The sequence below is a fragment of the Aeromonas sp. 2HA2 genome (assembly GCF_029237345.1).
Classification (GTDB): Bacteria; Pseudomonadota; Gammaproteobacteria; order Enterobacterales; family Aeromonadaceae; genus Aeromonas; species Aeromonas salmonicida.
In genome coordinates this window covers 1-56,233 of the sequence record NZ_JAACGB010000012.1, presented here as the reverse complement: position 1 = coordinate 56,233, position 56,233 = coordinate 1, and the positions used below count along the sequence as shown (strand labels likewise).

The following is a 56,233-nucleotide window of genomic DNA, read 5'->3' as shown; positions in this document are numbered from 1 at the left end:
CATGTTTGGGCGAGCCGGGACAAGGTGGGGGATTATGCTCACCTCTTTTATTATCACTAGAAGATGCCAAGGGAAAGCTAAGAGCCACATCTGATGTTTCAGAAAATTTTTCATTTTTCGCCCTTGAAAGCAAAAAGCTGGCCCCTATATAGGTAACAAGGCCGGAACGCTCGACAGAGGTTTCGACCAGGAGCCCGTCCGACAGGAGGGCAAATAATCCGTTATCGCTCACAAGAGGGTAATACTATGCGTTCTATCGATTTTTCCCCGCTCTATCGTTCTGCCATCGGTTTCGATCGTCTGGCCAATCTCATCGAATCTGCGGCCAGCAATGGCAATGCCGGTTATCCCCCCTACAACATCGAGCAGCTGAGTGACAACGACTACCGTATCAGCATGGCAGTGGCTGGCTTTACCCAGGAAGAGCTGGAGCTGAGCTTCCAGGAAAATCTGCTGACGGTGAAGGGCAGCAAGCAGGCAGAGTCCGATCGCAACTACCTGTATCAGGGCATAGCCGAGCGAGGCTTCGAGCGTCGTTTCCAACTGGCCGACTATGTGCGAGTGAAAGGGGCTGATCTGAAAAATGGCCTGCTGCACATCGAGCTGATGCGAGAAGTACCCGAGGCGATGAAGCCACGCAAGATTGAGATCAACGGCTAACGCCTGATTTGAATCCATTTTTACCAAGCTTCCCGGGTGCCGATGACGGGCCTGTGGAAATGAAAACCTGTTGCTTATTAGAAGGATAGGATTATGCGTAACCTCGATTTTTCTCATCTCTATTCCAATGCCGTCGGCTTTGAGCGGATGGCCCGTGAGCTGGAGGGCCTGTTTGAACAGAAAGCAGCAGCCTATCCCCCTTACAACATCGAAAAGCGGGAGCACGACAGCTACCGCATCACGCTAGCGGTGGCAGGTTTTGAGCGCGAAGAGCTGGAGCTGGAAACCGAAAACGGCACCCTCAAGGTGAAGGGGCGCAAAGCAGCTGCCGGTGAGCGTCAGTTCCTCCATCAGGGTATCGCAGAGCGTGACTTCGAGCTCGCCTTCAAGCTGAGTCAGCACGTTGAGGTGCAGGGCGCCAAACTGGAACATGGCCTCTTGACCATAGATCTGGCTCGCGAGCTGCCCGAGGCGCTCAAGCCTCGTGCCATCGAGATCGGCAAACCCGATCAGCTGGCGCTGCCCAACTAAGTGACAAGAGATGAAAAAGGCCTGCGATTGCAGGCCTTTTTGTTTTTGGCAGGCTTGATCAGCGAGCGTAGAGAGTATTGATTTCGTCCGCAAGGATGGCAATGCCACGGCGCACCAGCTCCTCGCTCTGGGAGTAGTTGAGGCGGATGCACTCCTGGCTGTGGCGCCACTCTGGGTCATCAATGCCGGGGAAGAAGTAGTGACCAGGCACGATCAGCAGATTCTTGGCCTTCAACCGTTCATACAGCTCCTGGCTGTGGATCGGCAAGCCTTCGAACCAGAGCCAGAGGAAGAGGGCGCCTTCCGGCTTGTGGATATGGAAGCGCGGGTCCGGGATGGCGTCTCGCAGCAGTTGCACGGCGAAGTCGGCCTTCTGCTTGTAGAAGGGTTTGACCACTTGTTCGCTCAGGGCAATGATCTCGCCGCTCTCGATCATGGGGATTGTGATGGCGGGCCCCAGGCTGCCCGGCGCCAGGTTGATGATGCCGCTCAGGTTGGTGATGGCCTGGATGATCTTCTCATCGGCGATGACGATGCCACAGCGGGTGCCTGGCAGTCCCAGCTTGGAGAGGCTCATGCAGAGGATGGTGTTGGCGTTCCAGAACGGCTTGGCCTCGCTGAAGATGATGCCGGGAAAGGGCACACCGTAGGCATTGTCGATCAGCAGTGGAATGCCCTTGTCGCGGGCGATCTGATCGAGGTGTTCAATCTCTTCGTCGGTCAGCACGTTGCCAGTTGGATTGGTCGGCCGAGAGACGCAGATCACGCCGATATCGTCACCCACCTGCAGACTTTCGAAATCCACATGGTATTTGAATTGGCCATCGGGCAGTTTCTCTATGGTGGGTTTGTACGCCACGAAATAGTCATCGGCCAGTGCCGAGTCGGCATAGCCAATGTATTCGGGCGCCAGGGGGAAGAGCACCTTCTTCTTGCGGCCATCTGCGAACTCACCGGCCAGCAGGTTGAACAGGTAGAAGAAGGCATTCTGGCTGCCGTTGGTCAGGGCGATATTGCGGGACGTGATATTCCAGCCGAGCTCCTTGCTGAGCAGGGTGGCCAGTGCCTTGGTGAACCTGTCTTTGCCTTGGGGGCCGTCGTAGTTGGCCATGGCTTTGACCAGTTCGCCATTGTCGAGCAGGTTTCTGGCTTCGGTTTGAAAGCGCTCCAGCATGGAGGGGATCGGAGCCGGATTGCCGCCACCCAGCATGATGGCGTCCGGATTGGTCAGCCCCTGATTAAGGTCATCCATGAGTTGGGTAATGCCGGCGTGGCGAGTGAACTTCTCGCCGAACAAGGAAAATTCCATTCGGTGACGGATCCAGAGTCAGTTACGGGGATGTAGCACCATAGCTCAGTTTAAAAGCGGGTGTCGATCAAAATAACGGGACGTTCCACGTGGAACATGACTCAATAATCGAGCATGGTAAAAAATACCACTAATGGGTTTAAAAATGACCACACATGATGTTTTGTGCGACGTACCTTGGTGTCATAAGAAGATAAATTTAAACAAATTCATACTCTTATGTATTTTTTGAGGGTTGGCACGACTATTGGAATAGCTATCTGGTCATCTCAACCATACCGGAGCAAGCCAGATGAAAACCCTGATCGCCACCCTGATAATGAGCACCCTCAGCCTGAATGTCATGGCAACTGAAAACCCCAGACCCGAACTGGATACCGCCAAACTGGGACAGGAGATGCTGGCCCAGCAGCAGGAAGCATCCCGGGCTGTGGTGCTGGATGCCCTCAGCAACTTGAAGCCACTGGTGCTGGATACCCTGGTGGTGGAAGCTAGCTCGGCCGATGCGACTCACCCCGAGAGTTGAGATGACGCAGGGGAGTTTGCCCCGTATGCTGCTTGAAGAAGCTGATGAAGGCGCTGTCGCTGGAGAACTCCAGCGAAGCCGCTACCCGACTGATGGGCACAGCCTCGGCCAGCAGCTCCATGGCGCGCAGCAGACGCCACTGTTGGCGCCAGGCTTGATAGCTCATGCCTGTGTCTCGCATGAAGATACGACCTATGGTCTTGTCACTGGCACCCACCCGTTCGGCCAGCCGGTTGAGCCGATCGGGCAGGATGTCCCCCCGTTTTACCTCCTGCAACCAGGCCGTCAGGCGAGGGTCTGCCGGTAGCGGCAGTTGCCAGGATTCCCGCGGCGCTTGCGCCAGCTCCTCTATGAACAAGGCCAGCGTCCGGCTCTGCTCCACTTCCGGTTTCTCCCATGGCCAGAGTGCCATTCGTTCTATGATCTCCCGCAGTAGCGGGTTGGCAGCGATCACCTGCACACTGGTTGGCAGCTCTGGTTGTGGCATGAAGTAGAGGGATCGGTAGGCCACCACGCCGCGCATCAAGACCCTGTGGGGCGTACCCGCCGGCAGCCAGGCTGCCCGACTGGGTGGCAGCAGACAGACCTGGTTCGCCAGCTCTATGCTCATGCAGCCCGCCTGGGCGAACAATAGCTGATGGCGTTGATGCTGATGCAGGCCTGAGTCGTGCCAACCCAGTGCAGAGGCTATGCCGATCACGCTGCCAGTCAGGCGGTCGGGATCAAAAGGGTGATCGGGAAGAATAAAGGCCATATGTCTGATTATTGATGTTTATAGTCTTGCTTATTGTAATCAGACATTTCGTATCTCTCTAGACTGGCAACCTCTCGTCAAGGAGGTTTGTCATGAACAACAAGTTGCCACCGCTCTGGCTGGTGGTCGGATTGATGATGTTTCCCCAGATAGTGGAGACCATCTACAGCCCTGTGCTGACGCATATTGCCAGTCAGTTCAGGGTGAGTGACGGGCAGGCGTCCCAGACACTGTCGGTCTATTTTCTGGCGTTTGCGGTAGGGGTTGTCTGTTGGGGTCGCCTCTGCGATCTGATCGGGCGGCGTCCGGCCATGCTGGCCGGTCTGCTGACCTACGGGGCTGGCAGTCTGCTGGCATTGCTGGCCAACCAGTTTGAAACCCTGCTGCTGGCCCGGATCATCTCGGCCTTTGGCGCCGCCGTGGGATCTGTCGTGACCCAGACCATGCTGCGTGACAGTTATCAGGGCAGCGATCTGGCCCGTGTCTTCTCCGTGATGGGGGTGGCTCTGTCCATCAGCCCTGTGTTGGGGCTGGTGAGCGGCGGTCTGTTGGCCGAGCAGTTAGGCTATCTCGGTGTCTTCAGCGGCTTGCTGGTGCTGGCCCTGGGATTGACGGTGATCGCCAGCTGGCGTCTGCCTGAAACCCGTCCTGCCATCACTACCAGGGTGGCTCTCTGGCCACTGGCGTGCCGGATGGCAAGGGATGGAGGGCTCTGGCGCAGCGCCCTGCTGGTCGCTCTGTTCAATACCATGCTGTTTGGCTACTACAGCCTGGCACCGTTTCTGTTTGCCGGATTGGGATTGAATGCCAGCGAGTTCGGCTATTCCGGCCTGGTGTTGGCGATAGGGACTCTGATCGGCAGCCTGCTGAACAAGCGCTTGTTGGGCAAGGGCTGGCAGTCGATGTCGCTCATCCGGTTGGCCACGTCGCTGGCGCTGGGGGCGGGGGTTGCTGTGTGGGTGAGTCAGGATTCGCTCTGGTTCCTGTTGCCCATGATGGGGGTGGTCGTGGCCTTTGGTATCGCCATTCCCAATGTGCTCAGTCAGGCCTTGCGGACTTATCGGGAGGTGGCAGGCAGTGCGGGTGCTCTGTTCGGGCTGGCCTACTACCTGTTGCTCAGTCTGGGGTTGGCACTGGCGGCCGGTTTGCAGGATCTGGGCATGCTGCTCTTTGGCTGTGGCCTCTTGGCCGTACTGTGCAGCGGACGGCGTTCCACGTGAAACATCAGCTGCCGATAAAGCGGTAGCCGATGCCGGATTCGGTTTCAATCAGGCTGGGTTGTTGGGGATTATCCCCCAGCTTCTTGCGCAGGCTGGCGATGACGATACGCAAGTAGTGGGTATCTTCCTTGTGGCTTGGCCCCCAGATGTCGTTGAGCAGCTGGGTCTGCATCACCAGCTTGCCCGGGTGGCACACCAGCGCCTGCAGCAGGGCAAACTCCTTGCGAGACAAGGGAATTTCCTCATCATGCAGGCTCACCTTGTGGCTGCTGGCGTCTAGGGTCAGGCCACATTGCGGGAAGTGGCGGCGTTCGCCGCTGCTGACTCCGGCCCGTTGGCGCAGTAATACCCGGATGCGGGCCATCATCTCCCCAATGCCGAACGGCTTGCTCATATAGTCGTTGGCGCCGGCATCCAGCAGTCGCACCTTCTCCTGTTCCGAATCCCGCGCTGACAGTACCAGCACCGGATTCTGGTGATGCTCGCGAATGGCTTGCAGTATCTGAATGCCATCCCCATCCGGCAGGCCGAGATCCAGGATCACCAGATCGGGATTGAGATGGCGATACAGCTCCAGCCCTTCATTGACCCCTACCGCCTCGCTGACCTGATGCCCTTCGGCAATCAGGCTGATACGCAGAAAGCGGCGAATCGCCGCTTCATCATCTATGACCAATATGTGAGCCATCTAGTCTCCTGAGGCGAACATTGGGGGAGGGCTGAGGCGAGGGAAAATAGCACTCTCTGCCATCGCTGTGAGCCATATGCGGACCATTATACCTCAGGTGCGTTGAGGGCAAGCGGCAGCGAGATGCGCATGCAGGTGCCGTTGCCATTGGGACCGGAGAATGCCCAGATACGGCCGCCATGGGCCTCTATCATAGCGCGAGAAATGGCGAGGCCAAGCCCGGTGCCTCGACTGCCGCAATCGCCGACAGGCTGGGTGTAGAACAGATTGAAGATCTTGTCCCGGTCCGACTCGGCGATGCCGACCCCGATATCTATGATGTCGAGGATGAGGTCTGGATCCGCCAGCATCACCTTGAACTCTATGGGGGTGCCGGCCGGTGAGTAGCGGGAGGCATTGTCGAGGATATTGACCAGCACCTGCTCGATAAGGGCGCCGTGCACATAAAGCTGGGGGATCTGCTGATCGAAGTGCACCAGCAGCTTGTGCTGACGCCAGGAAGACTCCAGCCGCTTGCGGGCACTCTCCACCAGATCGGCCAGGTCGACCCAGTCGCGTTTCAGCTGGAAGTCGGGTGAACCGATGCGGGTCATGTCCAGCAGGTTCTGCACATAGCTGTGCAGGCGGCGCGCCTCGTCCTGCACCGAATGGAGCAGTTCGCTGCGATCCTCCGGGCTGATCCTGTCACCGTACTCCAGCAGGGTGCTGCCAGCCCCCATTATGGTGGCGAGCGGGGTTTTCAGGTCGTGAGAGACAGACGAGAGCAGGGCGGCGCGCATCCGATCCGTCTCTGCCTGCAACTGGCTGTCGGCCAACCGTTCGTTGAGATCGATCCGGGCCAGGGCCGCTCGGATGTCGGTGAGCAGGGCTTGCAGCTGGTGCTCGGCAGAAGAGGAGAGCGGATTGGTCAGCAGGATGCCCAGCACCAGCTCATCGGTGAGATGGTGATATTGCGCGTCGGCGGCATTGAGCGTCGCCGTGTGGGCTCCGGCACTCTGTTTCTGGGCCAGACACCAGTCGATGGCGGCTTTGTCGGTCTGGCCTGGCTCAATTTTTTCCGAACCAGCCCTGTGTTGATAATGCTGGTCGAGGGCAAAGACGGGTTGAGCCAGGGCCAGGGAGATGGCCTGGGTGCCTTGCCTGAGTACCTCTTCCGGACTGCTGGCGGTGGCCAGCCCCTGGCTCAGCGACAGCAGGGCGTTGCCGAGCTGCTGGGTTTCGCGCAAGCCCACCAGTTGCTGCCGCTGGCGGGAGGCGAGCCGTCCTGCCGTCATACCGACGATAAGCAGTACCAGCAAGGTGAGCAGGTCACTGTGTCTTGCCACGCTCAGTGAAAAATAAGGGGCGGTAAAGAGCAGGTTATGGCCGACAAACCCCAGCACGGCCGCCAGAATGGCGGGCACCAAGCTGGTGGTGAGTGCCGTCGCCAGCACCCCCAATACGAACAGCAGCGGCAGGGAGGCAGGGGGCAGCCAGTGAGAGAGTCCCCAGGCGGCAGCCGATGTCAGCCCCATTATGGTCACTGCCAGCAGACTCTGGCGAATGTCCTTGGGGTGAAGCGGCTGCAATCCTATGCCGGGTTTGCGCTTCTCGGTATCCACCAGCGTGATTTCGAGCCCTTGTGCCTGTTTGAGCAGGTGTTGCACCAGGGAGCGGCGCCAGGGGGCCTTGTGGGGTTTGCCGAGCAGTAGTTGTGAGACCTGTTGCTGCTCGGCCGTTTCCAGCAGGGTACTGGCTACCGCCGGGCTGGAGAGGGTCAACACCTTGGCCCCTAGGTGGGAGGCCAGCGCCAGTGCCTGCTCCAGCTCGGCGGAGCGTTGTCCCTTGCTGTCGATATGGACCACCAGCCAGGGCAGCTGGCGGCGCTGGGCGAAACGGTGGCCGTAACGCACCAGTGCAGAGCCGTGCTGATCGCCGAGGCAAACCATCAGCTTGCCTCGCAACGGCAGCGTTGTCTTGCCCGCAGCTTGCCACTGCAGTTGCAGATCCCCCTCCACGTGGCTGGCGGCGGTTTGCATCGCCAGCTCGCGCAAGGCGGTCAGGTTGTTGAGAGAAAAGAAGGACTGCAGGGCGGCCTTGGCCTGATGGGGCACATAGACCTTGCCCTCCTTGAGCCGGCCGAGCAACTCCTTGGGGGGCAGGTCGATCAGCACTATGCTGTCGGCCTCCAGCAGCACCTGATCGGGCAGGGTCTCCTTGACCCTGACACCGGTCAGTTGCCACACCAGATCGTTGAGGCTCTCGAGGTGTTGCACGTTGAGGGTGGAGTAGACGTCGATGCCGGCACCGAGCAGCTCCTCCACATCCTGCCAGCGTTTTTCGTGGCGGCTGCCGGGGGCGTTGCTATGGGCCAGCTCATCCACCACCACTATGGCTGGTTTGCGTGCAAGCAGCGCATCCAGATCCATCTCCTCCAGACGTTGCTGGCGGTGGAGATGGAGTTTGCGTGGCTGGATGGCAAGTTTGTCGAGCAGGGCCAGAGTCTCCTGACGGCCGTGGGTTTCCACCACGCCGATCAGGATATCGACCCCCTCTCTTGCCTGCTCACGCACTGCCTGCAGCATGGCGTAGGTCTTGCCTACGCCGGGTGCGGCACCGAGGAATACCTTCAGCTTGCCCTTGTGTTCTTGCTCCAGGCTCGCCAGCAAGGCGTCGGCCCTTGCCTCATCACGCATCCCGGTGCTCCCGCTCCAGACCTGCCGCCTTTACCTCATCACGCATTATTGTCCTTATCGAGCAACCGCTGGCTCAGTTCGAAAATGTGGGTCATCGCCAGCCGTATGTGCCGGACTTTGCCGCCATCAGGCATCCTTGCCCTGATCGAGCAACAGATTCAGCTGAAGGATATTGACCACTTGCGGGCCAAGGATACCAGCTTGTGTCGCCGACTTGACCTGCTCCGTCAGCAAGGCGGGATCCAGCCCTCGCTGCTTGGCCACTCTGTTCACCTGAGCCAGCACGGCATCCACCGGCAAATGGGGGTCGAGGCCCGAGCCGGAGCGGGTCAGCATGGCGGGAGACTGGACATCACCCTGTGCCTTGGCGAACTCGCTACGCAATGGTGAGCTGACGCCCAGGTTGCTGGCGCCGCTGCCAATGGTGGCGAAGTCACTGGCGGAAGGACGGGAATGAAAGTACTCAGCCCGCTCGAATTTCTGCGCCAGCAGGGCGCTACCGACAAATTCTTGCTTCTTGTTGGTCAACTGGCTGCCATTGGCCTGCCAGGGAAACAGCAACTGGGCCACACCTGTCACTGCCAGGGGATAGCCGACGCCCAGCAACAGGGTCAGGGTCAGTAGGGTTCTGATTGCGATCATGATTTTCTTGCTCCAAACAGGTTGATGGGATGCAAGCCTGGCTTGCACCCCGCTATGTCGTTACACCAGACCCAGGCCTGTGATGACCAGGTCGATCAGCTTGATGCCGATTAATCGGGTGCACCAGCAGGCCATGGACGCCATGGATTCAGCGCGTTGCGCCCTTGTTCCTACACCAAGCCCAGGCCGGTAATGACCAGATCGATCAACTTGATGCCGATAAAGGGCACCAGCAGACCCCCGACACCGTAGATCATCAGGTTACGGCGCAGCAGGCTGGCAGCCGTTCCCTTCAGACTGACACCGCGCAGGGCCAGCGGTACCAGCGCCACTATGATCAAGGCGTTGAAGATGATGGCCGACAAGATGGCGCTTTCGGGGCTACCCAGCTGCATCAGGTTCAGCGCACCCAGTTGCGGATAGGCAGCGATGAACAGAGCCGGTAGTATGGCAAAGTACTTGGCCACGTCGTTGGCGATGGAGAAGGTTGTCAATGCTCCCCGGGTCACCAGCAACTGCTTGCCGACCAGTACCACGTCCAGCAGCTTGGTGGGGTTGGAGTCGAGATCCACCAGGTTGCCCGCCTCCTTGGCGGCCTGGGTACCCTCGTTCATGGCCAGACCCACGTCAGCCTGTGCCAGCGCGGGCGCATCGTTGGCACCGTCACCGCACATGGCCACCAGACGCCCGTCCGCCTGCTCCTGGCGAATATAAGCCAGCTTCTTCTCCGGCGTTGCTTCTGCGATAAAGTCATCCACCCCGGCTTCGGCAGCGATGGCGGCAGCGGTCAGCGGGTTGTCACCTGTGATCATCACTGTGCGGATCCCCATGTGACGCAGGATCTGGAAGCGGGCCTTGATGCCGGGTTTGATGATGTCCTTGAGGAACACGACCCCCAGCAGCTTCTCGTGGGTGCAGACCAGCAGCGGCGTGCCGCCCTGACGAGCTATGTGATCCACCGACTTGAGGATTACCTCTGGCACTGCCTTGCGGTCGAGAGAGAGGTAGTTGAGCACCGCATCCACAGCCCCCTTGCGATATTGGTGACCGTTGCGATCCAGACCGCTCAGGCGGGTCTCGGCACTGAAGGGGATCACCTTGTCGCTCTCCAGCTGGCTCGGTTTGGCCATGCTCTTGCCCGCCAGAGTCAGGATGGACTTGCCCTCCGGCGTATTGTCGCCAAGGGAGGCCAGCATGGCCGCCTGGGCAAGCAGGGAGGGATCCACCCCAGGTGCCGGGATCAGCTCGTCTGCCATGCGGTTACCGAAGGTGATGGTGCCTGTCTTGTCCAGCAACAGGGTGCGCACGTCACCGGCGGCCTCCACGGCACGGCCTGATTTGGCTATCACGTTCAGCTTCACCAGCCGGTCCATACCGGCGATCCCGATGGCGGAGAGCAGACCGCCTATGGTGGTCGGTATCAGAGTGATGAAGAGGGCGATCAGATAGAGCCTGGGTACCTGAGTGCCGTTGTAGTTGAGGAACCAGGGCAGGGTCGCCACCACCAGCAGGAAGATCAGGGTCAGACCCACCAGCAGGGCGTCGAGCGCCATCTCGTTCGGGGTCTTCTGGCGCTTTGCTCCTTCGACCAGGGCTATCATCCGATCCAGCGTACTTTCACCCGGATTGTTGCTGACGCGTACCCAGATCTCGTCGGAGACCACTGTGGTGTTGCCAGTCACGCCACTGCGGTCGGTGCCGGATTCGCGGATGACGGGGGCAGATTCCCCCGTGATGGCGGCTTCGTTGACCGAGGCAATACCGGCGACCACTTCACCATCGGCCGGGATCATCTCGCCGCTGCGTACCAGCACCAGATCGCCTTTCAGCAGGCTGGTGGCAGGCACCCATTCGCCCTGACCATCTTTGGCATCGGTCACCCGACGAGCCTTGAGCTGGCTCATGCCCGCCTTCAGACTGTCGGCTCTCGCCTTGCCACGACCTTCGGCCAGGGTCTCGGCAAAGTTGGCAAACCAGAGGGTCAGCCACAGCCAGGCGGTCAGTTGCCAGGCCAGACTGGGGGCGACCCCAGACAAGGGCTGCCCCAGCAGGGACTCCACGGTTGCCATGACGGCAGCCAGCCAGAGCGTGAACAGAATAGGGCTGCCAAACAGTGTCATGGGATTGAAGCGGTAAAGCGCTTCGGCCATGGCCTGTACGATTTGCGAGCGTTGCTTTTTACCCTTCACCTTGTCGGCGTGGGATGTGATGGATATGGACTTGCTCATTGAAAAGCTCCCAGTATCAAATAGTTGACCATTGGCATCTGTGATGTGATCGCGCTGGCGTCGTTCATCAGAACGCTCCCTGCATCAGGCTCAGATACTCGGCTACCGGGCCCAGTGCCAGTACCGGCAGGAAGGAGAGTCCACCTATCAGCAACACTGTGATAATCAGCAAGGTAATGAACAGAGGGCCGCGGATCGGGAAGTCACTCTCACCCGTCTCCTGGCGCGGGGCGCGGGCGAGCTGACCTGCGATGGCCAGCACAGGGATGATGTAACCGAAGCGCCCGAGCAGCATGGCCAGGCCGATGGCGATGCATTGCCAGCTATCGGCGGCTGCGAGACCAGCAAAGGCGGAGCCGTTGTTACCCGCGGCCGAGGCATAGGCATAGATCAGCCGTGACAGCCCGTGGGGGCCTTCATGACCTATGATGGTGCTGGCATCCGGCATCAGCAGCGTCACCCCGCCGATCACCAATACCCCGACTGGCATCACCAGCATGCTGGCGACAACCCATTTCATCTCAGTGATACCGAGGCGCTTGCCCAGATAGGTCGGGGTGCGCCCCACCATCAGGCCGCAGAGGAACACGGTCAGCAGAACGAACAGCATCATGCCGTAGATACCGGCACCCACACCGCCAAAGACCACTTCACCGAGCAACATGTTGAACATGCCGACCATGCCGCCGAGGGGGGTGAAGCTGTCATGCATGGCGTTGACCGACCCGTTGGAGGCGGCTGTGGTGGCGACTTCCCAAATGCTGGAGAGCACAGGGCCGAACCGGCTCTCCTTGCCTTCCCAGTTGCCCATCTGAGTTGTGAGTTGAGTCAGGTTCGGGTCCGGCTTCATCTCCTGAGTAACAGAGAGACTGAGCCCCAGCACGAACAGCAACGCCATGGCGGTGAGGATGGCGCGGCCGTGGCCCGTGTCCTTCACGTAACGGCCCAGAGTGCAGACCAGCGCGGCGGGAAGGGTCAGCAGGGCGACCATCTCCAGCCAGTTGGAAAGGGCGGTCGGGTTCTCGAACGGGTGAGCCGAGTTGACACCGAAGAAGCCACCACCGTTGGAACCTAGCTGCTTGATGGCAATTTGCGAGGCAGCGGGGCCCAGTGGCAGCAGTTGCTCCTGACCTTCCAGACTGTGGAACGGCAGGTAGGCAGACAGGCTCTGGGGCACACCCTGCCACACCAGCAGCAGTGCCATGATCAGCGCCATCGGCAACAGTACATAGAGGCAGAAGCGCACGAGATCCTGCCAGAAGTTGCCAAGGTGTATGGTCTGCTGGCGGGAGATGCCGCGAAACAGGGCGACGGCGACGGTCGCACCGGTACCGGCGGAGACGAAGTTCTGGGTGGTAAGCCCCACCATCTGGCTGAAGTAGGAGAGGCTGGCCTCACCGGAATAGGCTTGCCAGTTGGTGTTGGTCATGAAGCTGACCGCTGTGTTGAAGGCCAGTTCCCAGTTCAGCCCTGGCAATTGCTGCGGGTTGAGGGGAAGCAGGCCTTGTGCCATCAGGATCAGGAACAGCAGACCGAAACCGGCACCGTTGAAGGCCAGCAGGCTGAGGGCGTAGGACTTCCAATCCTGCTCCCGTCCGTCCGTGCCGCAGCAGGCCAGGGTGGCGCGCTCGATCGGCGACAGCCAGCGGCTCTTGCCTTCAAACACCCGATATATATAGCTGCCAAGCAGGGGTGCTGGCAGCAGGACCAGCAGCACAAAGGCTACCGGATAGATCACTTCTTGCCACATATCAGAGCCCTCACTCGTGGCTGCGCGTTAACGCGCGCAACAGATAACCCATAAGGGCGAGGACCAGCAGCAGATATAGCCAATTCATATCGACTCCATTGAAATAATTAGCTGCAAGAGTCGATGTAAGACAGCATCGACTCCGTTGGTGTAGTTGACGCTGAAAGGGTATGTAAAACAGGCGTAAAGGCGCCATAAAGCGGCATGGGGCGGGCGTAAAATCGGCGTAAAAAGCGAGGGTTTTACTGGGCTACGGAAGGAAGGACATGAAAAAAACCGGCCTGGGCCGGGTTGCTAGGAAGAGGGCGAGAGGCTTAACGCATCGTCACGAACTCTTCCGCGCTGGTGGGATGGGGATAGCAACGCAGTTATTGAAGCCAGCCTGATGGTGTGATGAGGCTGGCTTCACGCACATTTAGCGCATGGTCACGAACTCTTCCGCGCTGGTGGGATGGGGATAGCAACGCAGTTATGAAGCCAGCCTGATGGTGTGATGAGGCTGGCTTCACGTACATTTAGCGCATGGTCACGAACTCTTCCGCGCTGGTCGGGTGGATGGCGACGCAGTTGTCGAAGTCCGCCTTGGTGGCCCCCATTTTCATGGCGACGCCGAAGCCTTGCAGGATCTCGTCCATGGCAAAGCCGATGCCGTGCAGACCGACCACTTTTTCTTCCGGCCCGACACAGATCAGCTTCATACGAGTGGGTTGGCGATGCTGTGTCAGTGCCGAATACATGGCGGTGAACTGGCTGCGGTACACCTTCACCTGACTCTCGCCATACTCGGCGATGGCCTCCGGCTCGGTCAGGCCTATGGTGCCAATGGGAGGGTGGCTGAACACCACTGTCGGCACCAGATTGTAGTCAAGGTGTTCATTGGGCTTGTTGTTGAACAACCGCTCGGAGAGGCGGCGACCTGCGGCGACGGCCACCGGGGTCAGCTGGATGCGACCCGTGTTGTCACCCACCGCATAGACGTTGGCGACGGCGGTGTTCTGGAACTTGTCGGTCGGGATAAAACCCTTGTCGTCCAGTTCGATGCCGGCTGCTGTCAGGTTGAGATTGTCGGTGGCTGGCGTGCGGCCAATGGCCCAGATCAGGCAGTCGACCGTGAGGTGGCGACCATCTTCCAGCTGCAGTGTCAGACTGTCATCAGCGTTCTTGATTACCGCTTTGGGAGTGGCATGGATGTGCAGTTTGGGCCCTTCTTGCGCCATGATCTCCACCAGGGTCTCGTGGATCATGGGATCGAAGTTGCGCAGCGGCGCGTGTTTGCGAACCACCAGATGGGTTTCACTGCCGAGGGCCTGCATCACGCCAGCAATTTCGACCGCGATATAGCCAGCACCGACCACGGCAACCCGCTTGGGCTGCGCCTGCAGATCGAAGAAACCATCAGAGTCGATCCCCAGTTCGGCGCCGGGAATAGTGGGTACTTCAGGGCGGCCACCGGTGGCGATCAGTATGTGATCGGCAGTGAATTGTTCACCATTGACCTCGATCGTGTTGCTATTGACGAAGCGGGCGAAGCCTTTGACGACGGTGATCTGGTTTTTGCCCAGCACATTCTGGTAGGACTGATGGATGCGGCCTATGTAGGCCTGGCGGGACTCGACCAGCTTGGCCCAGCTGAATTGATTGAGTGTGGTATCGAAGCCGTAATCGGCGCCATATTTCAGGGCATCGGCGATCTGGCCTGCATACCACATGGCTTTCTTCGGTACACAACCGACGTTGACGCAGGTTCCCCCCAACTCTTTGGCTTCAATCAGGGCAACTTTTTTGCCGTACATGGCAGCCCGGTTCGCCGAGGCGATACCGCCACTGCCGCCGCCGATGGCGATATAGTCAAAATGCTGTGCCATTGCGAGATTCTCCGCTCATTAAGAAGGCAATCACAGCATGATGGGGATAAAGCGGCTGGCTCACAAGAGCCAGCACTCAGTTATGTTGGATTGGCAGGCGAATATGGAACTGGGCGCCATTGCCCGGCTCGCTGGCACAGCTGATGCGGCCTTTCAGCAACTGCACCACCAGGTTGTAGATGATGTGGGTGCCGAGCCCGCTGCCGCCCTGGCCTCGCTTGGAGGTGACAAAGGGGTCGAAGATGCGCGGCAATATCTCCGGCGGTATGCCGCAGCCGTTGTCGCTGTAGTTGATCAGCAGCTCTTCACCCTCTTGTTCCACCTTGATGGTGATCTTCTTGGGCTTGTCCCAGTTGTCGAAGCCGTGATTGATGGAGTTGAGGATCAGGTTTGAGTAGATCTGGGTGAAGCTGCCGGGGAAGGAGAAGATCGACAGCTTGGGATCGCACTGGATATCCACCTCGCACTGGGCCTTCTTCAGCTTGTGACCGAGGGAGACCACCACCTGATGCAGGTTGTCGGCGAGGCTGAAGTTGTAGCGTGCCTCGGACGACTGATCCACCGCCACCTGCTTGAAGCTGGCGATGAGCTCAGATGCGCGGCGCAGGTTGCCCTGCAGCAGCTGCATGGACTCGTCGAGGTTGACGGTGAACTCGTTGAGATAGGAGCGCGACAGCTGCTTGGATTCGATGTGCTGCTTGAAGTCGGCCACCCGCTCCTGCAGGTAGGAGGAGGCGGTCACGCTGATGCCGATGGGGGTGTTGATCTCGTGGGCGACCCCAGCAACAAGGGAACCGAGTGAGGCCATCTTTTCCGATTCCACCAGGGTTTGCTGGGCCTGTTTCAGATCGTCGTATGCCCTGCCCAGTTGATTGTTGGCATCGCTCAGGCTGCGGGTCCGTTCTTCCACCTTGCCTTCCAGCAGCTCGTTGAGCTGAATGATCTCCCGCTCAACCTTCTTCAGGCGGGTGATGTCATAACCGAATCCGATCAGATACTTGAGGTTGGGCCCTTCGTAGAAGGGGGCGAAGGTCCACTGCAGTACCAGCTCATGGCCCTGCTGGTCATGCATGATGACCTCTTTATCCTCGATGGCGCCGTGATCGGCCAGGGCCAGGGTCAGGTCTTCCCGCTGCTCCTGGCTGACAAACAGATCCAGCCAGTTGTGCTGCAATATTTCCTGCTGGTGGTAGCCGGTCAGCAGTATGGCCGCCGGGTTGATGCTGGCGATGTTGAGATCCGGCTCCATGCAGCAGATGACCATATTGGCAGAGTTGATCAGGGTGGCGGAGAAGTCCCGCTCCTGTTGCAGCTGTTCTGCCGCCTGATGACGCGCCGCAAACTCATCGTTCAGCCGTGTTCGCATCTGGTTGAGGGTGGCGACCAGGGTATCCAGTTCATCGGGTTTCTTGCGGGGCAGAGGGCGGCCTTCCAGCGTCAGTTCGACAGCCAGCCTGTCCAGATTGAATTTTTGGGCGTAGTTGGCGATGCGGTTGAGATGGCGAACCACCAGATAGTAAATGATGATCAGGATGCAGAATGAGACCACCAGCGTTTTGATGGTCTGACTGACCAGGATCAGCACGGACTTTTCGATAAGGCGCTGATAGATCTGCTCGAGGGAGGCTGCGACGAAGAGCTTGCCAACCACTTCACCCTGATAGGTGAGGTTGAATTCACGGGAGATGTCGTAGCTTTCCCGTTCGACCCCCTGAGTCAACAGCGGGACTTCCGAGTTGCCGAGCATCTCCTTGACCATCACGAATTGCATGTTGGGCAGGTTCATGATGCCTTCGATCTGCACCTTGACCTGCTCTTCATCCAGATTCCACAAACTGGCGGCGATGGGCTGCAGGAAGGAAGCTTCGATCTGGCCGATGCTGCTTTCAATGACAGCGACATCTTTACGGTAATCCCAGGCAAGCTGAAGCGCCGTAATGATCATCGCCAATACGGTACTGCACACCAGAATATAGGAGAGCAGTCGGTATGAGAGTCCGTTGCGGCCGACGGCCTGCGCGGTCTTGGAGAAGAGTCCTGACATGGCGTCCTTGCGGTCTGGATATATTGCCATTTAGTTTAACTGCTTCATGCACTTATGTCGTGTTTCGTTAGCGTGATAAAAATAAGGCCCCGAAACGGGGCCTTGAGCAGTCAATTTGAGTATCAGTGACTCCCTTTCGCTTTGGGCGGAATGGATTCATCAAACACCGGCAGGGGTTTGTGTTCGGAGGCCAGGTAGGTATAGATCACCGGCAGCACGAACAGGGTGAAGATGGTGCCGATCGCCAGACCGGCCACGATCACGATACCGATACTGAAGCGCTGGGCCGCACCGGCACCCGCGGCATACAGCAGCGGGATCAGACCCGCAATCATGGCGGCCGTGGTCATCAGTATGGGGCGCAGACGCACCTTGGCTGCCTGCATCACGGCTTCCATCCGGTTCATGCCATGCAGCAACTGCTCTTCCTTCGCCACTTCGCAGATCAGAATACCGTGCTTGGTAATCAGACCCACCAGGGTGATAAGGCCTACCTGGGAGTAGATGTTCATGGTGGCCATGCCCCATGCCAGCGCAATCAAGGCGCCACTGATGGCAAGAGGGACAGAGACCATGATGACAAGGGGGTCACGCACGGATTCGAACTGGATCGCCAGCACCAGGAAGATGATGGCGAGGGCCAGTGCGAACGTGGCGTAGAGCGCATTGCCCTCGGTCACGAACTGACGGGCTTCACCCATGAAGTCGTAGCGATAGCCTTGCGGCAGCTTCTCTTCGGCTGTGGCCTTGAACCAGTTGATCGCATCCCCCATGGCCACGCCCGGTGCCGGTACTGCGCCTATGGTGGCCGAATTCAGCTGGTTGAAGTGGGGCAGGGCACGGGGCTCACCGACTACTTCGATACTGATGAGGCTCCCCAGCGGGATGGATTTACCGTCAGCCGCCCGCACGTAGTAACCCTTGATGGATTCCGGGTTCATGCGGTACTTGCGCTCGACCTGCGGGATCACTTCATAGGAGCGGCCATCCAGGTCGATACGGTTGACGTAACCGTCCGCCATCATGGTGCCCATGGTGATACCTATGTCCTGCATGGTGATGCCGTAGGCACCCGCCTTGTCCTTGTCGATCTTGATCTTCATGGTGGCGGAGTCGTAGTTCAGATCGAGATCCGAATAGACGAATTGGCCGTTGGCCTGGGTGGCCGCCAGCATTTCACCGGCGATCAGGAACAGGCTTTCGAAGCTCTTCGGCGTCGTGATGACGAACTGGATCGGCAGACCGCTCGACGCACCTGGCAGTTCCGGGAACTGGAAGGTGGTGATGGCCATGCCGGGGATGTCTTTCACCAGATTGGCAACCCGGTCCAGTACCTCTTTCTGGCTCGCTTCACGCTGGCTCCAGGGCACCATGGAGGCGATACCAAAGGCCTGGTTGGCATTGAACACACCGGAGAAGACCTGGGAGTAGGCGATTTCCGGCTGCTCATCCAGGATCTTGTTCACGTCCGCCATGGTGTTTTCGATGTAGTCCAGGTTGGCGTTGGACGGTGCCGTACCCAGCACGGCCATCACCCCCTTGTCCTCTGACGGAGCCAGTTCACTGGGGATGAACTTGAACAGCAGAGGCAGGCTCCCAAATACGATGACGGCAAACACCAAGACCACGATGCGCTTTTGCATCACGGCGTGCAGCATGCTGTCGTAGCGGTCTGTCATCCGTTCCAGCAGGTGATGAACCGTGCTCTCGAACTTGCCCGGCTTTTCGTTGGCCTTGAGCATCTTGGCGCACATCATGGGCGACAGAGTCAGGGCTATGATGCCGGAGACAAATACCGCCCCCGCCAGGGTCAGGGCAAATTCCTTGAACAGGGAACCCGTGATGCCGCCCATCAGGGCGATCGGCGCGTACACAGCCGCCAGGGTGACCGTCATGGCGATAACCGGCACGGCTATCTCGCGGGTCCCTATGATGGCGGCCCGGAAGGGTTCCTCCCCCTGTTTGATGTGGCGGTCGACGTTCTCCAGCACCACTATGGCGTCATCCACCACCAGACCTATGGCCAGTACCATGGCCAGCAGGGTCATCAGGTTTATGGAGAAGCCGAACAGATCCATCATCATCACTACGCCGATCAGACTGAGCGGTATTGTGATGATCGGGATGATGACGGCACGGAAGGAGCCAAGGAACAGGGTGATCACCACCAGCACTATGGCAGCTGCTTCCAGTATGGTTTTGATAACCTCGTGGATGGACTCGTTGATGGCGATGGTGGAGTCATACAGCACATTGGTCTGCATGGTGCTCGGCATGTTGCTCTTCAGGCTCGGCATCAACTCCAGTACATCGTGGGCGATGTTGATGGGGTTGGCGGTCGGTGCTGCGTTGACCGCCATGACCACGGCTTCGCGACCGTTGGCACTGGCGCGATAGATGTCGTGGCTCTTCTCCAGCGTCACCTTGGCGATGTCGGAGAGGCGGATCACCTTGCCGTCACGGGTGGCGACGACCAGCCGCTTGAGCTCGTCGGTATCGCTGACCTGGGTCTCGGCATTGCCGTTGAACAGGGTGAAGTAACCCGTTGCCTGACCGGTGGCTGACTGATAGTTGTTGCTGTTGAGCACAGTCATCACATCGCTGGCGGTCAGGTTGAAGGCTGCCATCTTGGCCGGATCCAGCCATACCCGCAGGGCGAACTCGACCCCACCGTAGAGGTCAACCTTGGAAACACCGCCCACGGTAAAGAGCTGCGGCTTGATGACCCGTTCCAGATAGTCGGTGATCTGGCTGGAGTTCAGCTCGGGGCTAGTGAAGCCAAGATACAGCACTGCCGTGGTCGAGCCGGTGGAGGAGGTGACCGAGGGGTCTTCCGCCTCTTTCGGCAACTGGGAGCGTACCGAGTTGACCTTGGCCAGTATGTCGGAGAGCGCGGCGTTGGGGTCCGTGTTCAGCTTCATGAAGGCCGTGACAGTGGAGCTGCCCAGCTGACTGGAGGAGGTCATGAAGTCGATGTTGTCGGCTTGTGCCACCGCCTGCTCCAGCGGCTGGGTGATGAATCCCTGGATCAGGTCTGCACTGGCGCCATAGTAGCTGGTGCTGACCGTGATCACCGTATTGGTCACCTCGGGGTATTCCCGCACCTGCATCTTGAAGATGGCCTGAAAGCCCAGCAGGGCGATCAGGAAGCTGAGCGAGATCGCCAGCACAGGCCGTTTTATAAATATGTCAGTAAATCGCATTGCAGATCTCCGCGCTTACAGCATCGGGGTTTGTGCCGGAACGGCCAGGGCATCGTTTTCGACCACGTGTACCTTGGTGTCGTTGCTCAGGCGAACCTGACCCGACAGCACTATCTGGTCTCCAGCCTTGATGCCGGACAGCACATGCACGTCATTGCCGCGACGCTCACCCGCCTTGACCACTACCTGCTTGGCCCGTTTCACGCCGTCCGCCTCATGAATGACATAGACGTTCTCGCCATACAGGGTGAAGGAGATGGCGGATTGCGGGATCACAACCTGGTCTTTTACCGTGGGCAGAATGATGCTGGCGCGGGCGAACATGCCGGAACGAAGCTGACCGCCGTTGTTCGGGATGTCAGCCTGTACCTGGATCAGGCCGCTCTGGTAGTTGACTGCGGGTTCAATGGCGGTGATATGCCCGTCAAATTGCACTTGCGGATAGGAGTCCACATTGATCTTGACGGTCTGGCCCAGAGTGATTTTGGAGATATCGGTCTGGGGCACGGTGAAGCGCAGGCGCATCACACTGGTATCTTCCAGCCGCACTATGTCGGTACCCGGTTGCAGGTACTGGCCGAGGAAGACGTTACGCAGACCGACCACGCCACCGAAGGGGGCACGTACCTGGCGACGGGCAATGGTTGCCTTCAGGCTGTCGATGTCCGCTTCCAGTGAACGGTAGCTGGCTTCGGCATCATCCAGTTGATCCTTGGAGATGGAGCTCTTCTTGTAGAGGTTCTGGAAACGCTCGAACTTGGCTCGCGCCGCCGGCAGCTTGGCCAGGGAGGCTTGCAGATTGGCCTTCTCCACGCTGGAGTCCAGGCTCAGCAGCAGCTGCTCAGCCTGGACCGGTTTGCCCGACTCGAAGGTGATGGCATCGATTGTGCCTGCCAGTTCGCTGGAGAGTGTCACCCCCTGATTCGGCTCGATGAAGCCGATTGCCTCTATGGTCGGCACCCAGTCCTGGGACTTGGTCACCATGGCGGTGACGGGGAACTCGGGCTCAGGCCGGTTGGCCATGAACTCTGCAATCTTCTTCTGTTTGAACATATTGAAGCCGATGACGCTGCCAAACAAGACGAGCGCTATCAGCAACATGATGGCCATCCACTTTTTCATGAACAGACTCCTGAGGTGGAAAAATTGGGGGTTAAAATGGCATTCCAGCTGGCCCGGATCGCGGCTTCCAGCTGTTCTTGCGTCAGCTCAAAGTGATGAACCTGGCGTTGTAGCGCCAGAGTTCCCACACAGTCCAGACTCAGCACCTGCAGTGCCCGGACGGGTAGATCGATAAACAGACCCTGTTCACGTCCCCGTTCGAAGAAGCGATCCAGAGGCGCCCAGGCGGCCATGATGACCGGGTCTTTCTCCAGTTCGGCTCCCAACGGGGAACACTCATATTGCAACTTGCATTTGAGTGCGTTGGGGTCGTCGGCAAAAAAAGCGTGGATGTTGAGCCACAGACGCCGAAATTGCTGAAATGACACCTCCTCTATCTGCACACCTTCCATGACCAGGGGATGACACTGGAGGATACTGTGTTGATAGAGCTGGCGGATCAGGTCATCTTTGTCACTGAAGTAACGGTAGATGGTGCCCGCTGCCACCTTGGCTTTCTTGGCAACCACGGCAATGGACAGACCGTGGAAACCCTGCTCGCCAAGAATTTCATGAGCCGCATTGAAAATGCGTTCTTTCTTGTTCATGACTCGATTATCACAACGGCTGAATGAACGTTCATTCATTTTAGGGGGGCATTGAAGCAAGTCAAGTTCCACTGCTGGATGCATCACCATTAGGGGGGAACAAATTAGCGTTGCAGAGCTGGATCCAGCCTGAATGAAACAAAAATGGTGAAAAAGCGCCATAAACGATGGAAAAACAAGCGGTTGATTTGGCGGGAGCAAAAAAGTGTAGACAAGCCTGCCCCCATCATCAATAATGCGCCCCGTTCGACAGCGTAGCGCCCGTAGCTCAGCTGGATAGAGCGCTGCCCTCCGGAGGCAGAGGTCACAGGTTCGAATCCTGTCGGGCGCACCATTTAAAGTGCGCCGGTTAAACGGGCGTGTTGTGGAACGAAAACAGCTGTGGTGGCTGTAGCTCAGTTGGTAGAGTCCCGGATTGTGATTCCGGTTGTCGTGGGTTCGAGCCCCATCAGCCACCCCATTTTACAGCTTGTCAGGTATGCGAAGGTGGCGGAATTGGTAGACGCGCTAGCTTCAGGTGTTAGTGCCCCCCGGGTGTGAGGGTTCGAGTCCCTCTCTTCGCACCATACTTGCTGTATGATGAAGATGACCGAAAGTGGTTGTCTTGGTGTTTTGAAAGAGTGTTGCAGTAAAAAAATTGTCTCGGTGATTAGCGCAGCCCGGTAGCGCATCTGGTTTGGGACCAGAGGGTCAAAGGTTCGAATCCTTTATCACCGACCATATTCAGAAAAACCTCGCTTCGGCGGGGTTTTTCGCTTTCCGGCGTTTCTTCTCTTCCCCGCCTCTGTGTTTGTCACGTCTGTTTACACTTCTGTTGGCACTTTCCTGTCACCGCTTCGGGTATGCTGGGCCGCAGACCCACAGCAAAGTGGGCATTATTGAACACTTCTCAGGCCAAAATGTCATATGCACCATAATACAGTTCGCGCCAGCACGTTGGCGCTGGTTGTCGTGGCCCTCAGCGGCTGCTCGTACAAACCCAAGCCGGATGAAATCCTGATGGGCGCCGCCCCCAGGCAGGCCATCGATGCTCCCTCTGCCCTGATGACCAGCGGTGGTTTTTGTGTGGCATTGAATGCCCAGGATCAACTGATCACTCAACCTTGTGAAAAGATAACCCGACAGCAGTTCAACTGGGATGCCGGCGCCCTGCAGCTTGAGCAGCGCTGTCTGGTGGCCAAGGGGGTGAGCGATCTCGTGCTGGCCGAGTGTCAGGATGATAGCCGCCAATGGCAGTGGCAGGCGGATCGTCTGCTCAATCACAAGGTTGATCGGTGTCTGGATGTCGCCGGTCGTCGCCACAAGCCCGGCACACCGCTCCGGCTGGCGGAGTGCTACGGGGGGGCCAACCAGAGTTTCGAGTGGAAGAGTAGCGCTAGCATGCTGGAGCAGTTGAATCTGAAAAGCCTCATCTGGTGAGGGGATAGGGGATGTGGGACAGGTTGCAGGCTGAGGGAGATTTCGCCTGTGTCTCGATTTGAAATATCTGCCAAACAACATGGATACCAGAGTCGTGGTACCCATGTTGTCACGGGTCAGGCTGCGCCAGCAGTACTGAGGGCGAACAGCTGCTCCAGATAGACGGCAACCCCATCTTCGTCCGAGCTCAGGGTCTGCTCATGTGCCGGCAAGGCGAGCTTGAGACGGTCGTGGGCATTGCCCATCACAACGCCACGGCCCACCATGTCCAGCATCTCGAAGTCGTTCATGCCATCCCCGAACGCGACGGCCTGAGACATATCCAGTCCATGCTGTGCCAGCACGGCGCGCACGGCATTGCCCTTGTGCACCCCGGCGTGCATCACTTCGAGGCAGTCCGGCAGGGAGAAGGTGACGTTGAGTCGATCACCATAATGCTGGTTGAGGTGAGCCTCGATCTGCAGCAGCTTCTCGTGCTCGCCGATGTAGAAGACCTTGTTGACCTTGTCCATCGGGTGGGTGGCGAGGTCGGTGAGGCGGTAGGTGAAGCCGGACTCGTCATGGAATTGCAGCAACCAGGGCAATTCCTCTTCTACCAGCCACTCGTCGCCATAGTAGACATTGAGGTGAATGGAAGGGTCGCGATCCAGTGCGATCAGCTCGGCGGCCACGGCAGCTGGCAGCGCCTGATTGAAGATGAGTTGATCCTGCTTGTCGTGCACCACGGCACCGTTGGAGGTGATGAGGTAGATGTCCAGCCCGAGGGTGTCGCGAATGCTGCGCACATCCACATGGTGCCGGCCAGTGGCCACCACGAACTTGATCCCTTGTTCGACCAGACGGTGCAGGGTGTCACGGGTGCGGGGGGAGATCTGGTGCTGCTTGTTGAGCAGGGTGCCATCGAGATCGGATACAACTACCTTGAACATCATTACCTCGGCATCAATTGAACGCCGGGGCAGTGTACCCCAGCGTTTTGCATCACCCCATTTATTTAGGGATCCAAAAAATAACCAGCGCTAGAAGCGCTCGAAGAACGCCAGGGTCGCGCTCAGTGCGGCCTGACGCTGAGGGTCTGCCTCGATAAACAGCTCATGCCAGGCGCCCTCTATCCGCAGCGGTTTGCCCCCTTCACATCTGGCCTTGGCACAGAAAGCATCCTGGGCGGCATTGTCTACCACGCTGTCTTCCCCCGCCTGCAGCAGCAGCAGTGGCGTCTTGATCCGATCAGCGGCGGCAATGGCGGTATCTCCAGCGGCTATCCCTTCGCGGATCCAGTGGGCGGTTACCCCCCCCAGCTTGATTTGCGGGTGCTGTTCGTAGAGATCGCGAAACGCCTGATAGCGCGGCGCGCTGTGGCTCAGGCCATTATCGGCAAATTCGTGTGACTGGTAGCTGCCCTGGCCGGGACCATAGGGTGGTTCGCCCAGCCAGCTGCCGACCGTGTCTATGCTGGCCGCGAGCCCCTGTGCCAGCCATTTGGGCAGACCGCCGAGGTTGATGCCCATCATGGGGGAGGAGAGCACGGCCGCCTTGATATCATCCGGCCAGCGTTCCAGGTAAAGCGCCGAGATGGCACCGCCCATGGAGTGAGCCAGCAGGAACAGTTTGGCGGGTTGGTCTGCCATGATGACCTGGTCGTGGAACTGTTTGAGATCCACCACATAATCTTCGAAATCAGCAACATAGCCTTTCTGCTTGTCGGCCAGCATACGGTCGGACAAGCCCTGTCCCCGGTGATCGATGAGGTAGAGGCTGTAGCCCTGGCGCCACAGATCCCAGGCCAGTTCCTGATACTTGAGATAGCTCTCGACCCGACCATTGACGATGACGATGGCGCGATCCACCTTGGCCTGGCGCAGGGCGGCATAGCGGATGGTGACGCCATCTCTGGCCTTGAACTCCCCCTCGATAGCATGTGTACGCCAGAAGTCGGGCAGCGTTTGCTGGTAAAGCGCGGGGACCTCGGCTTCGGATGTCAGCGGATAGGGATTGGTCACGGCAAGGGCTCCGGCAGAAAACAGGGTCAGTGCCAGCAGGGGCAGACAGTTAAATTTCATCGGTTGGATACTCCATATCCAGGGGATCTTCCTGTTGTGCAGCCCAGCCCTTGCGGGTCAGCTGCATCCGTTGCCACCAGGCCTCGTCCGCCAGAATTTCACCGGCCGGGCCGAGCTGGGGATAGGGCATCTCTTTCTCTTTGCAGAGCTGGGCATAGATGGGGTAGCCCCCCTCGAACAAGATAGTGTTCTGTTCTTCAAGCGTGAGGGGACAGCCGCGCTGATAACAGCCCGCCAGCTCGCGCTGACGCTGTGCCTCGTAGAGGATGGCGGCGGCAGCCACCGAGACGTTGAGGGACTGCACCATGCCCACCATGGGGATGACGATATGGTGATCGGCCAGGGCCAGCGCCTCTTCACCGATGCCGTGTTTCTCCTGACCCACCAGAATGGCGGTGGGTCTGGTGTAGTCGATGGTGCGAAAGTCCACCGAGCTCTCCGAGAGGTGGGTCGCCACTATCTGCATGCCGGAGGCTTTCAGCTCGGCCACGGCGCTGCCGATATCCGGGTGCAGCTTCACATCCACCCAGTTCTGGCTGCCGCGGGCCGTGCCCTTGCGCTTGTGGATCCAGGTCTTGGGCCAGACGGCATGCACCCTGTGGATGCCAATCGCATCGGCGGTACGCACTATGGCGGCCAGGTTGTGAGGTTTATGAACCTCTTCCATGCAGACGGTCAAGTCGAGCTGACGCTGGGCCAGCATGTCGGAAATCCGTTTAAATCGTTCAGGAGTCATATCAGTTTCTATAGGGTGAGGCGGGTGTGCCAAGAGTGCGCAGCAAGCGGGTTGAGCCGGGTTGAGGCTGGGTCAGTATGATACTGATTTGCTTGAGGCATTCGGGGATCATGGCTTATCTCTATAAAAGCAGCAGGCGGCTTGCGCCGCCTGTTTTCAGTTCTTTTGTCGGCTCACCTTGAGCACATTGGGCATCACGCGGATCTTGCGCATGATGTTGGCCAGGTGGATGCGGCTCTTGGTGGTGATGAGCAGGGTGACCAGATAGACACGGCCATCCTTCTCTTCGGTGCTGATGGCGTGAATGTTGGCGCCGGTGGCGGCAATCACGTTGGCCAGCTCGGCCAGCGCACCCTGATGGTTGACTATCTCTATGCTGATGCCGGTGCGGAATTCCTGCTCCTGATCCTTGTCCACCTCCCACTGCACCGGCAGATACTTGTCCGGCTCGCGGCTGTAGCCCTTGATGTTGCGGCAGGCTTCCTGGTGGATCACCAGCCCCTTGCCCGGGCTGATGTGGGCAATGATGGCATCCCCCGGGATCGGGCGGCAGCAGTTGGCGAAGGTGACCAGCATGCCATCGGCACCCTTGATCGGCATCTTCTTGCTGCTGGATTTGGGCTGCTCTTCCGGCGGCAGTTCATCCCCCAGCATACGGCGCGCCACCATGACGCTCATGGCGTTGCCCAGGCCCACGTCGGCCAGCAGACCTTGCAGGTTTTCGTGTTTGGTATCGGCCAGCACCTGCTTGATGCGGGGTTCCGGAATGTCTTCGATGTTCTTGGCGCCAAGTGCATGGTTGAGCAGGCGGCGGCCCAGTACCACAGACTCTTCGGTGCGCAGATTCTTGAGGAATTGGCGGATCTTGGATCTGGCCTTGGTGGTCACCACGAAATTAAGCCAGGCCGCATTGGGGCGGGCGCCCGGTGCCGTGATGATCTCTACCGTCTGCCCCGAATAGAGCGGGCTGCTGAGGGGGTAGGGATGTCTGTCAACCCGTGACCCCACACAGGCGTGGCCGATATCTGTGTGTACCGTGTAGGCGAAGTCCACCGGCGTGGCACCCGTGGGCAGCTCCATGATGCGACCTTCGGGAGTGAATACGTAGATCTCGTCAGGGAACAGGTCTGTCTTGACCCCTTCGATGAACTCAAACGAGCTGCCGGCACTCTGCTGCAGCTCCAGCAGGCTCTGCATCCAGCGCTGGGCGCGGATCTGGGCCGTGGTGCCCGAGCTGTCGCCATCCTGCTTGTAGGCCCAATGAGCAGCAACCCCTTTATCGGCCATCTGATCCATGAACTCGGTGCGGATCTGTACCTCCACCGGCACCCCGTGGGGTCCCACCAGCGAGGTGTGCAGCGACTGATAGCCGTTGGTCTTGGGGATGGCGATGTAATCCTTGAAGCGACCGGGGCGCGGCTTGTAGAGGCTGTGCATCTGCCCCAGCACCCGGTAACAGGTATCTATGTCCTTCACTCTGACGCGAAAGGCGTAGATATCCATTACCTCATGAAATTGCAGCTCTTTTTTTTCCATCTTGTTGTAGATGGAAAACAGGTTCTTCTCGCGGCCGCTCACCTGGGAGTCGATGCCGGCCTCATGCAGGCGGCCCTCGATCTCGCTCTGGATGGAGTCGATGATTTCACGGCGATTGCCGCGGGCGCGGCGTACCGACTCTCGCAATACCCGTGAGCGCATGGGGTAGAGCGCCTCGAAACCCAGCTCTTCCAGCTCGTTCTTCATGGTATGAATACCGAGGCGGTTGGCGATGGGGGCGAAGATCTCGAGGGTTTCGCGGGCAATGCGGCGGCGCTTGTCCGGCCGCAGCGAACCCAAAGTACGCATATTGTGGGTGCGGTCGGCCAGCTTGATCAGGATGACCCGGATATCCTGGGTCATGGCCATCACCATCTTGCGGAAGTTTTCGGCCTGAGCTTCTTTGCGATCGCGAAACTTCAGCTTGTCGAGCTTGGAGACACCGGCCACCAGTTCGGCGACGGCATCGCCAAACAGTGCGGCCAGATCGGCCTTGGTCACGGGGGTATCTTCGATGACGTCGTGCAGCACTGCGGCCATCAGGGTTTCGTGATCGAGTCGCATGTCGCCGAGAATGCGGGCAACGGCAACCGGGTGGGTGATATAGGGTTCGCCACTGGAACGCATCTGTCCCTGGTGGGCATCACGGGCCACCACATAGGCTTGCCTGAGCTTCTCAACCTGCTCTGGAGGCAGGTAGGAACTGGCTATTTCTTTAAGATTTTCAAATAAATACAAGACAGTCCCCGCAGCGGTGAAACGGCAATCCGTGGAATTGAGGAATAGTCCTGAGTTTGCGAGGTTTTCGAGCGGTTGTAAATGGGAAGAACAGTCGGCACCCGGGCGGGCGCCGACCATGGGAAATTACTTACTTAACCGCGGCCTTCGGCGATGGCAGCAACGGCTGCCAGTTCGGCGGCTTCCTGTTCTTGCTGCTCGTAACGGTCCTGGGTATCCATCACTTGATTGTTCACCAGACCCAGTTCGATCTCGCGCAGGGCGATCACGGTCGGCTTGTCGTTCTCTTCGTCGACCAGGGGATCTTTGCCTTGAACCGCGATTTGGCGGGCGCGGCGGGCGGCGACCAGCACCAGGTCAAAACGGTTACCTACCTGTTTTACAGCATCTTCTACAGTAACGCGTGCCATGCAGGACTCCAGTGTTTGGGCTTTCTGTGTTTAAAAAAGCAGTGTTTAAAAATGACGCAAAAGTTTACTTGTTTTTGGCCTATTCTGCCAGTAGCTGTTGCAGCAAGTTTTGTTGTGCCTGCTGTTGCTGACGCATTTCCAGCCGTTGGCACTCAATAATGGCCCTGAGTTGGAACAGTGCCAGCTCAAAGTCCTTGTTGATAATGACATAGTCATACTCGTCGTAGTGCACCATTTCGGCAATGGCTTTCGCCATCCGGCCGGCAATCACCTCGGCGCTGTCCTGACCGCGCCCGATCAGGCGCTGTTCCAGCTCGGCGCGGCTGGGGGGCAGAATAAAGATGGATTTGGTCGGCATCTGCTCGCGGATCTGGCGGGCGCCCTGCCAGTCGATGTCGAGGAAGACGTCAATCCCCTGAGCCAGGCAGGCTTCAATGGCAGCGCGAGAGGTGCCGTAATAGTTGCCAAATACCTCTGCCCACTCCAGAAAGTCACCGCGTTCGATCAGTTCCTTGAACTCTTCCACCTGCACAAAGTGGTAGTGCACCCCGTTCTCTTCGCCGGGACGAGTGGCACGGGTGGTGTGGGAAACCGACAGTTGCATCTTGCCAGCCGGGTTGTGTTGGGTCAGCAAGGCATTGAGCAGGCTGGATTTACCCGCCCCGCTCGGGGAGGAGATGATATAGAGAGTGCCTTGTTGCGCCATGTCATTACCTTATTATCTAGAGCTGCGTTTTGGTTGTAGCAGAGGCCGCCGTCTTGTGCCCGAAAGGGAGACAGCCAAACGCAAAACGCAGGAAATTCTTGAGTCGGGAGGATGTAAAGGCGGCGAATTTTATCAGAAGGCGGCGGATAAAAAAACGGCTGGAATCATATTCCAGCCGATCAAAGTATTCGTTGCTTGCTGCGGGAGCGTAACCCACATCGGCTGCCATTCTGCACCGCAGGCGGGACAGGGGCCATCAGGTTATCCCTGCCTCATGGCTCGGAATTTCCGAATCGCCCTCAGCTGGGCAGGTGACGATCGGCGCAGAGCCGGTCAAAGGTGGTGATGACCCTCTCAATCCCTATCTTGCCCATGGCATCCGGATCCTTGAGGCGGGTGCGCCAGCCGAGCTCGGCCAGCGGCTTGCCGGTTTCCTGTTCGATCAGTTCCTGATAGACGCTGACCACGTAGTCACGGCACAGATAGGGGCCGGTGCGAGCCGGATTGTGGTGGGCGTAGAGGCCGATCACCGGCGTGCCTACCAGGGTTGCCATGTGGGTGGGGCCGGTATCGGGGGCCAGCACCAGGCTAGCTTCACCAATCAGGGCCAGCAGCTGTTTGAGGTTGGTCTGCCCCACCAGATCCACCGGTTTGCTCTGGCTCAGCCGCTGTATGTCGGCCGCCAGATCCCGCTCCAGTTTGGCCGGGCCGCCGCACAGGAAGACCTGAAAGCCCTTGTTGGCCGCGTGATCCGCCAGCGCAGCATAGCCTTCGGCAGTCCAGTTCTTGAATGCCTTGCTGGCGGCGGCGCAGATGAGCAGAGTCGGTTTGCCGCCGATTTTCTCCCTGGCCCAGATTTTATGTTCGGCGCTGATGGGCAGTTGCCAGTCCGGTGTCAGGTCCTTGATGCCGAGCTCTTTGGCAAAGGCAAGGAAACCGTCCAGCACATGGGGAGATGTGGGGGAGGGAACCCTGTGGTTGGTGAACAACCACTGACCGTCGTTGGCGCGCGCCTTGTCGAAACCGAGTTTGACCCTGGCCTTGATACCGAGCGTCGCTATGCTGGCGCGCATGGCCGCCTGCAGGTGGAGCAGCGCATCGAACTTGCGTCCCTTGAGGGTGCGCCACAGGTCGAGATAACCGCGCCAACCCTTGCTCTTGTCAAAGGCGATCACCTCGACCCCGGGCAAGTCGGCAAACAGGGTCGCTTCGATTTTGCCGGTGATCCAGGTGATGCGAGTCTGGGGCCAGGCCCGCTGGATGACGCGCACCAGCGCCAGCGCGTGGCAGCAATCCCCGATGGCGGAGAGCCGCAGGATGCAGATGGAAGAAGGCGGCGTTTGGAACAGCGGCATGATGTGGCGCAATGGTGGAAAAATGGATGGATGGCATTATGCAAACTCCCCTGTGGATTGTAAAATTGCGCGCAACTGGCAGCCGGTACCGGCCCTGCTCCTCACAAGGTGCACGGGTCCGTGCTGGCAAGCCGCCTTATCGTGAATCGAACCATTGCGATTACTGACCGACCGGAATCACCAAGATGCGAATACAGACCGAACACAACCAGATCTGCTGGTACGCCGAAGGGGTTTTTCGTGACCCTTCTCCCGAGCTGTTTGATCCGGCCTGGTGGCAGACACATCGCCAGGTGGTGGGTTCTGCCATAGGACGCGGTGTGACCTGGTTCGTGAAGGATGAATCCCGTCATCTGGTGCTGCGTCATTACTATCGTGGCGGCATGGTGGGCAAGGTGGTGCGGGATCGCTTCTGGTTCGAGGGGGTGGAATCCAGCCGGGCCATGGCCGAATACACTCTGCTGGCCAAGTTGAGCGAGCAGGGCTTGCCGGTGCCGCGCCCGTTTGCGGCCCGGATGGTCAAGCAGGGCCCCTTCTATCGCGCCGACATCCTGATCGAGCGTATTCGCGGTGCCAAGGATCTGGTGGCCCTGCTCAAGCAGGGGCCGATCGCCGACCAGGTGTGGCACAAGGTCGGCCAGACTGTGCGCCAGCTGCACGATGCGGGTGTCTATCATGCCGATCTCAACAGCCACAATCTGCTGCTCGACAAGGAGGGCAAGGTATGGGTGATCGACTTCGACAAGGGGGCGATCCGTTCCCCTGGCAGCTGGCAGCAGGCCAATCTGGAACGGCTGCAACGCTCCTTCAGTAAAGAGTCCCAATTGCACACCAGTTTTCACTTCGTGCCGGAAAACTGGCAGGCGCTGATGAGCGGTTATCAGGGAAAAGCGAGCTGACCCTGTTGCTCGGCGCGAGAGCCAATGTTACTTATTGAGCAGGTATTCAGATTCGGTTTCGAGGCATTCGATGGACATGCTCAAGGCTCCCCTGAGGGAAGTGGTCACCCGGTTTGATCTGACACTGATGGCGGATGCCATGGCTCTGCTGGAGGCGGGACTCTGGAGCTGGAGCCCGCAACAGGGTGTGCAGCGGGATCTCTCCTGTCTGCGTCTGCTGGGATTGAATGAAACCGGTCTGGACGATCTCGGCTGGCTGGAACGGGTGCATCCCGACGATGTGGCTGTGCTGCAGGAGGCTCTCGCTGCCTGCCAGAGCGGGCGAGTGCCCCAGATCCGGTTAGAGTACCGCATCCTGCATCACGACGGTCATTATGTTCGGCTGGAAGAGCGGGCCCGGCGCGATGTTCACGGTCAGGTGTTGGGGGTGGTGCACCTGCTCGAGTCACAGCCGGTGGCGGAAGAGCGGCATGGCACGGATCCCCTTACCGGGCTGGAGAGCCGAAGCCACTTCGAACAGCTGCTCGACGAGCGGCTGGCGACCGAGAGTGGCAGCTTCAGCCTGTTGCAGTTCACCGTCGACCACAGTGCCAAGATCCAGCAACTGTTTGGCGAAGCGGCCTGCGATGCCATGCTGGCCAAGCTGGCGCGCATGGTGCGCCACGAGCTGCGGCGGGAAGATCCCTTCGCCCGCTGGGATCAGGACGGTTTCATCCTGATGCTCTCCCAGACCGATCGCTTGAGTGGCCTCGAGATTGCCGAGCGATTGCGCCTCGAGATCGCCGATGCCAGCCTGCTGCCGCAGCGGCCTGTGACCGTCAGTGTCGGGCTGGTGCAGAGCCAGGCCGGCGAGCATATCGATCACTTGCTGGCCCGGCTGGCGACCTGCCACGGTCAGGCCAGACGGGAGCACAATGCCGTCGTTGGTTAATGCTTGCTCACGCTGGCGCGCTGACAGATCCAGAGGGAGGCCAGCATCAGCAGGCCGCCAATGGCCAGCCTGGCGAGATTGGTATCCTTGCCCCAGATCAACAGATTGACCAGCAGGCCCGCCGGGATCAGGGCGTTGTTCATGATGGCCAGCACACCGCTGCTGACTCTGGTCGCGCCCTTGTTCCACAGGAAGTAGCCGAGGCCGGAGGCTCCCACCCCCAGCCAGAGCAATATGCCCCACTGTAAACCGGAAGTCGGATACTGCGGCTTGCCCAGCAACCACCAGGCGGGCAGGGCGACAGCCAGTGCTCCCAGATAGAAGCAGCCGAATACCGCCTGCTGTGGCGGTTGCTGTGCTTCCCGTGCCAGCAGTACCTTGTAGCCCACTTGTCCCATGGCGAAGCTGAGGTTGGCACCCTGCACCACCAGGAATCCCAGTGCATAGCTTTCGGTCAGCCCGTCGAAGCGGATGACGGCTGCCCCCAGCACCGCCAGCAGGGCGCCCCACAGATACACAGGCTTGAAGCGACGCTCCAGCAGGTCGTGGAGCAGGGTGACGTAGAGGGGGGTGAAGATGGTGAACACCAGCACTTCCGGCACCGTCAACAGCAGGAAGGACTGGTAGTAGAACAGATACATGATGCCGAGCTGGATGGCGCCGAGTCCCATCAGCTTGAGTGCGAAATCAGGCCGCAGCCAGCGGCGTCTGAGGAAGGGCAGAAACACCAGACTGGCGAGGACGATACGCGTCAGCACGGAGAAGTAGGCATCCACCTGGCCGGCGAGATAGACCCCGATCAGGCTGAAGGAGAATGACCAGAGCAGGGTAACCCCTATCAAATAGTTCATGTGTTTGATTTATCGTCAGTTGTCAATTTTGAGGGCGCTATGATGGCCGAGATGGAAGCTGTGATCCAGCGTTTATGGCACCAGTTGCCACAGATCCGCGCCTTTGCCTTCGAGGCAAGCAATGGTGCGGGTTCCGCGACTGACTGGTGTGGTCGTGGTGAGGGAGATGTGGAGGTGACCGATCATCAGGGGGGCTGGCTGTTCGCCGAGACGGGCCGTTACACCACGCCCCATGGCCGTGTACTGACCATGCACAACCGCTTCTGGTGGCAGCGCGGCGATCGGGGGATCCGTCTATCGCACCTGCGTTATGCCCAGCCGGTGGAATTGTTCGAGCTGTTGCCGCAAGGGGATGGCCGCTGGCTGACCGCTGAGCCGCATCTGTGTGGCCAGGATCACTACAGTGCCGAGCTGACCGAGAGCGACAGCGGCTTTCTGCTGAGCTGGGAGATCACAGGCCCGCGCAAGAATGAGCAGCTCAGCTATCGCTACCTGAGATGACCCTCACGTCGGGCACCTGTCCAATCCAAGATCATGAAAATGCAGAAATAAAAAAACCGGCGCAGAGCGCCGGTAGAGGGGACAAATCGGAGGTTTTTTTAAAACGGTCCCAAAAACAGGAGAGATGCACTCTCGTCACACATTCAGCATCGGTATTCAGGCATGCAACGCATAGCTCAGCATGGCTTGCAGCTTGCTGTCGAAGAACCAGGGCAGCAGCACCATCAGCAGGCCGAGCAGGCCGGCCAGCCGGTGGCGATATTGCCAGCCGGCAATCAGTACCAGGCCACCACACAAGGTGGTCAGGATGCCTGACATAGGGCAGCCTCCCGCTGGGCGCGTCGTTGCTGTGCCCACTGGTTCAGCGCGACCGAGCCCAGGATCAGGGCCAGTGCCACACCCGTGGTGGACTGGATTTGCTCGCCGAGGAACATGGCACCCAGCATGACGCCGAACAGCGGCACCAGATAGTTGCTGAAGGAGGCAAAGGTCGGGCCCGCCTTCTGGATCAGCGCCATGTAGAGGAAGTAGACCAGACCGGTACAGAAGACACCCAGCACGACAACGGCGCTGATGGCATGCTGGCTCGGCATGGTGAGCGCACTCAGATCGGTCAGGAAGGGGGCTGCCAGCATCAGCTGGATAGCCGAAGAGATCAGTATGTTGCGCGCCACCACCACAGGGTGGTCCTTGGCGAAGCGCTTGATCATCAGCAGGCCGATGGCAAAGCAGCTGGCCCCGAACAGTATGGCCACGGCGCCGAGCAGGCCGGCGTTCATGCCGTTGGCCAGTTTCGGCCAGAACAGCACCAGCACACCGATGAAGCCGATGATCACCGAGACCAGACCGCCCTTGGTGATTTTTTCACCGGAAAGCAACAGGGGAGCCATCAAGATGGTGACAAAGGGGATACAACCCATTACCACGGCGGCGATGGCGCTATCCACATACTGTTGACCCCAGGCCACCATGATGAAGGGCAGGGTGGCATCGAGCAGGGCGATCAGCATGTAAGTGCGCCATGGTGTGTGCTCGCTCTTGAGACGCATGAACAGGCAGAGCAGACCCAGGGTCAGGCTGCCGCACAAGGCTCTTCCGGCCGCCACCATGATGGGGGGCAACTCGGTCACGGCCTGATGCATGAAAATGAACTGGGAGCCCCACAACAGGCCAATCGCCAGCAACAACAGATAGCTACGCATGTTAATCTCCGATGTAATTCGCCAGCGCATTCTATGCAATCTGCTACTATGCCAAAAATGAATTGTCGTCATTCAACTATGGCAGATATCGATGGAACTCCCTCTCTCCCGCCTCGACCTCAACTTGCTGATCGTGTTCGACATGCTGATGCAGGAGCGAAACGTTACCCGCGCCGCCGAGCGTCTGCACCTTTCCCAGTCCACCGTCAGCCACGCGCTGGGGCGGTTGCGGCAGGCGCTGGATGACCCCTTGTTCGTCATGAGTCGGCGCGAAATGATGCCGACCGAGCGAGCCAAGACCCTGGCAGGACCCGTGCGTCAGGCGCTGGCCATGCTGGAACAGGGATTGCGGCAGGCGGAGGGGTTCGATCCCGCCAGCGCGCGGCGGATCTTTCGCATCGCCACCCCGGGTTCGGTGGAGCACGGTCTGGTACCGGCGCTGGTGGAACAGCTGCACCGGCAGGCACCACACTGCCGGCTGGAGGTGTGCGAGCTGGCAGACAGTGACTACGAGCGAGAGCTGGAGAAGGGGGAGCTGGATCTGGTGATCGGGTTCGCCGATGCCAATCACTTCTCGCCCCGCCTGTGGCGCGAGCCCTGGTTCAACAACCCGCTGGTCTGTTTGTCACCGCTAGGCAGTGAGTTGCCCGAGGTGCTGGGGCCTGCCGAACTGGTCAGCCGCCCTCATATCCATACCTCCAGCTGGGGCCACAGTCAGGCCATGGTGGATCTCTGGCTGGCCCGTTTCGGGGTTGAGCGTGAGCTGGGGGTGCGGCTGCCGAGTTTTATGGCAGTACCGCCGCTGATGGCGACCGGCCGCTATCTGGTGGTGGTACCCGAGATGATAGGGCGCCACTTCTGCCGCTACTACCCGCTGCGCCTGCATCAGCTGAACCCGGATATCCCCATCGTCTACCTGATGGCGGGCCACCCGCTCACCGCCCATGACCAGGCCATTGGCTGGTTCAAGGGGTTGCTGCACCGACTTGCCTTCGAGCGCTATGGCGCGAATGCGCTGGGCAGTGTGGCCCAGCGCAGTGCGGATCAACCCAGCCCGGCGAAGTAATCCAGCCCCATGGCACTTTTCACCTCCGCCAGTACCTCGTCGGTAAGTAGACGGGCCTGCTGGGTACCTTGCTGCAACAGGGCCAGTAGCTGCCGCTTGTCGGCAATCGCCGCCTGGCGCCGCGCCCGCATGGGGGCGAGCAGGGTTTGCAGGCAGTCGTTCAGCACCTGTTTGCAGCGCATGTCGCCGAGCCCGCCGCGCTGGTAATGAGCCTTCATCTCCGCCACCAGCATCTTGTCGGGATGGAAGGCATCCAGATAGGCGAATACCGTATTGCCCTCCACCTGACCCGGGTCGCTCACATTGAGGTGATTGGGATCGGTATACATGGCGAACACCGCTTGCTTGACCTCTTCCGCTGACATGCCGAGCTCTATGGTGTTGCCGAGGGACTTGGACATCTTGGCCTTGCCGTCTATGCCGGGCAGACGGCCGGTGTCGCTCAGGATTGGCTGGCACTCTGTCAGCACCTCTTTACCCACCAGAGCGTTGAAGCGGCGGACTATCTCGTTGGTCTGCTCCAGCATGGGCAGCTGGTCTTCACCCACAGGCACATGGGTGGCGCGAAAGGCGGTGATGTCGGCGGCCTGGCTGACCGGGTAGATGAGAAAACCGGCCGGCAGGCTGCGCTCGAACCCTTTCTGCTGGATCTCCGCCTTGACGGTGGGGTTGCGCTCCAGTCGGGCGACGCTGACCAGATTGAGGTAATAGGTGGTGAGCTCGGCGAGGGCGGGCAGGGCGCTCTGCAGGCAGAAGGTGGTCTTGGCAGGATCCAGGCCGGCTGCCAGGTAATCGGCCATCACCTCCAGCACGTTGTCGGTCACCTTGGCCGGATTGTGGCCGTTGTCGGTCAGGGCCTGCAGATCGGCGATCATCACGAATTGGCGGTAGTGGTGCTGGGCTTCCACGCGCTGACGCAATGAGCCGACGTAGTGGCCTATGTGCAGTTTGCCGGTGGGACGATCGCCGGTCAGTATGATGGGGTTGTGCATGTCACTCTCTCCAGTGGGTGGGCCGGGAGGCGACAAAGGGCTAAAAACAATGACCGCCTCTCGGCGGTCACGGTGTTTTCTTTGGGATATTTTACATAGAAAAGCAGTGCCGCCTGTTTAGAAGCAGCACCACCAGTAGTTGTGATTGAAGATGGTCATATTCATGGCAAATAAAACTACGCCAGTTTGATCACTTCTGCAAGGGAACGACCAGCAGGTCGCAGGGTACCGTATTCATCAGCTGACGGGCGCTGGAGGTAAGCAGGCTCCAGAAGCTTTGACGATGGCCGCACACCAGCAGGTCTATCTGGTAATCCTTGACCGCCTGGTTGACCCGTTCGCTCAGATCACCGCAGATCACCAGCTTCTTCTCGATGGGGTAGTCCACCGAGGCCAGGAAGGTCTCCAGCTTCTCTTTCGCTTCGGCGATCACCTGATCCTGCACGTTGTCGATGTCGATATCGATCATCTCGGTGTAGAGATCCTTGAGGTCCACGTCCACATGGATCACGGACAGCTTGGCGCCGTTGGAACGGGCTCGATCAACCGCCTTCTCGATCACCTTGCGGTTATCTTCCGACAGGTCGATAGCGGCCAGTATGTGTTGGTAATAGGTTCCATTCATGGGAATTCTCCTCACTGATCCTGAGTTCACTATACCAATGTCTGATGAAACTAAAATGGCGTTCTCGACACAGTTTTGGGATTTAAATGAGTTTCTTATGGGGCTTCTTCTATGTCATGCGTCATAAATTGTCTATAAATCGAACAGGAGTTTGACCTGAGTCACACCCCTCGACTTGCCCGGCGAGGGTGGCAGGCATAGGATGTGCCCGTGCTTCGCAATGAACACAAAACAATAAAAAGCATCTGAATACCGCTTTGGGGAGCCTCGCGCTCCCTCTTGTTTTTCTGCCCCCTTACTGCCCATATCCCGCCCGACATCAAGGTAATCCGCAACTTCTTGGTTATGCTGTAGCCAGTTCCTTTGGAGATCCCGTCATGATCATTCATCCCCAGATCCAGGGTTGCGTTGCCCGCAACTGTCATCCTATCGGCTGTCGGGCCGCCGTGTTGCAGCAGATATCCAGCGTCAAGGCTGCGGGCAGTTTCAACGGGCCCAGGCGGGTGCTGGTGCTCGGTGCCTCCTCTGGCTTCGGGCTGGCTTCCCGCATAGCGCTGACCTTCGGGGCCGGTGCCGATTCCGTCGGCGTCTCGTTCGAGCGAGGCCCGTCCGACAAGGGGTTCGGCAGCGCAGGCTGGTACAACAATATCTGGTTTCGGCAGGCGGCGGAGCAGGAGGGGCGCGTCGCCGTCAACCTGATCGGTGATGCCTTCTCCGACGGGATGCGCCAGCAGGCCATCGACACCATTCGCCAGCAGCTGGGGCAGGTGGATCTGGTGATCTACTCGCTGGCCAGCGGTATCCGGGTATTGCCGGATGGTCGTCAGGTACGCTCCGCACTCAAGACCACGGGGCAGCCTTTCAGCGGCTGGGGGCTGGATCTGGAGCAGGACAAGCTGGTGCAACAATCCCTGGCGCCCGCCACCCCGGAGGAGATCCGCGACACCGTCACCGTCATGGGCGGCGAGGACTGGCAGCTCTGGATGCAGGCGTTGCAGCAGGCAGATTGCCTCGCCCCCGGCGCACGGACCGTGGCCTACTCCTACATAGGCCCCGAATCCACCTATCCCCTCTATCGGGACGGCACCATCGGCTACGCCAAGGAGCATCTGCACGCCACCGCTGAGACTATCAACCTGCAACTGGCCGACATCGGCGGCCACGCCTGGGTGTCGGTCTGCAAGGCGCTGGTGACCAAGGCGAGCGCCTATATCCCTGTGCTGCCGGTTTACCTCGGCTTGCTGATGGGGGTGATGAAGGAGCGTGGCGTGCACGAGGGCTGCATCGAGCAGATGCAGCGGCTGTTTGCCAGCAAGATGTATGGGCCGCAGGGCGTGGTGGCCGATGGCAACCGGCTGATCCGGATGGATGACCACGAGCTGGACCCGGCCATTCAGGCCGCCGTCTCGACACTCTGGTCAAAGGTGACGCCGGACAACTTCCATACCCTGGGGGATTTTGCCGGCTTGCGGCAGGATTTCATGCAGCTCAACGGTTTTGAGCTGCCCGGTGTCGACTATGGGGCGCCGGTGGATGTGGCGTCCCTGACCGAGCTGGTGCCCTGATCCCGCCCGGCTGGTCAAGTTATCCTGGTTTCATTCTGCGCGGGTGGCCGTGCTCACTGACCGTCAGGCCACGCTGCTGGTCAGTTCATCCTGCGCCGAAGGGGTTGTCGCCAATATGGTCTGGTTGCGGCCCTGGCGCTTGGCTTGATACATAGCCATGTCGGCGCGGTGGATCAGCGGGCCAAGCCCCTCATCGGCCCCTGAACGCCCCGCTATGCCGATGCTGATGGTCATGTGCGGTGTGTCCAGCTGGGCAATCCTCAGGCGTAACTGCTCTGCCAGGTGCCAGCAATCCTCTGCCGCCAGTGGTACCGCCACCAGAAACTCCTCTCCTCCCCAACGCCCTATCAGCTGTGCGTTCGGGGCCCAGTCGCTCAGCTCCCGTGCCAGCCGCTGGATGGCCCGATCACCCGCCTGATGGCCGTGTCTGTCATTGATCTGCTTGAAGTGATCGATATCGATGATGATCAGGGTGAGCGGGTCTTCCTGCTGCCACTGGATGGCAAGCCGTTCCAGCAGGGCGCGGCGGTTGGGCAACTCCGTCAGTTGATCGAAGGTGGCAAGCTTGTAGAGGTGGCGTGAGCTGCGGTGCAGCCTGTGGGTGGTGATGCCGAGCAGGAGCAGGGCGCCAGCCAGCAGGCCGACCAGCATCAGCTGGTAGTTGCGGGCGCTCTGTTGATGCAGCAACTGCTGGCGCTTGCGCTCGTTCTCCTCTTGCAGCACCCGGTTGTTGGCCTCGCTGCGGGCCAGATCCATCTCGGCCTGAAAGGTGGCGGCATGCTGGCTCAGCGCCTGATTGAAGTGTTGCTTGTAATCGTTCATGTAGGCGGACAAGGCCTCATAAGCCTCCGGATAGCGGCCCTGCTGGGCCAGCAGGCTGGCTTGCAATGCCTTGCTGCCGGCGCTGGGGTGGCCCTGGGACGTCAGCAGTTGCAACGCCAGCTGTATCTCTCCCCGGCCCTGCAATGCCTTGACCCGGGTCTCGAGCAGGCGTTCCCCCGCATCCTGATATCCCAACTGCTGATAGAGTGCCTGCGCTTCGTCCAGACTGCGCAGGGCTGTCGTCCAGTCACCCTGGGCGTTGAGCGCCATGGCCTGATAGCCGAGGATGATGGCGCGGTAATCCGGCGCCAGATGGGGCGTAGCCAGCAGGCTGTCGAGCAGTTGTCTGGCCTGGGTGGGGCGATCCGTGTCTATGTAGAGCCGTGCCATGTTGGCTTTGATGATGGTCTGGCTGTTTGGCTCGTCCAGCTGCACCATCTGCTGAAGGGCTTCCCGATAATAGGTTTCCGCCTCTCTGGGCAGACTCAGGTCGGCATAGAGGTTGCCCAGGGTCATCAAGAGACGGGCTGAGTCCAGGCTGGCAACCGGTTTGTCTCGTGCGGATTGCTTGAGGCGAAAGGCAGTCTTGAGTTCGGCGATCGCCTCTTTCAACTGCTGGGTGCGATAGAGTGCCAGCCCGTTCAGGGCATGCCATTCAGATGCTTGCATTGGGTGGTCGATAACGGCGGGTTTGAGCCGGGCCAGCAGACGGAGGGCTTCATCAGGTGCCTCTGTATCCAGGATCAGGGCAACCTCTTGCAGCTGAAAATCGAGCAGGCGCAGGGGTTGCTGCTGGGCACTGGCCAGCTCGCGGGCTCTGGCATTGTCGAGCAGGGCCTGCGGATAGTGACCCAGGGCTGCCTGGGCCAGGGCTCTGGCATAAAACAGCTCCATATCCTGCTGCGGGTTGGCATCGAGGCGTTGCAGATAGCCGACGGGATCGCGCGCCGCCTGCAATTCAGCCTCTTCCAGCAAGGAGGGAGCGGCCTGCAACTGGGTTATCCAGAGCAGTGCCAGTGCCGTTATGAATCTCATTGAATCCTTTCCCTGACCACTGGCGCCATCATAATGGCTGAATCCATGTACACCATGTTTCTTTGCTTCTCTATACCTGTATGGGGGATAGGATGAGGCGAAAAACGGTCACAACTGAGCAGTTTGGCCGCCGTATCTGGTTGATTCGTGTTAAAACAGTGGCGACAATCGTGATCAAATCACAGTGGAGAATCAGCATGTTGGCAAAAGCCATGATCGAGAAGTTGAACGAGCAGATTAATCTTGAATTCTATTCCTCCAATCTCTACCTGCAGATGAGCGCCTGGTGTGAGGACAAGGGTTTCGAAGGTGCCGCCACCTTCCTGCGTCAGCACGCCGTCGAGGAGCGCCAGCACATGGAGCGTTTGTTCACCTACGTGAGCGAGACCGGCGCCATGCCGATGCTGGGCGCCATCGATGCGCCTCCCCACGAATTCAAATCCCTGGGCGACATTTTCCGTAACACCCTCGAACACGAATATCACATCACCCAGTGCATCAATGGTTTGGCTCACGTGGCATTCACCACTCAGGACTACTCCACCTTCAACTTCCTGCAGTGGTACGTGGCCGAGCAGCATGAAGAGGAGAAGCTGTTCAAGAGCATCGTCGACCGTCTGTCGCTGGTGGGCGAAGATGGCAAGGGTCTCTACTTCATCGACAAGGAGCTGGCCGAGCTGGCCAAGGGTGCCCCCGCCAGCGTCATGGATGGCAACGCCTGATAGTCGTGGACACTTAGTGTTCACCCAGTACAATAACGGCCCCTTTATGGGCCGTTTTTTGTTTTTTACGAGTTGCCGTTACGGTGCTGCTTGGCAGGCATGATAACGGTACTTTTTACGGACCGTTTTAATGGGCTTGGTAGCTAAACCCTTACTGTGGTTTTTACTTGGCACAAGAACGGTTCTTTTTATGGGCCGTTTTTTGTTTTTTATGAGTTGCCGTTGCGGTGGTTTTTTTGGTCGCGTGTTTGGCCGTCTGATGAGTAGGGCAGTGATGATGCAAGTGGATGTGGTGGTGATCGGGGCCGGTGCGGCCGGTTTGATGTGTGCCCAGCAGGCGGGTTATCGCGGGCGCTCCGTGCTGGTGCTCGACAACGCCAAGAAGCCGGGTCGCAAGATCCTCATCAGCGGTGGTGGTCGTTGCAACTTCACCAACCATCAGGCGGGGCCCCACGCCTTCCTCTCGGGCAATCCCCATTTCTGCAAATCGGCGCTGGCACGCTACACCCAGCAGGACTTCATCGACCTGGTGGACAGGCACGGGGTCAACTACCACGAGAAGACCCTGGGCCAGCTGTTCTGTGACGAGAGTGCCAAGGAGATAGTCGATGTGCTGCTCACCGAGTGCGACTGGGCTGGCGTCACCCTGCAGTTCCAGACCGAGATCCTGTCGGTCACCAGGACCGAGGCCGGTTTTGTGCTCGGTACCAGCAAGGGAGAGGTGAGCTGCCACTCTCTGGTGGTAGCCACTGGCGGCCTCTCCATGCCCAAGCTGGGCGCGACTCCTTATGGTTTCAAGCTGGCGGAGCAGTTTGGCCTCAATGTGCTGCCGACCCGCGCCGGTCTGGTGCCGTTTACCCTGCATCAAGCCGAGAAAGAGGCCTTTGCCGATCTGGCGGGCGTCAGCCTGCCGGTGGCGGTGACCGCCGAAGATGGCACCCGCTTCAAGGAGGCCATGCTGTTTACCCATCGCGGTCTCTCCGGCCCCGTCATACTGCAGATCTCCTCCTTCTGGCTGGCGGGGGAGAAGATCCATATCAACTTGCTGCCCGAGCTGGATATTCCTACGGCCCTCAAGGCATGGGCGCAGGCTCATCCTGCCCAGGAGTTGAAAACCGTGCTGGGTCGCGAGCTGCCCAAGCGTTTCGTCGACAAGCTGGTGGAGCTGGGTCAGCTCAATAGCAAACCGATGCGTCAGTACAACGAGCGAGAGCTGGAGGCCATCGCCACCCTGCTGGGGGATTGGCAGATACTGCCGAACGGCACCGAAGGCTATCGCACCGCCGAGGTGACCCTGGGCGGCGTGGATACCAACGAGCTCTCCTCCAAGACCATGGAGGCGCGCAAGGTGCCTGGTCTCTACTTTATCGGCGAGGTGGTGGACGTGACCGGCTGGCTCGGGGGCTATAACTTCCAGTGGGCCTGGTCTTCCGGCTGGGTGGCCGGCCAGTACTGCTGATCTGCGACGGCCCGGTTTCCGGTGGCAGGAAAATTGGTATAGAGTGGCAGTTCACTATTTTATCCGGTGGGGCTGCCTGCCTGTTCTTGTTTGCTGGCGAGGTGGAAGATGTTTGAGAGCCTGGGTGTCGTCAATGTCTGGACCTATCTGGTCGGTCTCTTCTTCATCATCATAGCGCCGGGCCCCAACTCCCTTTATGTGCTGCGCACCGGCGCGAGCCGTGGCGTAGGTCCCGGTTATCGGGCGGCGCTCGGCGTCTTCGTCGGCGATGCCATCCTGATCTTCTGCGCCTACCTGGGGGTGGCCTCTCTCATCCGTACCACGCCCCTGCTGTTTACTCTGGTGCGCTACCTCGGCGCCATCTACCTGCTCTATCTGGGGGTGAAGATACTGCACGCCAATTTTGTCGCCAAGCGGGAAGGGCAGGAGTCGGTGGTGGACCCGGGCGAGCGTTACTTCTCCAAGGCGCTGACCCTGAGCCTCACCAATCCCAAGGCGATCCTGTTTTACGTCTCTTTCTTCGTGCAGTTCATCGATTTCAACTATGCCCACACCTGGCTCTCCTATCTGGTGCTGGCGGGCATGCTGGAGGCCATGAGCTTCGTCTATCTGACCCTGCTGATCTTTGGTGGCACCCTGATGGCCCGCTTCTTCCGCCAGCGACAAACCGCCGCTCGCCTCGGCAATGGCCTCATCGGCCTCTTCTTCATGGGATTTGCCGCCCGGCTCGCCACCATCTCTTCCTGATCCCCCACCGGATGCGCTCATCGGACTGGCCGATGAGCGTTTCTGGCCATCTCGCATCCCGATGCTCCCTTGGGCGCCCGCCTGAGGTAAACTACGGCGCCCAAAAGGGGACGCCTGTGCGGATGCTGTTCGCCCGCCAGACGGCGCAGGGATGACCTCCCCTGGCTTTCATGGTCAGCAGACAATTGGCTTATACATCTCATAGTGCGCCCTGGTGGCCAGAGGCGGGAGGGTCCATGCTCGAAAATCAGATGATGTTGTTGGCGGTGTTTGAACGGGCGGCGCTGATGCTGATGACCCTGTTCTTTCTGACCCGTACAAGACCGTTCCAGCGGTTGTTCCAGAAGCGTGATCACACCCCGGCCGAGCTGGTGCTGGTCGCCTCCATCTTCGGCCTGTTCGCCGTGTTCAGTACCTACACCGGCATTCCGGTGGAGGGGGCGCTGATCAACGTGCGGATCATCGCCATCATCTCGGGCGGCATACTGTTCGGCCCCTGGGTCGGAATTCCGGCCGGGATCATCTCGGGGCTGCACCGCTACCTCATCGACATGGATGGCCACACCTCGATCCCCTGTCTCATCGCCAGCATCATTGCCGGTCTGCTCGCCACCTGGTTGCACCTGCGCTGCCGCAAGTCGCGACTCTGGCTCTACGGCATACTGGCGGGCATGTTGTGCGAGGGGCTGACCATGTTGCTGATCTGGCTGTTGACCGAACCTCATGAGGTGGGGGTGGAGATCGTCAGTCACATCGCCTATCCGATGATCGCCGGGGCACTCTGTATCGGGCTCATCATCAAGCTGGTGCAGGATCTGGATGACGAGAAGGAGCTGATTGCCGCCAAGCAGGCCAAGCTGGCCCTCGACATCGCCAACAAGACACTGCCCTTCTTCCAGAAGGTCGATCGCCACTCCCTTGGCCAGGTGTGCGGCGTCATCTGCAATGAGATCCATGCCGATGCGGTAGCCATCACAGATACCCGCGACGTGCTGGCCTACGTGGGGGTGGGCAAGGATTACTATGAGCTGGACGAGCACCATGCCATCAGCGACATGACCCAGCGGGCCGTGTTGCTGGACCAGATCATCATCAACAACGATCTGCGCCAGTATCATTTGTCAGATTTTCACTCTGTCATCATTATTCCGCTGCGGGAAAACGGCGCGGTCAGCGGCACCCTCAAGATCTACTATCGCCGCACCCACAGCATTACCAGTTCTCTGAGAGAGATGGCGGTGGGCCTCTCCCAGCTCATCTCCACCCAGATGGAGGTGTCGCGCATCGAGCAGTTGAAAGAGATGACCCGCAAGGCGGAGTTCACCGCCCTGCAGAGCAAGATCAACCCGCACTTCCTGTTCAATGCCCTCAACGCCATTTCATCCTTGATCCGCATTCGTCCCCAGCAGGCGCGTCAGCTCATCGCCAATCTGGCGGACTATCTGCGCTACAACCTCAACAAGGGGGACGAGCTCATCGACATTCAGGAGGAGCTGCAGCAGGTGCGCGATTACATCGCCATCGAGCAGGCCCGCTTTGGTGACAAACTGGAGGTGGTGTTCGAGGTGGACGACGTCCACATCCAGGTGCCGAGCCTGCTGTTGCAGCCGCTGGTGGAAAACGCCATCCTGCACGGCATCCAGCCCCGCAGTGCGCCGGGCCGGGTCACCATCGAGGTGAAGCAGCTGGCGGGGGGGATTCGGGTGGCTGTACGCGATACAGGTTACGGCATCAGTCAGGCGGTGATCGATGGCGTGGCCGCCGGTCGGGTGGAAAGCCGCAGCATAGGGCTGATGAACGTTCATCAGCGGGTCAAGCTGTTGTACGGTGACGGCCTGCAGCTAAGGCGGCTGGAACCGGGTACCGAAGTCTGTTTCTATCTGCCGGATCAGGAGGCGATGCCATGTTGAAAGCCATTATTGTCGAAGATGAATATCTGGCCCGGGAGGAGTTGGCCTATCTGGTGGGCCAGCATAGCCAGATTGAGATAGTGGCGAGTTTCGAGGACGGGCTGGAGGCGTTCAAATACCTGCAGGATCACGAGGTGGACGTGGTGTTTCTGGATATCCAGATCCCCTCCATCGACGGCCTGCTGCTGGCCAAGAACCTGCACAAGTCGAGCCATCCGCCCCACATCGTCTTCGTCACCGCCTACAAGGAGTTCGCGGTGGAGGCGTTCGAGCTGGAGGCGTTCGATTACATCCTCAAACCCTACAACGAGCCGCGCATCATCAATCTGCTGCAAAAGCTCGAGCTGGCGGGCAAGTCTCAACCGGTGCCGGGTGTCGAGGGGAGCAGCCCGCAGAATCGCACCGTCAATCTGGTGAAGGGGGAGCGCATCATAGTCACCCCCTGCGAGCAGATTTACTACGCGGAAGCGGACGAAAAGCTGACCTATGTCTATACCCGCACCGATCGCTACGTGATGAACATGACCATCAGCGAGTTTGTCAGCCGGCTGCCTGCGGAGGGCTTCTTCCGTTGCCACCGATCCTACTGCGTCAACATCAACAAGATCCGCGAGATAGTGCCCTGGTTCAACAGTACCTATCTCATCCGGCTCCATGATCTGCCGTTCGAGGTGCCGGTCAGTCGCAGCAACATCAAGGCGTTCCGTCAGCTGATGCGGCTCTGATTGTCATTCATTCCTGCCGATCTGCATTTCATGCCTTAATCGGCTGGCACGAGCTGCGTCTTGCCTATAGTGGCCTCAATTTCCTTAAGGCCATCGACCGAGACGCATCATGACCAAAGAGATGAACCGCACCCGGTACCTCACCCTGATAGGTACCATCATTACCCAGTTTGCGCTGGGTTCCGTCTACACCTGGAGCCTGTTCAACGCCCAGCTCTCCGACAAGCTGGACGAGCCGGTCAGCCAGGTGGCGTTTGCCTTTGGTCTGCTCAGCCTGTCGTTGGCGGTCGCCTCTTCCATGGCGGGCAAGTTGCAGGAGCGGTTCGGGGTGCGCAATGTCACCCTGGGGGCCGGCGTGCTGCTTGGCATCGGCTTCTTCCTCACCGCCCACGCCAGCAATCTGGCCATGCTCTACCTCTGCGCCGGTATTCTGGTGGGGTTTGCCGACGGTACCGGCTACCTGATGACGCTCTCCAACTGCGTGAAGTGGTTCCCGGAGCGCAAGGGGCTCATCTCCGCCTGCTCCATCGGCGCCTATGGCCTGGGCAGCCTCGGCTTCAAGTACATCAACCTGCTGCTGCTCTCCAACAACGGCCTGGAAGCGACCTTCCAGCTGTGGGGGCTGATCGCCATGTCCATGGTGCTGGTTGGCGGCATGCTGATGAAGGATGCACCCAAGCAGGCCGCTTCGGCGCAGCAGACCGAGAGCCGTGATTTCACCCTGGCCGAGGCGATGCGCAAGCCGCAGTACTGGATGCTGGCGCTGATGTTCCTCACCGCCTGCATGAGCGGCCTCTACGTCATCGGCGTGGCCAAGGATATCGGCGAGAACATGGTGGGTCTGTCGACTGCGGTGGCTGCCAATGCGGTCGCGGTGATCGCCATGGCCAACCTGGGTGGTCGACTGGTGCTGGGCATTCTGTCCGACAAGATGTCCCGCATCCGGGTCATCACCATAGCCCAGCTGATCACCCTCGGTGGCATGGGATTGCTGCTGTTCGTGCCGCTCAATGCCAATCTCTTCTTCGTGGCGGTGGCCTGCGTGGCCTTCAGCTTCGGCGGCACCATTACAGTCTACCCCTCCCTAGTGAGCGACTTCTTCGGTCTCAACAACCTGACCAAGAACTATGGCGTCATCTATCTGGGCTTTGGTCTGGGCAGCATCATAGGCTCCATCGTGGCCTCCCTGTTCGGCGGCTTTATGGCGACCTTCAACCTGATCCTGGTGCTGATGGTGGTGGCCCTGGTGCTCTCCCTGACCATCCGCTTGCCGGCGCCTGTCGTGGTATCCGCCGACAGGGCCTGATCCCTCATTCCATTGTGATGACATCATGAAAAAGAAGACCCGGGCTTGGCCCGGGTCTTTGCATTCAAGGGAGTGCAGCTCAGCGTGGGGGCAGCCCCAGCAGGCTGCGTACATGGCGGCTAGTATCCTCCACCGTGGGCCAGTCACGGCCTGTGATGGTGACATGACCCATCTTGCGGCCGGGGCGAGCCTCGCCCTTGCCATAGAGATGCAGGTGCACTCCGGGCAGGGCCAGCACCCCTGCCCAGTCTGGTGTGCCCCCGTGCCAGAGATCCCCGAGCAGATTGATCAGGATGGCGGGTCGCACCTCGGCTTTTGCCGGCAGCGGCAGATCGCACAGGGCGCGCACCTGCAACTCGAACTGGCTGCACTCGGCATTGTCGAGGCTGGGGTGACCCGAGTTGTGGGGGCGGGGCGCCATCTCGTTGACCAACAGCCGACCTTCCACCAGAAAAAACTCCACCGTCAGCACGCCGACGTAGTCGAGCGCCGCGATCAGCCGCTCGGCGATGTCTTTCGCCTCAGCCTCCAGCGCAGGGACATTTGCCGGGGAGCGGGTTTGATCGAGAATGCCGCCACTGTGCCAGTTCTGCACCAGAGGCAGGGCGCTGATGGCACCGCTCGGGCTGCGGGCCAGGGTGAGGGCAAACTCCCCTTCCAGCGGCAGGCGTTTTTCCAGTACGCAAGGTACGCCGCTGGCGGTCAGCGCGCTTGCCAGCTCATCCAGATTGCCGACCTGCCACTGGCCCTTGCCGTCGTACCCCTCGCGGGCGGTCTTGAGGATGGCGGGGAACAGCTCCGCACCCAGAGGGGGGAGTGGCTCATCCGGCAGCAGAGTCAGGTAGGGAGCCACAGGCACACAGGCACGGGTCAGAAAGGCTTTTTCCTCCCGTCGATCCTGACAGATCCTGACCGGGCTGGCCGTCGGGCGTACCGGTAACTGCTGTTCCAGCAGCGCCAGAGAGGGGGCCGGTACGTTCTCGAACTCGCAGGTGACTGCGGCGCAGCGGCTGGCCAGATCGTGCAGGGCTGCCTGGTCGTCATAGGGGGCGACAATATGGTGATCGGCTGCGGCGCCAGCGATGCTGGCTGGGTCGGGATCCAGCACCACCACCTTGTAGCCGAGGCGGTGGGCGGCCATCACGAAGTAGCGGCCAAGCTGGCCGCCGCCGAGCATGCCCAGGGTGGCGGGTGGCAGTATCATGCCGGGTCCTCCAGTTGCAGAGCCAGCACCCGGTCACGCTCGTTGGCGCGGAAGTCGTCGAGCTGTTGCTGGTAGCGGGGGGCCTCGCCATCTTGGGTGACCGACAGTAATGAGACCGCGAACAGGGCGGCGTTGGCGGCCCCCGCCTCGCCGATGGCGAAGGTGGCGACCGGCACCCCCTTGGGCATCTGCACTATGGAGAGCAGGGAGTCCATCCCCTTGAGGTGGCGCGAGGGGATGGGCACCCCCAGCACGGGCACAGTGGTCTTGGCGGCGACCATGCCCGGCAGGTGTGCGGCGCCGCCGGCCCCGGCGATGATGGCCCGCAGGCCGCGATCGCGGGCGCTGGCGGCATACTCGAACAGCAGGTCCGGGGTGCGGTGGGCCGAGACCACCCGCGCTTCGTAGGGCACGCCGTGTTCCTTGAGGATGCGGGCTGCCGCCTGCAGCACGGGCCAGTCGGAGTCGGAGCCCATTACCAGGCCGATCAGGGGAGGGGTGTTCATTTTTCTGGTTCCTTGCTGTTAAACGTTTGCTTTCGTTAGACAAAAAGAGCCGGCAAGCCGGCTCAGAATTTTTCGGGTCGCACGATTTCGACCGGTTGCAGAAAGCCGATCATGGCGTAGTCGGGGTAGTAGCGACTCTGCAGGTGGGCGAGTAGTCGTTCCGCCTGCTCGCGGCTGCAAATCGCCTCCAGCCTGATGTTGCCGCTCTCGCTCCAGCTGGCGTTGCGCTCGCCGTGATCGCCTCGTCCGCGTGCATCCGTGATGGTGTAGCCCCGCAGCCCTTCCCGGGTCAGGGTGCGCAGCAGGGTGGGTTCCAGATTTGCTTCCGTGATGACGGTCAGCAGGGTACGGGTCTCGGTCTGCATGATGGCTACTCCGTGAAGTGGCGGGCCCAGCTGTGGTAGAGCGGGATCCCCAGCATGATGTTGAAGGGGAAGGTGACGCCCAGCACGGCGCTGAGGGACAACCCCGGGTTGGCCTGAGGCACGGCGATGCGCAAGGTCGCTGGCACGGCAATATAGGAGGCGCTGGCCGCCAGGGTGGCCAGCAGGGTGAGTCCGCCAAGGGAGAGCCCCATCAGCTTGCCGACCGTCAACCCCAGTCCTGCCGAGGCGAGCGGCATCAGCAGGGCGAAGCCGAGCAGAAACAGGCCATGGCGGCGCAGATCCTGGCACTGGCGTGCCACTATCAAACCCATCTCAAGCAGGAAGAGGGCGAGCGCCCCTTTGAACAGATCCACAAAAAGGGGTTTGAGGGGGGCTATGCCTTGCGGCCCGGCCAGATAGCCGATGGCCATGCCACCGAGTAGCAGGGTCACCCCCTTGCCGAGGAAAGTTTCATGGGCCAGCATGCGCCAGCGGGTCTGGCGGCTCACCCCGCGCGCCAGCATTATGCCCACCAGGATGGCCGGGATTTCCATCACAGCCAGGAAGATGGAGAGCTGGGATTCGAAGCTGATGCCGCGCTCGGTGAGCCAGTTTACCCCGACTGCGAAGGTCGCCACGCTGACCGAGCCGTAGTGGGCTGCGGTGGCGGCGGCATCGATCCGGTTCATCTTGATGCGCAACAGGGCAAAGCCTGCCAGGGTTTGCACCACACCGAGCAGTATCACCAGGGCGAGTTGTGGCAGCAGTGGCAACAAGGATTGCTGGGCCAGGCCCACACCGCCTTTGAGGCCGATGGCCAGCAGCAGGAAGAGGGAGAGGGTGTCATAGAGTGCGGGGGGCAACTTGAGCTCGGATCGCACCAGACCGGCCAGCAGGCCAAACAGGAAAAAGAGTACAACAACATCCAGCATGAGGGGTCGCAGGAGGCAATTCACAGGGTGCTTGCATGCTAGAGTGCATGATGCTTCGATAAAATCAGATTTTGATTGATGATTGTTCGGCAAAAACTGATAGGAACCCGGATGCTCAACTACAAACAACTCTATTACTTCTGGCATGTGGCGCGCAGCGGCAGCGTGACACGGGCCGCCGAACAGCTTCATCTCACTCCGCAAACCATTAGTGGTCAGGTCGCGGAGCTGGAGCTGTCTCTCGGGGTGGCGCTGTTCAGCCGGGAGGGGAGGCGGCTCGTCTTGACGGCTGCGGGGCGCCAGGCACTTGAGCAGGCCGGCGCCATCTTTTCGCTGGGGGCCGAGCTGGAACACACACTGCGCCACGCCAGCCAGGAGCTGACCATGCAGGTGGGGATTGCCGACTCGGTGCCTCGCACCCTGGCGTTTGAGCTGCTGGCACCGGCCATGGCGCTGGCGACGCCGGTGCGGTTGATCTGCCATGAAGAGCGGGCCGAGCAGCTATTCAGCGAGCTGGCCAGACACAAGCTGGATATGGTGCTGATCGATCGCCCACTGCCACCAGATAGTGGCGTACGTGGCTACAACCATGAACTGGGACGCAGCCCGCTGGCACTGTTTGCGAGCCCGGCGCTGGCGGCTCGTGCCCGTTCGGGGTTTCCCGCCTCTTTGGAAGGGCTGCCGCTGCTTATCCCCGGCGAGAAGTCGGCGACCCATGATCGGCTGCTGGCCTGGTATCGCCAGCAGGGAATACATCCCCATCTGGTCGGCCAGTTTGACGACTCGACCCTGATGAAGTCGTTCGGCAAGGCGGGCATGGGGATTTTTCCCGCCCCCCTTGCGATGCGTGACGAGATTGAGCGCCTCTATGGTGTCGAGCGGATTGCCACTTTGCCCGAGGTCACGCTCTCCTATTATCTGGTCTCTGCTGGCCGTCACCTCTCCCATCCCGGTGTACAGGCGGTGATGGAGGGAGCCAGGCAGCGGCTGGTGGAGCTGGAAAAGCAGAAATAGAAATCTGGATGGCTATACATCCAATCTGGCTCTGCCTATAATCCCCTCCGCTTTGGCGCATCATGCTTAATAGGGAATCCGGTGAAAATCCGGAGCTGGCGCGCAGCGGTAAGGGGGAACGAAGCGACATCAGGGCACTGCCGTCAGGTGGGAAGCCGTCGCCGTAGGCCATCAGCCCCCCAGCCCGAAGACCTGCCAAAGTTCGTATTTCGGGCCGAGAGAAACCGGCCACGAAGTAGATGCTTACGCGAACTTAAGGATCTCTCATGTCCAAGAAATTATTGGTGGCTGCCCTGTTGCCAACGGCGGCCTTCGCCCAGACGACCATCCCCGTCAATCCTACCCTGGTGATCACCGCCAATCGGGTGGAACAACCCATCAGCTCGGTACTGGCACCCGTTGTGGTGATCGACCGCGCCGAGATCGAATCCCGTCAGGTGCAGAGCCTGCCAGCGCTGTTGAAGACGTTGCCGGGTGTGCAGATCACCACGCTAGGTGGGCGAGGGCACATGAGCAGCCTGTTCATCCGCGGTACCAACTCCAACCATTCGCTGGTGCTGATGAATGGGCGCCCCATCGCCGCCATGGTGGCCGGCACACCAGACCTCAGCCAGATCCCGCTGGGCAATATCGAGCGCATCGAGTACATCCGGGGTCCGCGCGCTGCTGTCTATGGCGCAGATGCCATCGGTGGCGTCATCAACCTCATCACCAAAACTTCCGCCAAGAATGGCAGCGAGACCCATCTTAAGGGTGGTGTGGGCAGCAATGGTTACGGCCAGGGTCAGGTGCGTACCGTGCAGGCCCTGGGTCAGCAGACCGACATGAATATGATGATCGGCTACGAGCGTACCGATGGTTTCGATGTGGTGGCCAATGCCCAGCAGCCGGATCGGGATGGCTTCGACAGTCTGAACGGCCAGTTCGGGTTGAATCATGCGTTCAGTGATGCCTGGAGTGGGGACTTCAACGCCCAGGGTTATGACAACCAGACCGAGATGGATGATGCCTATCAGTCGGCTGACCAGAGCCGGGTACAGGCCTTCCAGTATGATGGCGGTCTCAAGTTCCAGAGCGAGACGCTGACCAGCCGGCTTGAGGCCAGCTATGGCGAGAACAAGCTGAAGAGCTGGCTGGAGAGCAAGGGGGAATCCAGCGCCCAGCCGATCCACACCGGCTTGACCCGTTTCTCCTGGATCAACAGCTGGAGCGGCGTCGAGGGACTCAACCTGACTGGTGGTGCCGACTGGCAGCAGGAGCAGTTGAAATCCGACTCGCGCAGCTCTGGTCAGGCGTTCAATGCCCCCGACCGAGACAACACAGGTCTGTTTGCGGTGGGCAGCTACCGCTGGCAGGCCCTGCTGTGGGAGCTCTCTGGCCGTACCGATGACAACAAGCAGTATGGCCGTCACAACACCTGGTCTGCCGCCAGCGGGCTGGACATAGATAACAACCACAATGTACGGCTCAGTTATGGCACCGGCTTCAAGGCGCCGACCTTCCTCGACCTCTACTATCCCGGTTATGAGAATCCGGATTTGAAGCCGGAAGAGAGCAAGAACCTGGAGCTGGGCTTTGCGGGTCGTTATACCGGTTGGGACTGGTCGCTCAACCTCTATCGCAACAAGATCAAGAACCTGATTGCCTGTCAGAGTGCGTTCTCCACCTGCAAGCCGGACAACACGGATGCCGAGATCCGCGGCGTGGAAGTGGCGCTGGGTCTGGAAACCGGACCGCTCCATCACGACGTCAGCTTCGATTACACCCGGGCCGAAGACAAGAACGATGGAGATCAGCAACTGCTGCGCCGCGCCAAGCAGAAAGCCAGCTGGCTGACTCAGGTGCAGCTGGGCCCGGTCGATCTCTCCACCGAGCTGCTCTATGTGGGCAAGCGGGATGACAAGAACTTCAGCAGCTTCCCTGCAGAGCGGGTGGAACTGGGTTCCTACACCCTGATCAATCTGGGGGCCAGCTATGGGGTAACGCCTCAGTTCACGCTGGGTGGCCGCATCGACAATCTGTTTGATCGCGACTATGCCCCGGCCTATGGCTATGCATCGGCGGGTACCGAGTTCAAGCTGACGGCGGACTACCGTCTCTGATCGCCAGCGCTGCTATATATAGAAGAGAAAAAGCGAGGCCCTGCCATTGGCAGGGCCTTTTCTATTGGCGGCAGGCGGGAGTATGATCGCTGCCTTGCACCAAAGGGGGAGGTCAGGTGGCCAATATTCTAGTGTTCGACTCCGGCATGGGTGGCTTGACCATCTATCGCGAGATCCGCCGTGCGCTGCCGGCACACAACTACTTCTATTGTTTTGACAATGCCAACTTCCCCTATGGTGAGCTGAGCGAGTCAGCGTTGATTGCTGCCTGCACCCGTCTGGTCAGTCACATGGTGGCCGAGCATGCCATCGATCTGGTGGTGATTGCCTGCAATACGGCCAGCACCATAGCCCTGCCATCCTTGCGGGCCGCCCTGACCATTCCAGTTGTCGGCGTGGTGCCTGCCATCAAACCGGCTGCAGCCCTGACCCGCAATGGGTGTATCGGGCTGCTGGCGACCCCGGGCACCGTCAGCCGTGAATATACTCATCACCTCATTACCCAGTTTGCCCCGGGCAAGCGGGTGTTGCTCAAGGGCGCGACTGAACTGGTGATCGAAGCCGAGCACAAGCTGGCGGGACGGCCGGTAAACATGGCGCTGTTGCAGAAGGTGCTGACGGGCTGGATGGAAGGAGAGGAAAGGCCGGATACATTGGTGCTGGGTTGCACCCACTTCCCGCTGCTCAATGACGAGATCCGGCAATTGATGCCAGGATGTCAGCTGGTGGATTCAGGGAGCGCTGTGGCAAGACGGGTGGCACATCTATTGGCTACCGTGGCTGAGCAGCCTTCGCAAGCCGTGGTGCAGGCCAGGGCATATTGCACCCGACTAGATGCACAAGCCCAAAAATTGACAGCCCCCTTGCAAGCTTGGGGGCTGTCATCACTCGAAGAGGTGCGGTACTAACTCGTGACCGCCAGGGGATCAGGCATCGACTTCGCTGCCTTCTCTCTCATCTTTATCCCGCTTGTCGTTGGCTTCACGTACCTTGAGGGTACGCTGCTGATACTCCTTGTCATTGAGCACGGCGATGGCCTTGGCGGCATCGGCGGCTGGCATCTCCACAAAACCAAACCCTCTGCGTTTGCCGGTGGCCTTGTCCTTCATCAGACGGACAGAGATCACCTGTCCCTGTTCGGCAAACAGTTCACGCACGGCAATCTCGTTGGCGCGATACGGCAGGTTGCCTACATATAAGGTGCAAGTCTCTTGACCAGAGGCCAGCTCGCCTGCGGCGGCTGGTGTCCGCTTAAGGAACAGCGGCACGATGAAACCACCGATGGCCAGACCCACAGCAAAAATCACTTCGGCTTTCAAAGAAAACTGCAGAGCCTGGGCAACCAGATAACCAACCAGCGCCAACACCAGGGCAAGGATGGCAGCCTGCACATAAACGGGAAACTTGGATAAATTCATCTTTAAAGACCTTTTGTAAATGAAAGCAAAAAAGGTGCAACACTCTATTCACCTCCATGGTAACCAGCTTTCCAGCCGGGCGCTACCATGGACCACTTGGGACACATTATCCGTTCCAGTATGGCATTCCCCAATGGGGGAAGGCGCACTTAAATGACGATAAAACAGGACTGAAATCATCAGGTTGTGGATAACACTGTATATATACACTGAGTAAGCTGTTTCTAATTGGATAATTTGAAGTTTCCGTGACTTTCTTCAAAAAAAGCCTTGTCATCGTGATCCTGCTCCCTATAATGCGCCCCTACCAGCACGGCGGAACACGCCAACCTGATGAGCCCGCTTCCTTGCGAAGCCGGCGCCGAAAGAAAAGCGAAAACAACCGCTTGACTTTCGAAGTGAGGAGCGTAATATGCGCCTCCTCAACGCGACAAGCGTGACGTTCTTTAACAATTTGAATCAAGCAATCTGTGTGGGCACTCACAGCATCGAACATCAAACAATTTTGTTGATTTTCAATGTCTGGTGAAGTGACCAAGACGATTTCTTAGCAATAAGAAGTCGAACAGT

Annotated in this window: 49 protein-coding genes, 4 tRNA genes and 1 riboswitch; of the genes, 23 read left to right on the top strand and 30 right to left on the bottom strand. The window is 59.5% G+C overall.

Annotated features, from left to right (window positions below; genetic code table 11):
* Positions 1-246 precede the first annotated feature (246 nt).
* Together GWQ29_RS15565 and GWQ29_RS15560 are read left to right on the top strand one after the other, a co-directional pair.
* Complete coding sequence (locus GWQ29_RS15565) at positions 247-660, top strand: Hsp20 family protein (protein ID WP_005319532.1); 414 nt, start codon at positions 247-249, stop codon at positions 658-660.
* Positions 661-753: 93 nt separating this feature from the next.
* Entirely contained in the window at positions 754-1,191 is a 438-nt protein-coding gene (locus GWQ29_RS15560) for an Hsp20 family protein (protein WP_058395536.1), read from the top strand.
* Positions 1,192-1,249: 58 nt separating this feature from the next.
* Here GWQ29_RS15560 and GWQ29_RS15555 read toward each other — a convergent pair whose 3' ends face one another.
* Complete coding sequence (locus tag GWQ29_RS15555) at positions 1,250-2,500, bottom strand: valine--pyruvate transaminase (RefSeq protein ID WP_275907494.1); 1,251 nt, start codon at positions 2,498-2,500, stop codon at positions 1,250-1,252.
* Positions 2,501-2,792: 292 nt separating this feature from the next.
* On the opposite strand from GWQ29_RS15555, the gene GWQ29_RS15550 reads away from it, so the two are divergent.
* Positions 2,793-3,026, top strand: a complete 234-nt coding sequence (locus tag GWQ29_RS15550; RefSeq protein ID WP_219598113.1) for a hypothetical protein — start codon at positions 2,793-2,795, stop codon at positions 3,024-3,026.
* Here GWQ29_RS15550 and GWQ29_RS15545 read toward each other — a convergent pair.
* Positions 2,992-3,780: a helix-turn-helix transcriptional regulator gene (locus GWQ29_RS15545; RefSeq protein ID WP_275919791.1), complete on the bottom strand. Its 789-nt coding sequence runs from the start codon at positions 3,778-3,780 to the stop codon at positions 2,992-2,994. The genes GWQ29_RS15550 and GWQ29_RS15545 overlap by 35 nt on opposite strands.
* Positions 3,781-3,872: 92 nt before the next feature.
* Between GWQ29_RS15545 and GWQ29_RS15540 the strand changes: the two genes are divergently transcribed.
* Entirely contained in the window at positions 3,873-5,000 is a 1,128-nt protein-coding gene (locus GWQ29_RS15540) for a multidrug effflux MFS transporter (protein WP_270688596.1), read from the top strand.
* Positions 5,001-5,004: 4 nt separating this feature from the next.
* Here the strand turns inward: GWQ29_RS15540 and GWQ29_RS15535 are convergent, their stop codons facing one another.
* From GWQ29_RS15535 to GWQ29_RS15490, 10 genes are all read right to left on the bottom strand, one after another.
* Positions 5,005-5,688 (bottom strand): response regulator transcription factor, encoded by a 684-nt coding sequence (locus GWQ29_RS15535; RefSeq protein WP_058395532.1) that lies wholly within the window; start codon positions 5,686-5,688, stop codon positions 5,005-5,007.
* Positions 5,689-5,774: 86 nt separating this feature from the next.
* Positions 5,775-8,363 (bottom strand): sensor histidine kinase KdpD, encoded by a 2,589-nt coding sequence (locus tag GWQ29_RS15530; protein ID WP_270688599.1) that lies wholly within the window; start codon positions 8,361-8,363, stop codon positions 5,775-5,777.
* A gap of 126 nt (positions 8,364-8,489) precedes the next feature.
* Positions 8,490-9,005 carry a potassium-transporting ATPase subunit C gene (locus GWQ29_RS15525; RefSeq protein ID WP_042873546.1) on the bottom strand — a complete coding sequence of 172 codons (516 nt, stop codon included), beginning with the start codon at positions 9,003-9,005 and terminating at the stop codon, positions 8,490-8,492.
* Positions 9,006-9,175: 170 nt separating this feature from the next.
* Entirely contained in the window at positions 9,176-11,233 is a 2,058-nt protein-coding gene (kdpB, locus tag GWQ29_RS15520; RefSeq protein ID WP_275919790.1) for a potassium-transporting ATPase subunit KdpB, read from the bottom strand.
* 67 nt (positions 11,234-11,300) lie between these two features.
* Positions 11,301-12,983, bottom strand: a complete 1,683-nt coding sequence (kdpA, locus tag GWQ29_RS15515) for a potassium-transporting ATPase subunit KdpA (protein WP_275919789.1) — start codon at positions 12,981-12,983, stop codon at positions 11,301-11,303.
* 515 nt (positions 12,984-13,498) lie between these two features.
* Positions 13,499-14,848, bottom strand: a complete 1,350-nt coding sequence (gene gorA / locus GWQ29_RS15510; RefSeq protein WP_275919788.1) for a glutathione-disulfide reductase — start codon at positions 14,846-14,848, stop codon at positions 13,499-13,501.
* Between the two features lie 76 nt (positions 14,849-14,924).
* The gene (locus GWQ29_RS15505) at positions 14,925-16,922 is read right to left on the bottom strand and encodes an ATP-binding protein (protein WP_275919787.1); all 1,998 of its coding nucleotides are present in this window, start codon (positions 16,920-16,922) and stop codon (positions 14,925-14,927) included.
* Positions 16,923-17,014: 92 nt separating this feature from the next.
* On the bottom strand, positions 17,015-20,095 hold the full coding sequence (locus GWQ29_RS15500; protein WP_058395526.1) for a multidrug efflux RND transporter permease subunit: 3,081 nt from the start codon (positions 20,093-20,095) through the stop codon (positions 17,015-17,017).
* Positions 20,096-20,110: 15 nt separating this feature from the next.
* A complete protein-coding gene (locus GWQ29_RS15495; RefSeq protein WP_275919786.1) occupies positions 20,111-21,217 on the bottom strand; it encodes an efflux RND transporter periplasmic adaptor subunit in 1,107 nt (368 codons plus the stop codon).
* Positions 21,214-21,804: a TetR/AcrR family transcriptional regulator gene (locus GWQ29_RS15490; RefSeq protein ID WP_059112354.1), complete on the bottom strand. Its 591-nt coding sequence runs from the start codon at positions 21,802-21,804 to the stop codon at positions 21,214-21,216. Before GWQ29_RS15490 ends, GWQ29_RS15495 begins: the two co-directional genes overlap by 4 nt.
* Before the next feature lie 257 nt (positions 21,805-22,061).
* Between GWQ29_RS15490 and GWQ29_RS15485 the strand changes: the two genes are divergently transcribed.
* From GWQ29_RS15485 to GWQ29_RS15465, 5 genes are all read left to right on the top strand, one after another.
* Positions 22,062-22,138 (top strand) — tRNA-Arg (locus tag GWQ29_RS15485).
* A gap of 50 nt (positions 22,139-22,188) precedes the next feature.
* Positions 22,189-22,264 (top strand) — tRNA-His (locus GWQ29_RS15480).
* A gap of 20 nt (positions 22,265-22,284) precedes the next feature.
* A tRNA-Leu gene (locus tag GWQ29_RS15475) sits at positions 22,285-22,370 on the top strand.
* A 77-nt stretch (positions 22,371-22,447) separates the two neighbouring features.
* Positions 22,448-22,524: transfer RNA gene (locus GWQ29_RS15470), tRNA-Pro, on the top strand.
* Between the two features lie 186 nt (positions 22,525-22,710).
* Positions 22,711-23,223 (top strand): RICIN domain-containing protein, encoded by a 513-nt coding sequence (locus tag GWQ29_RS15465; RefSeq protein ID WP_275919785.1) that lies wholly within the window; start codon positions 22,711-22,713, stop codon positions 23,221-23,223.
* A 116-nt stretch (positions 23,224-23,339) separates the two neighbouring features.
* On the opposite strand, the gene GWQ29_RS15460 is transcribed toward GWQ29_RS15465, so the two are convergent.
* The 7 genes from GWQ29_RS15460 to GWQ29_RS15430 all read right to left on the bottom strand — a co-directional run bounded on the left by GWQ29_RS15460 (position 23,340) and on the right by GWQ29_RS15430 (position 30,776).
* Positions 23,340-24,152 carry a Cof-type HAD-IIB family hydrolase gene (locus GWQ29_RS15460; RefSeq protein ID WP_058395569.1) on the bottom strand — a complete coding sequence of 271 codons (813 nt, stop codon included), beginning with the start codon at positions 24,150-24,152 and terminating at the stop codon, positions 23,340-23,342.
* A gap of 90 nt (positions 24,153-24,242) precedes the next feature.
* A complete protein-coding gene (locus GWQ29_RS15455; protein ID WP_005319476.1) occupies positions 24,243-25,283 on the bottom strand; it encodes an alpha/beta fold hydrolase in 1,041 nt (346 codons plus the stop codon).
* Positions 25,273-26,019 (bottom strand): tRNA (guanosine(18)-2'-O)-methyltransferase TrmH, encoded by a 747-nt coding sequence (gene trmH, locus GWQ29_RS15450; RefSeq protein WP_099991316.1) that lies wholly within the window; start codon positions 26,017-26,019, stop codon positions 25,273-25,275. The genes GWQ29_RS15455 and trmH overlap by 11 nt, the downstream gene beginning before the upstream one ends.
* Before the next feature lie 156 nt (positions 26,020-26,175).
* The gene (gene spoT, locus GWQ29_RS15445; protein WP_096119794.1) at positions 26,176-28,293 is read right to left on the bottom strand and encodes a bifunctional GTP diphosphokinase/guanosine-3',5'-bis pyrophosphate 3'-pyrophosphohydrolase; all 2,118 of its coding nucleotides are present in this window, start codon (positions 28,291-28,293) and stop codon (positions 26,176-26,178) included.
* A gap of 134 nt (positions 28,294-28,427) precedes the next feature.
* The gene (rpoZ, locus tag GWQ29_RS15440; protein WP_005307060.1) at positions 28,428-28,703 is read right to left on the bottom strand and encodes a DNA-directed RNA polymerase subunit omega; all 276 of its coding nucleotides are present in this window, start codon (positions 28,701-28,703) and stop codon (positions 28,428-28,430) included.
* Between the two features lie 79 nt (positions 28,704-28,782).
* Entirely contained in the window at positions 28,783-29,409 is a 627-nt protein-coding gene (gmk, locus tag GWQ29_RS15435) for a guanylate kinase (protein WP_131731174.1), read from the bottom strand.
* Between the two features lie 299 nt (positions 29,410-29,708).
* A complete protein-coding gene (locus tag GWQ29_RS15430) occupies positions 29,709-30,776 on the bottom strand; it encodes a glycosyltransferase family 9 protein (RefSeq protein ID WP_275919784.1) in 1,068 nt (355 codons plus the stop codon).
* Between the two features lie 173 nt (positions 30,777-30,949).
* On the opposite strand from GWQ29_RS15430, the gene GWQ29_RS15425 reads away from it, so the two are divergent.
* The gene (locus tag GWQ29_RS15425) at positions 30,950-31,663 is read left to right on the top strand and encodes a 3-deoxy-D-manno-octulosonic acid kinase (protein ID WP_005319464.1); all 714 of its coding nucleotides are present in this window, start codon (positions 30,950-30,952) and stop codon (positions 31,661-31,663) included.
* A 70-nt stretch (positions 31,664-31,733) separates the two neighbouring features.
* Positions 31,734-32,594, top strand: a complete 861-nt coding sequence (locus GWQ29_RS15420; RefSeq protein WP_275919783.1) for a sensor domain-containing diguanylate cyclase — start codon at positions 31,734-31,736, stop codon at positions 32,592-32,594.
* Here the strand turns inward: GWQ29_RS15420 and GWQ29_RS15415 are convergent.
* Positions 32,591-33,445: a carboxylate/amino acid/amine transporter gene (locus tag GWQ29_RS15415; RefSeq protein WP_021140194.1), complete on the bottom strand. Its 855-nt coding sequence runs from the start codon at positions 33,443-33,445 to the stop codon at positions 32,591-32,593. The two genes, GWQ29_RS15420 and GWQ29_RS15415, sit on opposite strands and share 4 nt — an antisense overlap.
* 42 nt (positions 33,446-33,487) lie before the next feature.
* On the opposite strand from GWQ29_RS15415, the gene GWQ29_RS15410 reads away from it, so the two are divergent.
* Complete coding sequence (locus tag GWQ29_RS15410; RefSeq protein WP_111588849.1) at positions 33,488-33,946, top strand: DUF6314 family protein; 459 nt, start codon at positions 33,488-33,490, stop codon at positions 33,944-33,946.
* Between the two features lie 156 nt (positions 33,947-34,102).
* Here the strand turns inward: GWQ29_RS15410 and GWQ29_RS15405 are convergent, their stop codons facing one another.
* On the bottom strand, positions 34,103-34,264 hold the full coding sequence (locus GWQ29_RS15405) for a hypothetical protein (protein WP_096119800.1): 162 nt from the start codon (positions 34,262-34,264) through the stop codon (positions 34,103-34,105).
* Positions 34,249-35,148 (bottom strand): EamA family transporter, encoded by a 900-nt coding sequence (locus GWQ29_RS15400; RefSeq protein WP_005319455.1) that lies wholly within the window; start codon positions 35,146-35,148, stop codon positions 34,249-34,251. The genes GWQ29_RS15405 and GWQ29_RS15400 overlap by 16 nt, the downstream gene beginning before the upstream one ends.
* Before the next feature lie 91 nt (positions 35,149-35,239).
* Between GWQ29_RS15400 and GWQ29_RS15395 the strand changes: the two genes are divergently transcribed.
* Entirely contained in the window at positions 35,240-36,214 is a 975-nt protein-coding gene (locus GWQ29_RS15395) for a LysR family transcriptional regulator (RefSeq protein ID WP_275907486.1), read from the top strand.
* Here the strand turns inward: GWQ29_RS15395 and trpS are convergent.
* Together trpS and GWQ29_RS15385 are read right to left on the bottom strand one after the other, a co-directional pair.
* Positions 36,193-37,206, bottom strand: a complete 1,014-nt coding sequence (gene trpS / locus GWQ29_RS15390) for a tryptophan--tRNA ligase (RefSeq protein ID WP_275909730.1) — start codon at positions 37,204-37,206, stop codon at positions 36,193-36,195. The two genes, GWQ29_RS15395 and trpS, sit on opposite strands and share 22 nt — an antisense overlap.
* Positions 37,207-37,396: 190 nt before the next feature.
* On the bottom strand, positions 37,397-37,831 hold the full coding sequence (locus GWQ29_RS15385) for a universal stress protein (RefSeq protein WP_005319449.1): 435 nt from the start codon (positions 37,829-37,831) through the stop codon (positions 37,397-37,399).
* A gap of 377 nt (positions 37,832-38,208) precedes the next feature.
* Between GWQ29_RS15385 and fabV the strand changes: the two genes are divergently transcribed.
* On the top strand, positions 38,209-39,396 hold the full coding sequence (gene fabV / locus GWQ29_RS15380; RefSeq protein WP_275907484.1) for an enoyl-ACP reductase FabV: 1,188 nt from the start codon (positions 38,209-38,211) through the stop codon (positions 39,394-39,396).
* Positions 39,397-39,459: 63 nt separating this feature from the next.
* Here the strand turns inward: fabV and GWQ29_RS15375 are convergent, their stop codons facing one another.
* Entirely contained in the window at positions 39,460-41,253 is a 1,794-nt protein-coding gene (locus GWQ29_RS15375; RefSeq protein ID WP_275909733.1) for a diguanylate cyclase, read from the bottom strand.
* Between the two features lie 197 nt (positions 41,254-41,450).
* Between GWQ29_RS15375 and ftnA the strand changes: the two genes are divergently transcribed.
* The 6 genes from ftnA (at position 41,451) to GWQ29_RS15345 (ending at position 48,122) form a co-directional block, all read left to right on the top strand.
* Positions 41,451-41,975 carry a non-heme ferritin gene (gene ftnA, locus GWQ29_RS15370; protein WP_005319436.1) on the top strand — a complete coding sequence of 175 codons (525 nt, stop codon included), beginning with the start codon at positions 41,451-41,453 and terminating at the stop codon, positions 41,973-41,975.
* Positions 41,976-42,249: 274 nt separating this feature from the next.
* Entirely contained in the window at positions 42,250-43,434 is a 1,185-nt protein-coding gene (locus tag GWQ29_RS15365) for an NAD(P)/FAD-dependent oxidoreductase (protein ID WP_212539472.1), read from the top strand.
* Positions 43,435-43,542: 108 nt separating this feature from the next.
* Positions 43,543-44,181, top strand: coding sequence for a leucine efflux protein LeuE (gene leuE / locus GWQ29_RS15360; protein ID WP_021140185.1), 639 nt, complete (start codon positions 43,543-43,545; stop codon positions 44,179-44,181).
* Positions 44,182-44,417: 236 nt separating this feature from the next.
* Positions 44,418-46,091: a sensor histidine kinase gene (locus tag GWQ29_RS15355; protein ID WP_275919782.1), complete on the top strand. Its 1,674-nt coding sequence runs from the start codon at positions 44,418-44,420 to the stop codon at positions 46,089-46,091.
* The gene (locus GWQ29_RS15350; RefSeq protein WP_265422514.1) at positions 46,085-46,816 is read left to right on the top strand and encodes a LytTR family DNA-binding domain-containing protein; all 732 of its coding nucleotides are present in this window, start codon (positions 46,085-46,087) and stop codon (positions 46,814-46,816) included. Before GWQ29_RS15355 ends, GWQ29_RS15350 begins: the two co-directional genes overlap by 7 nt.
* Before the next feature lie 109 nt (positions 46,817-46,925).
* Positions 46,926-48,122, top strand: a complete 1,197-nt coding sequence (locus GWQ29_RS15345; RefSeq protein ID WP_271773981.1) for an MFS transporter — start codon at positions 46,926-46,928, stop codon at positions 48,120-48,122.
* Between the two features lie 79 nt (positions 48,123-48,201).
* Here the strand turns inward: GWQ29_RS15345 and GWQ29_RS15340 are convergent, their stop codons facing one another.
* From GWQ29_RS15340 to GWQ29_RS15325, 4 genes are all read right to left on the bottom strand, one after another.
* Positions 48,202-49,326 carry a 5-(carboxyamino)imidazole ribonucleotide synthase gene (locus GWQ29_RS15340; protein WP_275909735.1) on the bottom strand — a complete coding sequence of 375 codons (1,125 nt, stop codon included), beginning with the start codon at positions 49,324-49,326 and terminating at the stop codon, positions 48,202-48,204.
* Positions 49,323-49,832 (bottom strand): 5-(carboxyamino)imidazole ribonucleotide mutase, encoded by a 510-nt coding sequence (purE, locus tag GWQ29_RS15335; protein ID WP_265422517.1) that lies wholly within the window; start codon positions 49,830-49,832, stop codon positions 49,323-49,325. Before purE ends, GWQ29_RS15340 begins: the two co-directional genes overlap by 4 nt.
* Before the next feature lie 62 nt (positions 49,833-49,894).
* Positions 49,895-50,197 carry a transcriptional regulator gene (locus tag GWQ29_RS15330; protein ID WP_275919781.1) on the bottom strand — a complete coding sequence of 101 codons (303 nt, stop codon included), beginning with the start codon at positions 50,195-50,197 and terminating at the stop codon, positions 49,895-49,897.
* Between the two features lie 5 nt (positions 50,198-50,202).
* Complete coding sequence (locus GWQ29_RS15325) at positions 50,203-51,129, bottom strand: sodium-dependent bicarbonate transport family permease (RefSeq protein WP_005321662.1); 927 nt, start codon at positions 51,127-51,129, stop codon at positions 50,203-50,205.
* 111 nt (positions 51,130-51,240) lie between these two features.
* On the opposite strand from GWQ29_RS15325, the gene GWQ29_RS15320 reads away from it, so the two are divergent.
* The 3 genes from GWQ29_RS15320 to murI all read left to right on the top strand — a co-directional run bounded on the left by GWQ29_RS15320 (position 51,241) and on the right by murI (position 55,153).
* Positions 51,241-52,143, top strand: coding sequence for a LysR family transcriptional regulator (locus GWQ29_RS15320; protein ID WP_005321658.1), 903 nt, complete (start codon positions 51,241-51,243; stop codon positions 52,141-52,143).
* Positions 52,144-52,179: 36 nt separating this feature from the next.
* A riboswitch (cobalamin riboswitch) is annotated at positions 52,180-52,358 on the top strand.
* 51 nt (positions 52,359-52,409) lie between these two features.
* The gene (locus tag GWQ29_RS15315; RefSeq protein WP_275907473.1) at positions 52,410-54,245 is read left to right on the top strand and encodes a TonB-dependent receptor; all 1,836 of its coding nucleotides are present in this window, start codon (positions 52,410-52,412) and stop codon (positions 54,243-54,245) included.
* 116 nt (positions 54,246-54,361) lie between these two features.
* The gene (murI, locus tag GWQ29_RS15310; protein WP_275919780.1) at positions 54,362-55,153 is read left to right on the top strand and encodes a glutamate racemase; all 792 of its coding nucleotides are present in this window, start codon (positions 54,362-54,364) and stop codon (positions 55,151-55,153) included.
* An 18-nt stretch (positions 55,154-55,171) separates the two neighbouring features.
* On the opposite strand, the gene GWQ29_RS15305 is transcribed toward murI, so the two are convergent.
* The gene (locus GWQ29_RS15305) at positions 55,172-55,663 is read right to left on the bottom strand and encodes an RNA-binding protein (protein WP_005321648.1); all 492 of its coding nucleotides are present in this window, start codon (positions 55,661-55,663) and stop codon (positions 55,172-55,174) included.
* Positions 55,664-56,233 lie beyond the last annotated feature (570 nt).

Excerpts from the sequence above, each read along its gene's own strand:
- GWQ29_RS15565 (WP_005319532.1), top strand. The coding sequence starts at position 247 with ATGCGTTCTATCGATTTTTCCCCGCTCTATCGTTCTGCCATCGGTTTC.
- GWQ29_RS15560 (WP_058395536.1), top strand. The coding sequence starts at position 754 with ATGCGTAACCTCGATTTTTCTCATCTCTATTCCAATGCCGTCGGCTTT.
- GWQ29_RS15555 (WP_275907494.1), bottom strand. The coding sequence starts at position 2,500 with ATGGAATTTTCCTTGTTCGGCGAGAAGTTCACTCGCCACGCCGGCATT.
- GWQ29_RS15550 (WP_219598113.1), top strand. The coding sequence starts at position 2,793 with ATGAAAACCCTGATCGCCACCCTGATAATGAGCACCCTCAGCCTGAAT.
- GWQ29_RS15545 (WP_275919791.1), bottom strand. The coding sequence starts at position 3,780 with ATGGCCTTTATTCTTCCCGATCACCCTTTTGATCCCGACCGCCTGACT.
- GWQ29_RS15540 (WP_270688596.1), top strand. The coding sequence starts at position 3,873 with ATGAACAACAAGTTGCCACCGCTCTGGCTGGTGGTCGGATTGATGATG.
- GWQ29_RS15535 (WP_058395532.1), bottom strand. The coding sequence starts at position 5,688 with ATGGCTCACATATTGGTCATAGATGATGAAGCGGCGATTCGCCGCTTT.
- GWQ29_RS15530 (WP_270688599.1), bottom strand. The coding sequence starts at position 8,363 with ATGCGTGATGAGGCAAGGGCCGACGCCTTGCTGGCGAGCCTGGAGCAA.
- GWQ29_RS15525 (WP_042873546.1), bottom strand. The coding sequence starts at position 9,005 with ATGATCGCAATCAGAACCCTACTGACCCTGACCCTGTTGCTGGGCGTC.
- kdpB (WP_275919790.1), bottom strand. The coding sequence starts at position 11,233 with ATGAGCAAGTCCATATCCATCACATCCCACGCCGACAAGGTGAAGGGT.
- kdpA (WP_275919789.1), bottom strand. The coding sequence starts at position 12,983 with ATGTGGCAAGAAGTGATCTATCCGGTAGCCTTTGTGCTGCTGGTCCTG.
- gorA (WP_275919788.1), bottom strand. The coding sequence starts at position 14,848 with ATGGCACAGCATTTTGACTATATCGCCATCGGCGGCGGCAGTGGCGGT.
- GWQ29_RS15505 (WP_275919787.1), bottom strand. The coding sequence starts at position 16,922 with ATGGCAATATATCCAGACCGCAAGGACGCCATGTCAGGACTCTTCTCC.
- GWQ29_RS15500 (WP_058395526.1), bottom strand. The coding sequence starts at position 20,095 with ATGCGATTTACTGACATATTTATAAAACGGCCTGTGCTGGCGATCTCG.
- GWQ29_RS15495 (WP_275919786.1), bottom strand. The coding sequence starts at position 21,217 with ATGAAAAAGTGGATGGCCATCATGTTGCTGATAGCGCTCGTCTTGTTT.
- GWQ29_RS15490 (WP_059112354.1), bottom strand. The coding sequence starts at position 21,804 with ATGAACAAGAAAGAACGCATTTTCAATGCGGCTCATGAAATTCTTGGC.
- GWQ29_RS15465 (WP_275919785.1), top strand. The coding sequence starts at position 22,711 with ATGCACCATAATACAGTTCGCGCCAGCACGTTGGCGCTGGTTGTCGTG.
- GWQ29_RS15460 (WP_058395569.1), bottom strand. The coding sequence starts at position 24,152 with ATGTTCAAGGTAGTTGTATCCGATCTCGATGGCACCCTGCTCAACAAG.
- GWQ29_RS15455 (WP_005319476.1), bottom strand. The coding sequence starts at position 25,283 with ATGAAATTTAACTGTCTGCCCCTGCTGGCACTGACCCTGTTTTCTGCC.
- trmH (WP_099991316.1), bottom strand. The coding sequence starts at position 26,019 with ATGACTCCTGAACGATTTAAACGGATTTCCGACATGCTGGCCCAGCGT.
- rpoZ (WP_005307060.1), bottom strand. The coding sequence starts at position 28,703 with ATGGCACGCGTTACTGTAGAAGATGCTGTAAAACAGGTAGGTAACCGT.
- gmk (WP_131731174.1), bottom strand. The coding sequence starts at position 29,409 with ATGGCGCAACAAGGCACTCTCTATATCATCTCCTCCCCGAGCGGGGCG.
- GWQ29_RS15425 (WP_005319464.1), top strand. The coding sequence starts at position 30,950 with ATGCGAATACAGACCGAACACAACCAGATCTGCTGGTACGCCGAAGGG.
- GWQ29_RS15420 (WP_275919783.1), top strand. The coding sequence starts at position 31,734 with ATGGACATGCTCAAGGCTCCCCTGAGGGAAGTGGTCACCCGGTTTGAT.
- GWQ29_RS15415 (WP_021140194.1), bottom strand. The coding sequence starts at position 33,445 with ATGAACTATTTGATAGGGGTTACCCTGCTCTGGTCATTCTCCTTCAGC.
- GWQ29_RS15410 (WP_111588849.1), top strand. The coding sequence starts at position 33,488 with ATGGCCGAGATGGAAGCTGTGATCCAGCGTTTATGGCACCAGTTGCCA.
- GWQ29_RS15405 (WP_096119800.1), bottom strand. The coding sequence starts at position 34,264 with ATGTCAGGCATCCTGACCACCTTGTGTGGTGGCCTGGTACTGATTGCC.
- GWQ29_RS15400 (WP_005319455.1), bottom strand. The coding sequence starts at position 35,148 with ATGCGTAGCTATCTGTTGTTGCTGGCGATTGGCCTGTTGTGGGGCTCC.
- GWQ29_RS15395 (WP_275907486.1), top strand. The coding sequence starts at position 35,240 with ATGGAACTCCCTCTCTCCCGCCTCGACCTCAACTTGCTGATCGTGTTC.
- trpS (WP_275909730.1), bottom strand. The coding sequence starts at position 37,206 with ATGCACAACCCCATCATACTGACCGGCGATCGTCCCACCGGCAAACTG.
- GWQ29_RS15385 (WP_005319449.1), bottom strand. The coding sequence starts at position 37,831 with ATGAATGGAACCTATTACCAACACATACTGGCCGCTATCGACCTGTCG.
- fabV (WP_275907484.1), top strand. The coding sequence starts at position 38,209 with ATGATCATTCATCCCCAGATCCAGGGTTGCGTTGCCCGCAACTGTCAT.
- GWQ29_RS15375 (WP_275909733.1), bottom strand. The coding sequence starts at position 41,253 with ATGAGATTCATAACGGCACTGGCACTGCTCTGGATAACCCAGTTGCAG.
- ftnA (WP_005319436.1), top strand. The coding sequence starts at position 41,451 with ATGTTGGCAAAAGCCATGATCGAGAAGTTGAACGAGCAGATTAATCTT.
- GWQ29_RS15365 (WP_212539472.1), top strand. The coding sequence starts at position 42,250 with ATGATGCAAGTGGATGTGGTGGTGATCGGGGCCGGTGCGGCCGGTTTG.
- leuE (WP_021140185.1), top strand. The coding sequence starts at position 43,543 with ATGTTTGAGAGCCTGGGTGTCGTCAATGTCTGGACCTATCTGGTCGGT.
- GWQ29_RS15355 (WP_275919782.1), top strand. The coding sequence starts at position 44,418 with ATGCTCGAAAATCAGATGATGTTGTTGGCGGTGTTTGAACGGGCGGCG.
- GWQ29_RS15350 (WP_265422514.1), top strand. The coding sequence starts at position 46,085 with ATGTTGAAAGCCATTATTGTCGAAGATGAATATCTGGCCCGGGAGGAG.
- GWQ29_RS15345 (WP_271773981.1), top strand. The coding sequence starts at position 46,926 with ATGACCAAAGAGATGAACCGCACCCGGTACCTCACCCTGATAGGTACC.
- GWQ29_RS15340 (WP_275909735.1), bottom strand. The coding sequence starts at position 49,326 with ATGATACTGCCACCCGCCACCCTGGGCATGCTCGGCGGCGGCCAGCTT.
- purE (WP_265422517.1), bottom strand. The coding sequence starts at position 49,832 with ATGAACACCCCTCCCCTGATCGGCCTGGTAATGGGCTCCGACTCCGAC.
- GWQ29_RS15330 (WP_275919781.1), bottom strand. The coding sequence starts at position 50,197 with ATGCAGACCGAGACCCGTACCCTGCTGACCGTCATCACGGAAGCAAAT.
- GWQ29_RS15325 (WP_005321662.1), bottom strand. The coding sequence starts at position 51,129 with ATGCTGGATGTTGTTGTACTCTTTTTCCTGTTTGGCCTGCTGGCCGGT.
- GWQ29_RS15320 (WP_005321658.1), top strand. The coding sequence starts at position 51,241 with ATGCTCAACTACAAACAACTCTATTACTTCTGGCATGTGGCGCGCAGC.
- GWQ29_RS15315 (WP_275907473.1), top strand. The coding sequence starts at position 52,410 with ATGTCCAAGAAATTATTGGTGGCTGCCCTGTTGCCAACGGCGGCCTTC.
- GWQ29_RS15305 (WP_005321648.1), bottom strand. The coding sequence starts at position 55,663 with ATGAATTTATCCAAGTTTCCCGTTTATGTGCAGGCTGCCATCCTTGCC.